Source organism: Pseudoalteromonas sp. SG41-1, assembly GCF_014164575.1.
Classification (GTDB): domain Bacteria; phylum Pseudomonadota; class Gammaproteobacteria; order Enterobacterales; family Alteromonadaceae; genus Pseudoalteromonas; species Pseudoalteromonas rhizosphaerae.
The window spans coordinates 1-57671 of sequence record NZ_JACJFL010000014.1 but is presented as its reverse complement, the minus strand read 5'-3'; the positions used below and the strand labels follow the sequence as shown (position 1 = coordinate 57671).

Genomic DNA, 57671 nt, shown 5'->3' with positions numbered 1-57671 from the left:
TATCTTGGGTAATTTGGCCATGAAGGTAGGCGAGTTTATCAACACCGCTAATGCGGATCAGCTGATGTGATAAAGGGCATGCGTGTACTGTTGACATAAAAACCTGCTTTACAATAAATGTAGGCGCGTATAATACCGTAGTTAGCGCTGCTGGTATAGATGCATAAATAGCTGTTTATTCAGGTGCAATTTGTTAAACTGCTAAGTAACTTAGTACGAGGTAAAAAATGACTGAAATTCACAATAAAGCGCGTATCCGCTGGGCTTGTCGCCGCGGCATGTTAGAACTAGATGTGTTATTTATGCCATTTGTAGATGAGGCATTTGATTCGTTATCTGTACAGCAGCAAGCTGTTCTTCAACGTTTGCTAGAAGCGGATGATCCCGATCTATTTGCGTGGTTTATGGGCCATCAAGAATGTAAAGATCCTGAGCTTAAACAGATGGTACAACTGATTTTAGACCGAGTTCGTGTATAGGTTTAGGGTTACTAATAATGTTCCAGACCACAGGCCTTTTGTGGTCTACTTTAGCTTGTTCGCAGTGTGTTATAGCTTATTTTTAACTAGCATATTAGCGCAATTTATTTGTGTCGCCAGTAGTACTGTTTTTGGCTATGTGAGTTGGAACTGGTATAAAAAATCCCATCCTCAGCAAGGCGTTTTTATATTAGATTCTACGCAATGTCGTTTTGAAAATAATACGCTAAAAATAAATGGCCATATCAGTAACAAAAGCCGTGTTTATCAAAGCAGTGTTTGGTTATATATTAATGGCTTTGCAAGCTCCCACTGGCTGATTATTAATGCCAGCGGGGTTGATGAACTGAGTTTTGTGCGCTTGAAACGTCTTACTTTGGCTGCTCGTCATGAGCAAGCGGAGTTAAAATAGTGGGCGTTGGATTATCATTTAACTGTGGGTAGTCAATCGTATAATGCAAGCCTCTGCTTTCTTTTCGCTCCATTGCACTGCGAATTATAAGCTCTGCTACTTGCACTAAATTACGCAGTTCAAGCAAGTTATTCGAAACGCGGAAGTTTGCATAATAATCACGAATTTCTTGCTGTAGTAATTCAACTCGGTGTAACGCACGTTCTAGGCGTTTAGTTGAACGCACAATGCCAACATAGTCCCACATAAATAGTCTTAGTTCATGCCAATTATGGGTGATCACCACTTCTTCATCTGAGTTAGTTACGCGGCTTTCATCCCACATCGGCAGCACTTTTAATGCTGGACTATGTTGTATTTTTGCTAAAATATCTTTTGCTGCGGCGTGCGCGAACACAATGCACTCTAGTAATGAATTACTGGCCATGCGATTAGCGCCATGTAGCCCCGTATAAGCGACTTCGCCTACCGCATATAAGTTATCTAGATCGGTCTTGCCGTTAAAGTCAGTCATTACTCCACCACAGGTATAATGTGCCGCAGGAACCACTGGAATTGGATCTTTAGTGATATCGAGCCCGACACTTAAGCATTTTGCATAAATGGTCGGGAAATGCTCAATAATAAAGTCTTTATCTTTATGACTGATATCTAAATACACACAGTTAGCACCTAGGCGCTTCATCTCAAAATCGATAGCGCGGGCAACAATATCGCGTGGTGCGAGCTCTTCACGCTCGTCAAAGTCTTTCATGAATCGTGTGCCGTCAGGGCGCTTTAAATAAGCACCTTCACCGCGCATCGCTTCGGTGATCAGAAAGTTTTGTAGCTCTGGGTGATATAAACTGGTCGGGTGGAATTGGTTAAATTCCATATTAGCTACTCTACAACCTGCCCGCCAAGCCATGGCGATACCATCACCACTGGATACATCAGGGTTGGATGTGTAAAGGTATACTTTACTGGCACCACCGGTTGCTAAGGCTACAAACTTAGCTGAAATTGTTTCGACTTTCTTTGCCGCTCGGTTCCACATATATACGCCATGGATATGTTTACCGTTTTGGCCTAATTTTTTATCACCAATTAAATCTATTGCGTTGTATTGTTCTAATAAGGTGATTTCTGGGTGCGCTTGTACTTGGCTTATTAGCGTTGTTTGCACTGCTCGGCCGGTAGCATCTGCAGCGTGCAAAATTCGACGATGGCTATGGCCGCCTTCACGGGTTAAATGAAAGCGCTCTTTGCCTTTGCTATCAAACTCCATATCAAAAGGCACGCCTTGCTCGATTAGCCATTGCAAGCAATCATGGGCATTACTAGCGGTGTATTGCACGGCGGCTTTGTCACATAAACCACCACCGGCATCTAAGGTGTCTTGTACGTGAGATTCAATGCTGTCATTCTTTTTATCAAACACGGCAGCAATGCCGCCTTGTGCATAAAGTGTGGAACCTTCCGTCAATTCACCTTTACTGATCACGGTAACTTTACAGTGATTAGCTAAAGATAATGCTAATGAGAGGCCAGCTGCGCCGCTGCCAATAATAGCGACATCCGTGATATGGTGTTTATTTTGGTTCATGTCCGTGGTCTTTGCGGTTACAATGCCCAGATACTAATGTATAAACAGTAATGAGCAAATAATAATATTATGATAGGCGTATATGTATCATATTTGGCGCGACACTATTAGTGATTTTCAACTTTCGCCAACATATTTATATGCTATTTTATAAAAAAATAATATTAAACAGAACTTTTCATTCATGCAGCAGTCAGAGTATTTGTAAACAATGGCAGGATATGAATGACAAGCAATAATCAGACAGAGGAGTACCGGCTCGAATGAGCGAGCAGGATTTGGATTTAGCGCTAGTAAAAAGGGTCCAGCAGGGCGATAAAAATGCCTTCAATCTTTTAGTAAAGAAGTATCAGAACAAAATAGCCGGTTTGATTTCACGTTATGTATCAAATCAAGGCGATATTGCTGATGTTGCTCAAGAAGCTTTTATTAAAGCATACCGCGCACTTCCAAACTTTAGAGGGGACAGTGCCTTTTATACTTGGTTATACCGTATCGCCGTTAATTGTGCTAAAAATTACTTAGTGGCTCAGGGCCGCAAACCGCCAGCAAATGATATAGATGCTGACGATGCAGAGTTTTATGAAGGGTCTGATGCAATGCGTTCAAATGCATCCCCTGAAAACTTGCTACTAAGCGAAGAAGTTCGCGCAGTGATTTTTAACACCATTGATAGTTTGCCTGAAGATCTTAAAACCGCGATCACTCTACGAGAAATCGAAGGGATGAGCTATGAAGAAATAGCCGTGGTGATGGATTGCCCAGTCGGGACGGTGCGTTCGCGTATTTTCCGTGCCCGTGAAGCAATAGATAACAAATTAAACCCATTAATAGGCGAGTCTTAATATGACAAAAGCACACGTTAACAAGTTGGATAATCAGCATCTATCCGCATTACTTGACGGCGAACAATCATTAACTGATGAGGTTATTGCCCAGCAAGATGCGGCAACCTTAGGACGTTATGCGCTAATAGGTGACGTAATGCGTGCTGAGTCAGAAGATGCTTTCGTCTTTGATATAAGCGATAGTGTTGCGCAAGCGCTGGAAAGTGAACCAGTTTATGCTGATTTCACACAATCTGCGTCACAACCTGCACCATTGGCTGCCACGGGCACCGATAACGTAGTGGCGTTTAACTGGCGCAAACCAGTTGCACAACTTGCAATTGCAGCAAGTGTTGCCATGTTTGCAATTGTTGGTGTACAAACATTGCCACAAGGTGAAAACTCACCTAGCAATGAAATTCCGATGTTACAAACAACACCAGTAACAGGAATGGCATCACCAGTTAGCTATTCGTCAGAACCCGCTTTACAAAATGCAGAGCAAGGTTTGCGTGAGTTACAGCAACAGCGTATTGGCGCGTTAGTATTAGAACATCAACGCCAAGCACGAGTTGCATATTCATTAGAAAAAGCTCACACTGAGGCGCAAGCCGAAGAGGAAAAAAACTAATTAAATGAAAGTAATTACTTTTATTTTGTCGTTGGTATTAATGGCTCCAGCCTTTGCTGACGACGAAAACCCCGCAAAAGAGCTTCTGCTCAAAATGGCTGACGCCGTTCATAATCGTAACTTTGACGCATCATTTGTGGTCGTCAAAGGGAAGACAATGGAACCATATCGTTGGTTGCATGCAAAACAAGGTAATACAGAACTCGAGCATTTGAGCTTACTCAATGGCGCAGGCCTTGAAATGGTTCGTATTGATGATCAAGTTACTTATTTTGAGCCACAGTCTGAACCTTATTCAATAGATACTGATTCTATAGCAGGCCCAATCCCAGAAGTGTTATTCAAAGATGTTGAGCGTTTAAGCCAACATTACGATTTTGTGCTCGGTGGTAAAGGCCGTATTGCAGGACGTGCTGCCCAGCTTGTGCGTATCGAATCAAAAGACGAATATAAGTTTAATTATTGGCTGTGGCTTGATGCAGAGTCATCGCTATTACTAAAATCTGCTTATGTTAATCATGCCGGTGAGATGTTAGAACAACTACAGTTAACTCATATTAGTGTAACCGAAGAGCCCGCTGCGTTATTACTTGAAATGCTAAATCGTAAGTTTCCAACGCCATTACCAGCAGCGGCAATTACTCAACAAGAAGCAAGTACAGAAAGTAATAATTGGCAAATAGGCTGGTTACCGGAGGGGTTTAGTTTGTTAAAATCAGACCGTCATAAGCTTGATTTGAACAATGAACTGACGGATTATTATTTATACTCAGATGGTTTTGTCGAAATTTCAGTGTTTGTACAAAGACCATTACCTGGTCGCAGGCCAAGCGGTGCATTGTCATCCGGTGCCACGACAGTATATGTGCATAATAGCGGTAGTTTTGATGTGTCAGTGGTGGGGAATATTCCAGCAATGACTGCAAAAGCAATTGCTGAATCGGTTGCAAGACCCTTGTAATATAAGCTGATAATGATAGAACAAACCCTTACAGTGGTGTCGATTCAAGGCGCCACTGCGCATTTAGAAGCCCAACAAAAGCAAGCCTGTGAAGGGTGCAACGGCCGTTGTGGTTCTCAAATATTTAGTAAGTTATTTGGCACTGCTAAAAAAACCTTCCCCTATCGCTTTGAAATCCCTGTTGTGGTTGGGCAAAAAGTAACCCTAGCACTGGATGATAGCCACATGGTAAAGCATGCTTTTGTAGTGTATATGTTGCCTTTGGTATTAAGTCTGGTATTTGCGTTAGTGGCTGCTGAGGTTTTTTCTGTGCCTGAATGGTTGCAAATCATTGCCGCTATAGGTGGTGGTTTTACTGGCTTTGGCATTGCTAAAAGCCGAGTGAAAAGCCTAAAGCATGATGTTAAAGTAATAAAAATTCACCCAATTAGCCTCCCTTTAACTCAAATAGATGGTGATTGAAGCCAATTAAATGTAAAATTGCGGCTTTATACACTCAGTCCATTAAAATAGAAGTTTAGAATCCAGTTTATGAAGCATATCCGTAATTTTTCGATCATCGCCCATATTGACCACGGTAAATCGACCCTTTCAGATCGTTTGATCCAAGTTTGTGGTGGTTTAACAGACCGCGAAATGCAAAAGCAAGTATTGGATTCAATGGATATTGAGCGCGAGCGTGGTATCACCATTAAAGCGCAAAGTGTAACTCTAAATTATAAAGCCAACGACGGTGAAACTTACCAACTTAACTTTATCGACACCCCGGGACACGTTGACTTTACTTATGAAGTATCGCGCTCGCTGGCAGCGTGTGAAGGTGCATTATTAGTTGTTGATGCCGGTCAAGGTGTTGAAGCGCAAACTCTAGCGAATTGTTACACTGCCATCGAAATGAATTTAGAAGTAATTCCGGTATTAAACAAAATCGATTTACCACAAGCTGATCCACTTCGTGTAGCCGAAGAAATTGAAGATATTATTGGTATCGATGCCCTAGATGCCGTGCAATGTAGCGCTAAAACAGGTGTGGGTATTGCCGAAGTTCTTGAAATGATTGTTAAGGACGTACCGCCACCAGTGGGTGATAAAGACAAACCGCTACAGGCGCTTATCATTGACTCATGGTTTGACCCGTATCAAGGTGTTGTATCGCTGGTGCGTATTAAGCACGGTGAATTAAGAACGGGCGACAAGATAAAAATTATGTCGAACGAGCATATACACACTGCAGATCAGGTTGGTGTTTTTACACCAAAGCAAACCAACACCGGTATTTTAAGAACTGGTGAGGTAGGTTTTGTTATTGCGGGTATTAAAGAAATACATGGTGCGCCAGTAGGTGACACTATTACCCATCAAAAAAATGCAGCACCTGAGCGCTTACCGGGCTTTCAAAAAATTAAACCACAAGTTTATGCCGGTATGTTTCCAATTGCCTCGGATGAGTATGAATCTTTCCGTGATGCGCTTAATAAACTTAGCTTAAATGATGCGTCGTTATTCTTCGAACCAGAAAATTCAACAGCACTTGGCTTTGGCTTTCGCTGTGGTTTCTTGGGCATGTTGCACATGGAAATCATTCAAGAGCGTTTAGAGCGTGAATATGATATTGACTTAATTACCACCGCACCAACGGTAATTTATGAAGTTGTAACTAAAGAGGGTACGATTCAGATTGATAACCCATCTGATTTACCTGCTGTAAACGATATTTTAGAAATTCGTGAGCCCGTTGTTGAAGCTAATATTCTTGTACCACAAGAGTACTTAGGTAGCGTTATTACGCTTTGTATTGAAAAGCGTGGTATGCAAACTAAGATGAACTATCACGGTAAGCAAGTCGCTGTTACTTATGAACTGCCAATGGCAGAAGTGGTGATGGACTTTTTCGATAAGTTAAAGTCAACCAGTCGTGGTTTTGCCTCGCTGGATTATAACTTTAAGCACTTTCAAACATCAGACATGGTGCGCGTTGATATATTAATCAATGGTGAGCGCGTTGATGCGCTTGCGATTATTGTTCACAGAGACAGCGCGCAATCGCGTGGTCGTCAATTAGCTGATGCGTTGAAAGAACTTATCCCTCGTCAAATGTTTGATATAGCAATTCAAGCGGCAATTGGCGCGCATGTTATTGCTCGTACCACTGTTAAGCAATTACGTAAAAACGTAATTGCGAAGTGTTATGGTGGCGACGTGAGTCGTAAGAAAAAGCTACTTCAAAAGCAAAAAGATGGTAAAAAACGTATGAAGCAACTAGGCAATGTTGAAGTGCCTCAAGAAGCATTTTTAGCGATTCTTAAAGTTGGTAAGTAAGTTTCTTAACCAAATTACGTAAGATAAAGGATTTAATGCATGGCAGGTTATTTTTCAATATTTTTAGTTTTGTTAACTCTAGGCTCAGGCTTAATTTGGTTAATTGACCATTTTATGTTTGCACCAAAAAGGCAGCAACGCTTAGATCTTGCGCAAAGCTCTGCTGGCGGCGAGCTTGATGAAGAAACTGCAGCATTAATTGCGCCAGAACCGACGATTACTGAAACGGCAAAATCAATTTTTCCGATGATTGCGGCTATTACGATTTTTAGATCGTTTATATTCGAGCCGTTTCAAATACCATCAGGTTCAATGATGCCGACACTATTAGTTGGCGATTTTATCTTAGTACAGAAATATTCGTATGGCGTGAAAGACCCTGTTTGGCGCACTCAATTAGTTGATGTTGCAGAGCCTGAACGTGGTGATATTGTGGTATTTAAATACCCATTAGACGAACGTATTGATTATATTAAACGTGCGATTGGTTTACCGGGTGATAAAATCGTTTACCGCGATAAGCGTTTATACATTCAGCCAAATTGCGAGCAAGGACAAACACAGCAAGGTGACTTATTGTGTAATGAATTTAATAAAATTGATATGGAGATCATTAATCGCGATGAATTTAAGCAAGGCTCTATGGATTTAGTCCGGTTAGATGAAAATTTGACTACGCTAAAACATAATATTTTAATTAACCCTGAAGCGCTGGAAATGAAAGGGCGTTACTATCAACAACCGGGTACACGTTCTGATGAATGGGTAGTGCCGGCTGATCATTATTTTATGATGGGTGATAACCGCGATAACAGCCAAGATAGTCGCGTATGGGGCTTTGTGCCAAAAGAAAACTTGGTGGGTAAAGCTGTCTTTATATGGATGAGTTTTGAATTTGAGAATGGCCCAGATGACATTTTACCAGGCTGGGTTCCAACTGGTGTTCGTTTTGAACGCCTAGGTAATATTCAGTAACAATGAAAAAAAATGTAACAGAGTTATATAGCAAAATAGGGTATACCTTTATTGATCAAGTATTGCTTGAGCAGGCGATGACCCATCGCAGCCATAAAGGACAACACAATGAACGCTTAGAGTTTTTGGGCGATTCCATTTTAAGCTTTGTCATTGCCAATGCTTTATATAGTAAGTTCCCCAAAGCGCGTGAAGGCGATCTTAGCCGCATGCGTTCAACGCTTGTGCGTGGACAAACCTTAGCTGAATTTGGTTTAGAGTTTGGCCTAGGTGATTACTTACGCTTAGGGCCGGGTGAACTTAAAAGTGGTGGTTTTAGACGTGAATCAACTTTAGCTGATGCGGTTGAAGCAATTATTGGTGCGGTATTTTTAGATGCTGGCATTGATGTTTGTGGAGACTTGATTTTGGCGTGGTACGAATCTCGCCTTGATGCCATTTCGCCAGGTTTAAACCAAAAAGATCCTAAAACATTACTACAAGAATACTTACAAGCCCGCAAATTACCTTTGCCAGGCTATACTGTAGTAGATACTAAAGGTCAGGCACACAATCAAACGTTCACGGTTGAATGTATTGTTGAAGGTATGGATAGCATCATCTCAGTTGGCAGTTCTCGTCGTAAAGCTGAACAAAAAGCCGCTGAAAAAGCGTTGAAGATACTTAAAAATGAATCTTGATACATTGATCCAACCGCACACGCGTGATTTAGATACTTTTTGTGGCATGGTCGCTATTGTTGGCCGCCCAAACGTTGGTAAATCTACCTTGCTTAATGAAATTATTGAGCAGAAAGTAAGTATTACCTCGCGTAAACCGCAAACCACACGCCACCGTATTATGGGTATTCATACTGTAGGTAAGCACCAAGCCGTGTATGTTGATACACCAGGCCTGCATGTTGAAGAAAAGCGTGCCATTAACCGTTTAATGAACCGTGCTGCTTCAAGTTCATTAGGTGATGTTGAGCTAGTTATTTTTGTTGTTGAAGGTACTCATTGGAATGCTGACGATGAAATGGTGCTTAACAAAGTAAAGCAAAATGGCAAACCAGTATTACTTGTGATGAACAAAATTGATCAAGTAAAAGACCGTGACCTTGTGCTACCGCATATGAAGTGGTTAGGCGAAAAGTTTGATTTTGTTGGCATTATGCCAGTATCTGCGACTCAAGGTAAAAATATCAACCTGATCAAAGATGAAGTAACTAAGCGTTTACCACCGTGTGAATTTTACTTCCCTGAAGATTACGTAACAGATCGTTCAATGCGCTTTATGGCAGCCGAAGTGATCCGTGAAAAGTTGATGCGCTTTATGGGTGAGGAGCTTCCTTACTCAGTTACCGTTGAAATTGAGCAGTTTAAATGGCAAGAAAATGGCATTTGGCATATCAATGGCTTGATTTTAGTTGAGCGTGAAACGCAAAAACGTATGGTTATTGGTAATAAAGGCGAAAAGCTTAAAGTGATTGGCCGCGAAGCCCGTAAAGATCTCGAAGAAATGCTTGATAATAAAGTGTTTTTAGAACTTTGGGTGAAGGTTAAATCAGGTTGGGCTGACGACGAGAGAGCACTTCGCAGTTTAGGCTATGGTGAAGATTAATAGCCTAAGCGATATTTATGGATAGCGACTTCTACACGGCATATTTATTACACCGACGTCCTTTTAGTGACTCACAAGTAATGCTTGATATGTTAGTAGAAGGCGTTGGCCAGTTGCGCATGCTGGCGCGAATTAGCGGTCGCCAAGCAACAAAATACAAAGCTCAGTTACAACCCTTCCAAGCTTTACTGGTAAATTATACCGGTAAACACGACCTGAAATATATCCAACGATTTGAACTACATGGCACGCAATCCACACTAGTTGGGGATCAGCTTTATTGTGGGTTTTATCTAAATGAACTAACCAACCGCATTGTACCAATTAATGAACCAATTGATCATGCCTATCAATTGTATAAAACTCACCTACAACAGCTTAACCAGCACCCTAACTTACAAGCTGTATTACGTTCTTATGAATTTCAATTATTAGAATTATTAGGCTATGGCGTTGACTTTAGTTTTGATGCCGCAGGCGATCCAATTTCGGCAGAGCAAACGTATAGTTACTTTGCTGAATACGGCTTTGTTGCCCAAGAAAATCAAGGCAGTGGCTTTTCTGGCGCGCAGTTAAATGCAATTGCAGCTCATGACTTTAGTGCGCCGGATGTGTTATATATGGCAAAACAATTAAGTCGTCATTTAATGAAGCCTTTATTAGGCAAAAAACCATTAAAAAGTCGCGAGCTGTTTATATCCAAATAGTTTGGGTATTCACCAACAATCTTAATACGGTATTTTTAACCGTTATTTTTACAGGTAAAAAAATGAAAGATATTCTTTTGGGTATAAACGTTGATCATATTGCTACCTTACGCCAAGCTCGGGGTACAAGTTACCCAGATCCAGCACATGCTGCGAGTGTTGCTGAGCATGCTGGCGCTGATGGGATCACTATTCATTTACGTGAAGACCGTCGTCACATTCAAGATCGTGACGTGTATGTGATGGCTAAAACAATCCAAACACGAATGAACCTTGAAATAGCGGTTACAGATGAAATGATTGATATTGCTTTAGATGTTAAGCCAGCTTATGTTTGCTTAGTACCAGAAAAACGCGAAGAGTTGACCACCGAAGGCGGTTTAGACGTTGTTGGTAATCTAGATAAGATTAAAGCCGCGACAGCAAAATTAACTGACGCCGGTATTAAAGTATCGTTATTTATCGATGCAGACAAAGCACAACTAGATGCAGCTAAAGCCTGTAATGCCCCTTATGTTGAAATTCATACTGGCGCTTATGCGGATGCGCAAACTGATACCGAGATACAAAAACAACTTGAGCATATTCATCAAGGTGTAAAGTATGCAGCAAGTTTGGGTTTGATAGTAAACGCCGGCCACGGTCTTCATTATCATAACGTGAAACCGATTGCTGCTATGAAAGAGATTTACGAACTAAACATTGGTCACGCAATTATAGCGCGTGCAGCCATAGATGGATTAGATAAAGCAGTACGTGACATGAAGCGACTAATGCTAGAAGCGAGAGCTTAATTTTAACTTCTCTTAAAATGCAAAAAACGACTCAAAAGAGTCGTTTTTTATTATTTGTATCTAACTGGATTAACAGTTAGTTTCTTTAGCGTTAACGCCTTCTTTTACTTCTTCACAGGCGTCTTCTACTTTGTTTTGTACGTCGGTTACAGCTTCATCGATGCGTTCACCGGCCTCTTCTGCATGATTGTCTTCACAACCCATGATAAAAAAACTAGCGAATAAAGCGATCACAGCAGTTTTAATAGTTGTCGATTTCATAATGTAATTCCTTGTAAAATTAATAAATGTGTTGTTATTTAAAATAAATTGTTATCACTTAGGGACATTGCCGCGCAACGCACCTGAAACGAGTGAAATAACTAACAATACAATAAAGATAAAAAAGATAATCTTAGCAATTCCTGCTGCGGCACCTGCGATACCACCAAAACCTAACACTGCAGCAATAAGCGCAATAACTAAAAATGTAATTGTCCAGCGTAACATTGTCGTCTCCTTGGTTTGTTAATTTGTTCAGAGTAAATAATGCCAGTTACATGCCATGTATTTAAATCCTTTATTATCAATAGGATAGTGTTTATTTTATTTATTTTCATGAATTAGGTGGGAATTATTTACAGCTTTATCTGTAACTTATACTCGGCGTCCTGAAAAATAAATATTTCAGTATGATTTTTTGGTAAGACCAATTTCATGTTGAGTGCTTTTTCATTAATTTAACAGTTGTTGAGTAGTTCGGTTGGTAAGTTATTAAGGTGCAGATTAGATTTCACTTATAAGTTATAGCTATATTCAGTATTTTTATCATCTATATCCTATTAAATTATAGTAAAAAGCAGTGTGTTAACTTTGCTGAAGATATGTTAGCTTTATATTAATTGGTTTTACCAATTTACAAAGTGTTGGACTTGGTCTGTTTCTTTGATATGATTATTGCATAAATATTTAAATAAAGTGATTTTTTACCTATCTTTCGGGTGGGTAAGAATACTCAGGGGGGGGGCAGAATGGATATAGGTCAATTACTTGCTACTGCAGCAAACTTAATGCTCACTGGGATGGTGGGAGTTTTCGTTTTTCTTTCGTTGTTGATTGCAGCAATTACCGCTATGTCTAAATTAGCGAGCCGCTTTGAACAGCCGGTTGTAATGCCAACGCGCACACCATCGATCAAAGCACCCGGTGTACCAAGTGAACACATCGCTGCGATAAGTGCTGCCATAGCTCAGTACAAAAATAAACAAAAACTATAAGGGATGACTTGTGGCTAAATTAAAATTAACAGAATTAGTACTTAGAGACGCGCATCAATCATTATTAGCAACGCGTATGCGTTTGGATGACATGCTACCGATTGCACAAAAATTAGATGATGCAGGTTACTGGTCGATCGAATCATGGGGTGGGGCTACTTTTGATTCATGCATTCGTTATTTGGGTGAAGATCCTTGGGAGCGTATTCGTGCTCTTAAAAAAGCTATGCCAAATACTAAACAGCAAATGTTATTACGTGGTCAAAACCTTTTAGGCTATCGTCATTATGCAGATGATGTTGTTGAAAAATTTGTAGAGCGAGCGCACAAAAATGGTGTTGATGTGTTTCGTATTTTTGATGCGATGAACGATGTTCGTAATCTTGAAACGGCTATTAAAGCTGCGATTAAAGTTGGCGCACATGCACAAGGTACAATTTCGTACACAGTAAGCCCGGTTCATACACTTGATATGTGGTTAACGCTTGCCAAGCAGCTTGAAGAGTTAGGCTGTCATTCAATTTGTATTAAAGATATGGCTGGTTTGCTTAAACCATACGATGCAGAAGAGTTAATCAAAGCGTTAAAAGAAACAGTCTCTATCCCAATTGCAATGCAGTGTCATGCCACAACAGGTTTAAGTACTGCTACTTACCAAAAAGCGATTGATGCAGGTATTGATATGCTTGATACCGCAATTTCATCAATGAGTATGACTTACGGACACAGCGCAACTGAAACGATTGTATCGATTGTTGAAGGTACTGAACGTGATACTGAGCTGGATTTAAATCAACTCGAAGAGATTGCTGCTTATTTCCGCGATGTTCGTAAAAAATATGCCGCGTTTGAAGGCAGCTTAAAAGGTGTTGATGGCCGTATTTTATTAGCGCAAGTGCCTGGTGGCATGTTAACTAATATGGAAAACCAGCTTAAAGAGCAAGGTGCTGCGGATAAATTGAATGAAGTATTACTTGAGATCCCACGTGTACGTGAAGACTTAGGTTATTTACCGTTAGTTACACCAACATCACAAATTGTTGGTACACAAGCAGTATTAAATGTATTGACGGGCGAGCGTTATAAAACTATCACCAAAGAAACTGCCGGAGTGCTAAAAGGTGAGTATGGCGTAACTCCTGCGCCGATGAATAAAGAATTACAAGAGCGCGTACTTAATGGCGCAGAAGTCATTACTTGCCGCCCAGCTGATTTATTGCAACCAGAACTAGAAATACTCCAAGCTGAGTTATTAAAAGAAGCAAAAGAGCAAGGCTTAAGCTTAGCGGATGAGCAGATTGATGACGTTTTAACGTATGCATTATTCCCACAAATTGGGTTGAAATTCATTAAAAATCGTAATAACCCAGATGCTTTCGAAGCTGTACCAAGTGCTGAATCTGCTAATAAAGAACAACCAGTTAGCAATAAAAAAAGTAACAGCAACACAGTAAAAGCAGAGCAGTACAGCGTAAAAGTAGATGGTAAAGTTTATGATGTAGTGGTTGCACAAGGCGGTGAGCTTAAAGAAGTAACACTTAAAGATAGTGAGCATATTCCACAATCGGCGTCAGTTGCTTCCGGCGAAACACTTAACGCTCCACTTGCTGGTAACATCTTTAAAATCAAGGTGAAAGCGGGTCAAACGGTAAATGAAGGCGATGTAGTGATCATCATGGAAGCGATGAAAATGGAAACTGAAATTCGTGCAACCCACACCGGTACTATTGCTGAAATTCTTGTTGCTGAAGGTGATTCAGTGGCAACGGGTGACGCTATGATAGCACTAGCTTAGGAGCTCAGAGGATGGAAGCATTATTAAACCTCTGGCAAGCAACAGGTATTGCTAATTTTACATTTCCTGCGCTTATTATGATCGCAGTAGGGTGTTTATTGTTGTATCTGGCAATTGCGCGCAACTTTGAGCCGTTATTATTATTACCAATTGGCTTTGGGGCAATATTAACAAATATCCCCGTAGCGGGCTTATCAGACCCCGGTGGTTTGCTGTATTACGTTTATCATATTGGGATTGATACCGGTGTATTCCCATTATTAATATTTATGGGTGTTGGTGCACTCACTGATTTTAGTGCCTTGATAGCTAATCCTCGTATGTTATTGCTAGGTGCTGCAGCTCAGTTTGGTATTTTTGCAACCTTGTTTGGCGCAATTTTACTAAACTATGTACCAGGTTTTGAGTTTTCTTTACAAGATGCGTCAGCAATTGCGATTATAGGTGGTGCAGATGGCCCGACGGCAATCTTCTTAGCCTCAAAACTTGCTCCTGATTTATTGGGTGCTATCGCCGTAGCTGCATACTCATATATGGCGTTGGTGCCAATTATTCAGCCGCCAATTATGCGGGCTTTAACCACACCAGAAGAACGTAAAATTCAAATGCCACAGTTACGCACCGTATCAAAAAAGGAAAAAATTATTTTTCCGTTAATGGTATTGAGTTTAACGATTTTGTTTTTACCTGCAGCAACGCCACTGGTAGGCATGTTCTGTTTAGGAAACTTGATGCGAGAGTCTGGTGTGGTTGACCGTTTAAGTAATAGTGCACAAAACGAGATCATAAATATCACCACTATTTTCCTTGGTTTAGCTGTAGGCTCTAAGCTTGCTGCAGATAAGTTTTTAACCGTAGAAACAATTGGTATTTTGGTACTCGGCGCCTTGGCTTTTGCAATTGGTACAGCTTCAGGTGTATTTATGGCAAAAGGTATGAACAAGTTCTCTAAATCACCAATCAATCCACTCATCGGCGCGGCTGGTGTATCAGCTGTGCCAATGGCTGCACGCGTAGTTAATAAAGTGGGTCTGGAGAATAATCCGCATAATTTCTTATTAATGCATGCAATGGGACCAAATGTTGCGGGAGTACTGGGTAGTGCTGTGGCTGCAGGTATCTTGTTAGCGCTGGTAGGTTAAATAAATCATTAAACTATACCCAGCGAGCTGAGTATGGTGAGGTAACTTTTACTTCCAACCGACTGCGCAGTATTTACTGCGCTTTTTTTTGCGCTTAGGGTCTGTTGACCTTTCAGGGTTAAAATTTGCTCAAACTAGGGGCGATTTAATCACGGCGCGAGATTTGTAACCTAGTGGGCTAAGTAAAAATCGAGCAACAAAGAGTTAATCGCCCCTAGGCAGAACCCTTCGGGCAGCGCGTGTTTGGCATTTATGCCGCGTTATCTCCTATTTATGGGGAATAACCACACTACATAGGCTCTGCCTTGCCTAAAAACCAAACGCGCAGCTGCAAATTTAACCTCGAAAGATAAACAGACCCTAGGTATACTCGATAGATATTTTATTAAATAGGAATGGTATGAATATCTTCGTGATTTTAATTTCACTGTTTGTTGCATTAATCATTCTTGTGCCACTACTTGAAAAGTATCAGTCTAAAATGGGCCTAGATGGTGCGACTAAATATGCCAAATACATCTGGCCATTAGTGATGATTTCATTGGTTGTGCAATTGATTTATGTGTTGGTGAGATAGAGCGTAGCCGTCAGTTTTAAGATTCAGGGCAGCTAGAAGCAGTAAGTTGCCCAGCGTTAAAATTGCCTGCGTAGGTTGTGGTTGAACACCCCGAAACCCAACGAAAAATATCCTGCCAGTCTGCATCAATGCACAGCATTATCGGATGTCTTAAATGCAATAACTGACGATTCATGAACCATTATGTGTGAAGTCAAACTTTTAGCTTGTACTATTTAGCCTCAACAGGTTTAAAATCATCGATAGATATTTGGATACATATTCAGCATGAGAAATAAATCGCTTCTCCGTCCTTGTTGTCCTACTTATTCAATAAATTTCATTGCTGTTGCAAGTGAGTTTGCAGATGAAGTACTTAACATGTTTTTTGACTAATAAGTCATGTAATTCTTGGTTGTCTAGTTTCATACAGAATCATTGATGGGGGCACAATGACAAAGCCAGTCAAAACTAAACGTAGCAAAAGGGTTCCGTATGACAAACTTGTTAGGCATCTGCAAGGTTATTGACACGAATAGCTCCCATGTGAAGCCCGTATACAATTGAGAGTTTACTTTTGGTGTTATGAAAAAATATCATATAGGCAGTGTTATTTGGCTCACCATACTCTTCCTTGCTGCCGTAATATTCCAAAAACCAATTAAGCTTCTCCGCCTTTTCATTCTCACTGCTATTAAACTGATCTGTGAGATAGTTTATGTATGAAACCCTATCATTCGCAAAGCCTACGTGAATACGAGTTACGTCATTTTCAACAACAAATTCAAAATCTATGTCTTTTTTACTTGAATCTTCAATCCTTTCTACTGATGAGAAAGTCGATAGCTTTCTGAATACTTTATCAGGAGTTAAATCCAACTCTATGATTGGGAATTCGGGCTCAAACTTTACCTTTTTGAAGATGTTAAACATAGGGTTGCCTAATAATTTTATCTACGACATTTGTCGTTTTATAAACCGACAAATCTCCATATTACGATGTATTTATCTTAGTCATCAAATAAACAGCTGTATATAATTAGTAACTTCGTTTCACTTTTCTAAATGCAGCAATACACCCAAATGGTAGAGAGCAGTAACATTGGACAAAATTCAAGCTGCTATTGATGTATACAGTTAGTTGCTGATTAGTTTTGTTTTATTGTAAATTAACGCGTGACTATTTTATCGGGGTCAGAACACACAATCTTATGGCTTATGACTTATGGCTTATGGCTTATGGCTTATGGCTACAGCTCCACAAAAAAACCGTTGCTATTGGCATAGCAACGGTTTTATATTTTCTGGCCGCTTTACTTAAGCGCTAACTGTAGCTCTCGGTTGCGCTCTAGCTGCGCTAAGAAGTTATCTGCTATTGGTTTAAACTTAGCAAGCTCGTCGCGAGGCAGAGGCTCTGACTTCGGTAACTTAACCGTTTTAGGGTTACGGTGAACGCCGTTAACTAAAAACTCGTAGTGTAAGTGCGCGCCTGTTACACGACCGGTGGAGCCGACAGTACCAATTTTTTGACCTTGCTTAACTTTTTGACCCGTTTTAACTAGTTTCTTGTTAAGGTGTAGGTATTTAGTGACGTACTGTGTGCCGTGACTAATAAATATATAGTTACCATTATACTTACTGTAACCAGCTTTAATTACTTTACCATTACCAGAGGCAACTACTGGCGTTCCAGTACGAGCTGCGTAGTCAATCCCACGGTGTGCTCTTACTTGTCCTGTTACAGGGTGTAAACGACGCGGATTAAAGCTTGAGCTAATATATTTAAAGTTAACTGGTGCACGTAAAAATGCTTTTTTCATACTACGCCCTTCAGGCGTGTAAAAAGTACCATCGCTGTGACGGATAGCCGCGTAACGTTGACCTTGGTTAATAAACTCAGCGGCAATAATTTTACCTGTGCCAATAAACTCGCCATCAACATAATGCGATTCATAGATTAAACCAAATTGATCGCCTTTACGGATATCATTGGCAAAATCCACATCCCAACCGAATATATCAGCAAAGTTCATTATTTGCCGTTCACTTAAACCAGCAGCAATACCTGAGGTCCAAAAGCTGTTAGTAATTTCTCCGCCTGTTGATTTAGTTAATGTTTCAATTTCTTTACTATCAATAGACGTATCGTAGTTACCTTCTTCATTTAATGTAACGAACAGGGTATCTGTTTTTGAAATCACATAACGTAACTGTGCCAAAGAACCATCTTCGGCGGTAGCAAAGCTTAATGTTTCACCAGGGTGAATTTTACTAAGTTTACGTGTTTCTGCATTGGTATTAAGCAGTTTATGAACGGTTTGCGCCGAGAATCCGGCGCGTTTGAAAATAAGTGCTAAATTGTCACCGTTTTTAACTTCGAAATCGATGAGATCGTATTCTGGGAGTTTTGCTGCATCTTCTTGCGAATTTAATTCAGTTAATTGCTCAACGTCATCAACTTTAATTTGTAATTCGTAGCGCTTGCCAATTTCTAACGCATCAGCGCTATTGTCTTTAGAGGCGGTGGCTTTTTCTGAAGGAATGAGTGTTAAAGCAGCAATAGCAGAAACCAAGCCTAAAATAAGCAATTTGTGTTTTTTTGGGAGAGTGTGCACAACGCGAACCATAACGTGCCTTTTCCTGCTGTCAAGATAATTAATCACTAATATTGCAGGATATACTTAATAAAGCGTTAATACCAGTGTTTTGTAGATTTAAACTGGCGCGGATTTACGCTAGAATCACCAGACTGACTGAATTTTTTGGAGTAATACATAGTGGACTTACAAACCGCTCTAGCAGAGATAAAACGCGGTGCTGAAGAAATATTAATTGAAGACGAGTTAGTCGAAAAGCTAAAGTCTGGTAAAAAGCTAAAGATCAAAGCTGGTTTTGATCCAACTGCACCTGACTTACACTTAGGTCACACTGTGCTAATTAATAAAATGAAAACCTTCCAAGACTTAGGTCATGAAGTGATTTTCTTAATTGGTGATTTCACCGGTATGATTGGTGACCCAACGGGTAAAAATGTAACTCGTAAGCCACTAACCCGTGAAGATGTATTGGCAAATGCTGAAACATATAAAGAACAAGTATTTAAAATTCTTGATCCGGCTAAAACCACGGTTGCTTTTAATTCAACTTGGATGGAGAATTTAGGCGCTGCAGGTATGATCAAGCTAGCAGCACGTCAAACGGTTGCTCGTATGCTAGAACGTGATGATTTTAAAAAGCGTTACGCTGGCGGACAATCAATTGCGATTCATGAGTTTTTGTATCCATTAGTGCAAGGTTGGGATTCAGTTGCGCTTGAAGCTGATGTTGAGCTCGGTGGTACTGATCAACGCTTTAATCTATTAATGGGTCGAGAGCTACAAAAAGACGAAGGCCAAAAGCCACAAACCGTATTAATGATGCCTTTACTTGAGGGCACTGACGGTGTGCAAAAAATGTCTAAGTCATTAGGTAACTACATTGGTATTACTGATGCCCCTAACGATATGTTTGGTAAGATCATGTCTATTAGTGATGAGCTGATGTGGCGTTATTATGATTTGCTAAGTAGCTTATCAATTGACGAAATTGCTGCGCTTAAAGAAAAGGTTGCACAAGGTACTAATCCGCGTGATATTAAAATCGATTTAGCAAAAGAAATGATTGCTCGTTTTCACAGCGATGCGGCAGCTGTTGGTGCGCATGAAGATTTTATTAAACGTTTTCAAAAAAATGCCTTACCGGATGATATCCCAGATATGACTGTAACGATTGATGAAGATACCGTATTTATTACTAACTTGCTTAAAGAAGCAGGCTTAGTTGCGAGTACATCAGAAGCTATGCGAATGATCAAACAAGGCGCAGTTAAAATCAATGGCGAAGAAAAGGTCACTGATACTAAGCTTGAAATTGCAAAAGGCAGCACAGCTATTTATCAAGTTGGTAAGCGTAAGTTTGCAAATATTACCTGTGCTTAATAGGTAAAGAATGAAAATTCAGTTTTAAAAACCAGCTTCGGCTGGTTTTTTACTCTTTGTGATCTACAACATTGTTTTAATGATTTCGATGCCAAATATAACCAGTAACCAAAAGCCACGCGCTTGATTTAGCCGATTGATCAATACAGTAATATCATCAGCCTGCGGTAAACGTTCAGTACCAATACGCATTTTATCAAATCGAGTATCTTGGTATATGGCAGGGCCACCGAGTTGCACACCAACAGAGGCCGAACAACAACTTAATAACCAGCCACTATTTATTTGATAAAAATGTCGTCCATAATGCTTGATATAATGAATGCTCAATTTACTGGCTTTACTTGCTGCAATAGTCAGCGCCAATATCCGCGTAGGTAACCACTCAAGAATATATAATAGCCAACTAAGTGATTTTAAAAATGGGCTATTAGGCATAATATCTTTGCGCCAAGCTTGGTGGATCAAAGTCAGTAAGCGATAAGCCAGTGCAGCCATAGGGCCAAATAGTAGATAAAAGAAAATAACGCTAAAGTAATGACGAGCAACTCTTAAGATCAGCGTTTCCATGATAGCTTTGCAAAGACCTGGGCCTGATAATTTATCTACCTGACGAGCAAGTAGCGGTTTTAATAACTCTCGGGCTGTAGACTTTTGATTTTGTTTAACGAGTCGTGCAATGCGCAGCGCTTTACTTTCTACACTTCGCCACTCTAGGCTGAGGTATAAAATTAACCCAGCTAATAGTTCAGGGTAATAGGCGAATTCAAGCAGTAAGACTACCAAGGTCATGATCACTAAAATGACTAAGGTGAAACACAACGAGGATGACAAATATTGGTAACTTGCAGGTTCACTCTTTCGAAAAACGCGTTTCCCAAGAGCTCTAAATACCGCAGTTAAAAATGTATTTGGGTGATACCAGCTTACCAAAGGTAAAAAGCGCTCAGCAAGGAGCGCTAATATAAATACAATAAAGTCCAAATGTTGCTGAACTAAATTGAGTAACACGTTAGAGCGTTACCGTAGTCAGCTTTTCTAGTAATGCGACCACCATTTTTGATGAGTTTATTGAAGCGGTTTCTAGGTATTCTTCAAATGACTGTGGTGACTCTTTACCTGCAATATCAGACATTGAACGGATCACTACAAACGGTGTAGCTAAAGAAAAGCATACTTGTGCAATGGCAGCGCCTTCCATTTCTACAGCTAACATAGTAGGGAAGTCCGCGCGGGCTTTATCAATACGCACCGGATCACACATAAATGAATCGCCAGTACAAATTAAGCCGATCAGGGTCTTCACGTCACTGATGCTTTCAACACTTAGTTGTGCAGCCTCTATTAATTTAGGGTGAGCGGCAAAACCAGCAGGCATCTGTGGTACTTGGCCAATTTCATAACCAAAAGCGGTTACATCAACATCATGATGACGTACCTCAGATGAAATTACCACGTCGCCAACACTCAGAGATGGATCAAAACCACCGGCAGAGCCTGTGTTGATCACACAGTCTGGTTGAAAATTATCAATTAATAACGTTGTTGCAATACTAGAGGCGACTTTACCAATACCTGATTGCACTAAAGTCACAGTGTTACCAGCTAATTCACCTGTATAAAAAGTGAAACCTGCTTTAGTTAGAATTTGTGGATTTTGCATTGCTTCACGCAAAATTTTAACTTCTGGCTCCATCGCGCCAATAATACCGACATTCATAATTTTAAATTCCTCTAATTAGATGTTTAGATTATACGTGAAGTTAGCGATAAAAAACAAAAATGCGAGCTTAAAAGCTCGCATTTTATCGTTTAAGAAAACTTATATTTCAGCTAAATCTGTGGAATGGGCTTTAGCTTGCGAAGGAGATAGTACCGCCGGCTTAGTAACACGGTTGCGTGTCGGGCGACTACTTTGTGCTGTCGGCTTGCCAAGCTTAAACATAATTGCTTCGCGTACTTCTGATGGCCGATAGCCAGATTTAACTTTCATACGGATATGTGGAATGCCAGCAGCTTCAAGTGCACCATTAACAAACCAGTCTCGTTGTGCTTTATGACCATCTTTATTGGCGTTGTTTACTAAGTCAACCGCTGCCACAATCGTCATCTTTTCTTTATCAATCAGCACATAATCCAGTTGTTTGTTTTTTGCTTTAGCGATTGCAGCACGTTTAGCTTTAGCAGATAAACCTTTTTTACAATCGATGATATCGATTAATTTTACACGGCTAACAATTTTATATTGATCGCCTACAGCACGTTCTAAAAGGTTTAAGAATGAGCTTTCAACTTGCGTAAATACACTGGTTTTACGCGTGAATGGGTAAGGGTTTCCGCCATCATCGGTAAACTTTGACGCAACAACAGATGCCCCTACGACTAATACTAAAATTGATAATAAAGCGAATTCCATACGGTAACTCCACAACAACAAATTGACACTATAAATTACTTAGCAATTTACGTGCCCAGTTGTAATGAAGTTACACTTTATAACAGCTAAGTTATGGCTGGTATCCGCCAGCAATTCCTTTTACTGCAATCGCTACAGCATCATGGGCATGCAGAGATTCATAATGGTTTATTTGTAACCAGTAATCGGCGTATTGTGCATCTTCTAACACGGCTTTGATTTTACGCGCAGCATCTTCACAAAACATCAGATTTTGACCATTTAAACGGGCGAATTCTTGCTCATCTTCACGCTTAACTGCCGCTTGTACAGGGGTTTTAAGCTCATCTTCAAGAGTATTGATCAAGCTTAAAATATCAAACTCACGGATGCTACTATCTAGTTTGACTTTTACATTGGCAATAGAGCGTTGAGAATGCGGTGTGGCGATTATGCCATCGGTACTGCCAAGCCAGTTGACCACTTCTTCATGGCTAAGAGTATGCTGCTGAAACTTTTCAACAAAGGCTTGTTGAATAAGTTGGCGAGCTAATGCCGCTGAGCATGGGCAAGTTGATGAGTAAGTTACATCAAGGCTTAATTCAAAACTAAGTACACCGCGGTCAATTTTTGCCACTATGGTCAACGGGTAGCTTTTCCAACCCGCTTTGCCGCTAAGGAGTGATTTTCTGCGCAGCGGTAGTTCAAACTTAAATTCAATTTTAGCTTGGTCGCTTAATCCAGTGTGACTAGAGATAAAGCTATCGAGCGCTTGTGCAATAGTTTGCGGGTTAACGTGTTGCTCAGTTGACAGGGTATCGAGCGCTAAAAATAACCGCGACATATGAATACCTTTTGCGTCTTCTTTGTGAAGATTAACAAAAGCACGAGCTTTAGCGTTGACATTAATAGGCGCAAGATCACGAGATTCAAATAAAAAAGGCAGTTCAATATCAGCCATACCAACCCAGTCTAATTTACCTGTTTGTAAGGCGGGAGCCGTATCTGCTATATCGGGCATGTTGCTTTGCATGGAAAATCTCGTTATTGGCAATTGTAAAGCGCAATATTTTACACGAAATAAATAAAAAATACGTGGTAGATGAAAATTTTCTGTTTTCGTCGCGGAACATGAAAATAGTTAATGCAAAAGTGCTAAAATCCTAACACTAGTCGTTTTTTTATAGCTGTGTAGTCAGCTGATTTTTTATATACTTATATGTATAGCTAAGAGACAGATTTATATATGATCGATTCCTCTTTGAGTCCATGGGCTCGAATACTTTCTAGTTTAATTACTCGATTTGGTGAATTCAAAACCGCAACTATTTGTTATGTCTTACTATTAGTACTGGCATTAATATTATCGTGTATGTTTTATTATGTTGCAGTAGGCGAGGTGATGCTTGTCGATGTGCTTGCCGTGATATTTTTTACTGCAGTAGTGTCGCCCATTATTATCAGTGTGTTGATCAATTCAATCCGCCAGTTAGATGCTTCCTATGCGTATTTAGATAGTGCCACTAAGCAAGAAAAATTATTAAATCAAACTTTAAAAGATAATATCAATCGCTTAAATGTAGAGATAGATGAACGTAAAATGGCATTTCATGCCAAGCACCGTGCAATCGAAGAACTCAGGCGAGAAATAGTTGAACGTAAAAAAACCCAGCAAGAGCTTGCTCAACAAGGCATGTTACTGCGCTCTATTGTTGATTCATCCCCTGATTTATTTTATTACCGTGATAACAATGGTGTTTTTGCCGGCTGTAATAAAATGTTTGAAGAGGTTATGGGGAAATCAAGTGACGAGTTAATAGGTAAAACTGCAGAGGAGATTTACCCAACGCAATTCTTACCGGAAGTATTACTAACTGATAACAAAGTCGAAAAAACTCACGCCGCTTTAACGCTTGATGTTGAATACCCTGTAGGCAATGAAAACCGTTGGTTTGAAATGCGCAAGCTCCCATTTATTAATGATGACGGTGATTACATTGGCTTATTAGCATTTGGGCGTGATATCACCAGCCGCAAAGAAGCAGCTCAAGCACTTGAAACCGCTTATAAAGACAAAGGGAAATTTATTGCCACCCTAAGTCATGAATTACGAACTCCACTCAATGGTATTGTGGGTTTAACCCGTATGTTACTAGACACCGACTTGGATAAGCAGCAACGTAGTTGGTGTAACACCGTATTTTCTAGTGCTGAAACATTAGGAAATATTTTTAATGATATTATAGATTTAGATAAGATAGATCGCGAACAACTCGATATTGTTACCGACTCAATAAACGTCTCTGATTTTATTAATGATGTGGTTAACTTTGCAGGATTGATCGCTGAGCAAAAAGACTTAGAGTTTGAAATTAAGCGCAAAGGTATGCTGGATATTTATGCGCAGCTAGATCCGACCCGATTACGCCAAGTGGTATGGAACTTAATAAATAATGCGGTTAAATTTACCCAAAAAGGTAAAGTTCAATTAGCGTGTGCTCGGGAAAATCGTGCGGATGGCGCGTGGTTAGTCATGAAAGTAACAGATACCGGGCAAGGTATTCCACAAGAGCAATTACATCGTATTTTTGATATGTATTATAAAGCGCCGGATTTAAATGGTACTAATGCGATAGGATCAGGTATTGGTTTAGCGGTCACCAAGGCTTTGGTTACAGCAATGAAAGGACAATTACATGTAAGCAGTACCGAAGGAGAGGGCAGCTGTTTTGTGGTTGAAATACCGCTGGCGCTTTGTATCGCTCCGGCTGAACAAAGTTATGTTGGCCGTAGTTTGAATATCTTGCTAGTTGAAGATGTGCCGCTTAATGCTGAAATCGCCACTAACTTACTTGAGCAACGTGGTCATGAAGTTATCTGGGCTGAAACCGGTGAAGATGCATTGTCGTTTGTTGAAACTGAGGATGATCTGGATTTAGTACTGCTAGATATGCAACTGCCAGATATTAATGGCGATGAAGTAGCAAGACAGATCCGTGCCGATAGCCATTTTGATAAGTTACCTATTGTCGCGCTTACGGCTAATGTGCGTAGCGCCGAAGAAGAGTTGCAAGGGATCTCAATTCAAGGCGCATTAGCTAAACCTATCAATACCACGAAGCTTGATAAAATGCTGGCTGAACTATTTGATATTAAACATCTACAACAGTCTGATGAAACACGCCTGACGGTTAGCAAAGAAGCCAGTGAAAATATCAATGTAGAGTTACTTGATGTTGAAACCATTGAAGATTTTGTTAATTCGATGGGCATAGTAACATTTAAGCGCAGCAGCAGTTTATTTGAAAAGCTAAATCCACAGTATCAGCAAGAGTTAGCAACGTCATTAGCAGCCGGTGACCGTGAAGAGTATAAGTCTGTAGCACATAAGCTTAAAGGTGCTGCAGGTTCAGTTGGTTTAAATGATGTACAGTTACACGCTAAGACCATGGAACATGGTTCTATTGAAGAAAGTGATGAAGTATTAAAGACTTGGTTAGTAATATTGGCAGATAAAATAAATGAAGGGCAACATGCCCTTCATTTATTCTTACAGCAATTAGAACGTTAATGCTGTCATTACTTGGTAAAACAGATATTAACTATCAATTTTACCAATGAAACGATAACCTTCACCATGGATGGTGCTGATAAGCTCAGATGTGCTGTTATCACTTTCAAAATGCTTTCTGATACGACGGATCGTTACATCAACGGTACGGTCATTCGCACGTAACTCACGACCAGTCATATGCTTGATTAGTTGCTCACGACTGAAAATACGGCCCGGAGAGTCAAGCATTAGACGCAGTGCTCTGTATTCACCTTTAGGTAAACGTTTGGCATCACCATTTGGCGATGTTAAACAGCGACTATTTTCGTCAAGTTCCCAGCCATTGAATGTGATCACACCATTTGTTTCAAGGCTTGATTCTTCACCACCAAGGGCAGTACGAGAAAGCAAGTTACGAGCACGAATAGTTAATTCACGAGGATTGAACGGCTTAGTAATATAGTCGTCCGCGCCAATTTCTAGGCCTAAAATACGGTCTACATCATTATCACGACCGGTTAGGAAAATAAGTCCAACGTTACGCTTTTGACGTAATTCACGCGCTAGTATTAGCCCGTTTTTGCCTGGCAGGTTGATGTCCATAACTACAAGGTTCACATCATCATTATTTGTAAGCTTGTCATGCATGTCATCGCCATCAATGGCTTCAATAACTTTGTAACCTTCAGCTTCAAATAAACTAACGAGGTTTAGTCGAGTTACGTCTTCATCCTCTACAATCAGAATGACTGGCGTTTGCATTATTAATTAACCTTTTTCGGAATATTTTATTTACAATTAATTCGGTATTGTATTATAAAACCGAATACTAGTGATTATAGGAGTATATCCAATTGTTAACAAGTAAAATCAATTCGGATGAAATTTAGAAACAGCTAATAACCGAGATTGCACTTTAAAACTGCTGCGCAACAACTGCTGCTTATTGATATACAGTCGGATTTTATTCCCTTCTTGGACCAAAGAGACAACGCCTCCTTTTTCTAAAAAACTGATACTCTCACCAACTGTTAAGGTACTTAATGAAATGGTATCGATCCAAAGTGGAATTATATCATCTTCCATTGTTTCATCAATGTATGTGATATCACAAAAGCGAGAAAGTTCAGAAATTTGCTGTTTTTTATTAATTAATAAGGTTTCAATCGGTATATCGTTAATTTTAAGATTCGAATTATCCTTTAATAGCTCACCAATCCCATGTTCAACGTCATAAAAACAAAAAGTCACAGCCTGTTTATTGTTAACTTTAGGGAACTCGACGAATTTTGCAATCTGAAATAGGAACGCCGATTTGACTTGTTCAGGGGATTTGGCCTGTAAAAAGGTAGGAAACAGCAGCATCAGAGCCAGTAATAAACCTGTTAATCTCATACTTTACTTGCCTCTGTTAATGGCAAGGTAATTATAAAGCGCGTACCTTCTATATTTTGATCATCAAAGTAAACACTGCCTCCTAAGGCTTGTGTGACTAAATTGTAAACTAAATGCATACCTAAACCACTGCCACCTTCGCCGCGCTTAGTGGTAACAAAGGGATCAAAAATGCGTTTTTTAACGCTTTTATCAACTCCGATACCATTATCGTAATAGTTGATGATCAAGCTACTTTCGTTACGTTCCACTGTGACTTCTATTTCGTTATTTTTATTATCTTTAAAGCCGTGGATTATCGAGTTACTTAATAATTGCTGTAATACCTGTTGTAGGGGACCCGCTTTACTTTCGATCATCAATTGTTCAGAACAATGAATAACGATTTTAGGAGCCTTGATCTCTAGTTCAGTACGCATAGAAAGCATTACGTTAGTTATAAGATCATGCATATTGATCAGCGAATTAAGCTCACCATCTTGGTTTACTGCTACTTTTTTAAAGCTGGATACCAGTTCCGCAGCACGATTTAAATTTCGATAGATAAGGTCTAAGTTTTCTATGCCATTGTCGATAAAGCGCTTCAATTGGTTTGAGGTTAAGGTTTTTTGCTCAAACCCTAGACTTATTTCTGCCAGTTTATCGCGAAGCAGGGTAGAACCAGTGATCCCTAAACCAATCGGTGTATTTACTTCATGTGCAACACCTGCAACCATCTGCCCTAAAGAGGCCATTTTTTCACTTTCAACAATTTGGTTTTGGTATTGATGCATTCGCTCAAGGGTTGTTAGCAACTCTTGATTTGCCTCTCGGAGTGCGATTGTACGTTGATTTACTTTTTCTTCTAGGCTTTGGTTTAACTGTTTAATTTCTTGCTTATCATTCTTATGACGCTCTATTTGATTTTGTGTGCGAGTTAGCATGATATTTAAACTATTCGAAAGCATATTGACTTCGGTAATATTAGTTTTCGGAGCTCGGGCGCTATAATTATGATTTTTCGAAACATCTTGCAGCAACGTACTTAATTGGTCAATGGGGTCGGCAATACGCTTTTGAATTCGTTTTGCGACAAAATAAACCAGTATTAAAACGAATAGCGTTAAAAGGATATCAATAAGAATTTTTTGGTTAATATAGGCGTTAAGGCGCTCTAAGCCACCACGAATATACACATAACCCTTAATATCACCTTCGTAAGTAATTGGTTTGATTAGCTCTATGTAGTCTTCAGTGATTCTAGGTTCTTGAAGTTGCTCAATACTATCAACTCGAAGTGGCACTGGTGGGGTTTTTCGTGCATTGAAACTGGTAAAAAATACTGCTTTATTTGATATTTCGTCGATTGCATAAATATGTATGTTTTTAATGAGTGGAATTTTTTCGAAAGATTTAAGGCGTTGCTCTTCGGTTTTCCTATCATCAAACAGTACACTTACTTGTGCATTAAAAGCGATTATTTCAGCGAGAATATTGAGCTTGTTGACGATTAATTGCTTTTGCTCTTTGACATCTAGGTAGGTTGAAATAGAAATAGATAACGATAAACACAAGGCAGTAACAAGCATGACTGCGCTTATCAGTGCTTTGCGAATACTTGTTGGCGATGTTGATTTAGACATTATTGTAATGAAGGCCAAGTTATTTAATTTTTATCTAGTTGCTGTAAGTCTAGCAAAGACCTATCAAAGTGACTAAAAAATATAATAACTTTGTTGAAAAGCTGCCATTTATATTATTTGGCAGCGTTTGTGAGGTTATAGCAGCAATTAACTGCTATACACTGAAAACTTATTGGTTTTGTGTACTACTTGATAACTACCGAACTGAGCTTCTAGAATTGGCGGGTATTTCAAGAAGCAGTTTGCAACAATGGTTAACTTGCCTTGCTTAGTCAAGTGCTGTTTAGCACCACTTAAAAACTGTTCAGCAACAGTATAATCAGTGGCAATACCGGTATGAAATGGTGGATTTGAAATAATAAGCTCAAATTTTCCAGTTACATTTGCTAACCCATCACTCAGTAAAGCGCTACCGTTAACACCGTTAAGTGCCAATGTTTGCGTGGTTGCATAAGCTGCAAGAGCACTAACATCCGTACAGGTAAAATTCAAAGCTGGATTTTTTAAACCTAAGAAGGTCGCAATAAGACCCGCGCCACAGCCAAAATCCAGTACATTGCCAGATTTAATTACAGGTGCATTCTCTAACAGTATTTTAGTACCGCCATCAAGTTCACCGTGATTAAATACACCAGGTACGCTGATGGCATTAAAACTAACGCCAGCAACATCAACATTAAATTGCTTATGGTAACGAGTAATAACAAACTCAGCTAAGGTTTTTATCTCGGTGAATAAATACAAAGCACAATGGCGGGCACTATCGATTTTATTGCTGTATTCACAGTGGCTACTAAATTGCTTTTCAATCGATTTCACACCACTTTTATTTTCACCAACCACCAGTAACTCAGCGTCTGGGTTGATAACCGCGCGAATATTGTCCAACGTCATCAATGCTTCAGGTTTTGCTTTTGGGTAATAATAAATAACGAGGTCAAAGTGTTGACCGGCTATCTCATGGCTAACACAAACATCAATACTGTTGATATTTTTAGCAAACTCACCATTAGCATGGTTGTAACTAAAAGCGCTGATCTTGCTGTTTGGATTTAACTGGCGCAGTTGTGACAAAAAGCCATCTTGCACAAAATTAACTACTAAAATAGAGTCCGCCATTAGGTTTGCACTATTGCGTAGTAAAAGTGAACTTGGATTAGTTAATGCGCTCATAAATGGCTTTGCCTTAAAGTTGTTTTGATTAATTTAGCTAATACGCTCGAACATTAAATCCCAAACGCCATGACCTAAACGATGGCCGCGTTGCTCAAATTTCGTCAAGGGACGTAAATCAGGACGTGGTACATAATCGTTAGTCTCAGATTGGTTTTTAAAATGCTCCGCTGCTTGCATTACTTCAAGCATATGTTCAGCGTAGTTTTCCCAATCTGTTGCCATATGGAATACACCGCCAATTTTTAATTTGCTACGCAAGCTCTCTACAAATGCAGGTTGCACAATACGACGCTTATGGTGGCGTTTTTTATGCCATGGGTCAGGGAAGAATAGTTGCACCGTAGTAATGCTGCCCTCTGCAATACAATCAGCAAATACTTCAACAGCGTCATGCTCAAAAATACGTAAGTTTGTAATGCCTGCTTCATCAGCATCCATTAAACATGCGCCAACACCTGGGCGGTGTACTTCAATACCAATAAAGTTAAGGTGTGGTGCGCTCTTGGCCATTTCGACCAATGATTTACCCATGCCAAAACCAATTTCTAAAACAACGTCGTTGTCATTACCAAATACTTGGGCTAGATCAAGCATGCCTTGTTGATGTTCAAGCCCCATGGTTGGCCAGCATTTTTCAATTGCCGCAGCTTGTCCTTTGGTTAAACGACCTTCGCGCTTAACAAAACTGCGAATGGTACGAATATATTTACCTTCTTGCATCGCTTGCTCAAGGTTATCGTTACTTGAATCACTCATATATTTTGGCCTGATGAAAACAACATGTCTTAAAATGGTGGCGTATTATCCCTGACCACGGCGTTGATCACAAGGCCTTATCTTTTGTGTATGTTTATAACTTGATATTTTAACTCACTGCAATAGACTGAGCGCCATTAAGAGTCGGGTTTAAAAAGTAATTATTTTGAAGTTAAACAACAGTGAAGCAAGCTGGTTTTCTCAGCAAGTAGTCGATTGGTATGAATTACATGGGCGTAAAACCTTACCTTGGCAATTAAATAAAACACCTTACAAGGTGTGGGTGTCTGAGGTGATGTTGCAACAAACTCAGGTAGTCACAGTTATTCCTTACTTTGAAAAGTTTATGCAAAGTTTTCCAGATATTATCGCTTTAGCAAATGCAGATGAAGATCACGTGCTGCATCACTGGACCGGATTGGGCTATTATGCTCGAGCTCGCAATTTACATAAAACCGCAAAGATAATTCGAGATCAATACAAAGGTGAGTTTCCAACAACGTTAGACGAGGTTGTCGCTTTGCCAGGTATTGGGCGCTCGACTGCAGGAGCTGTTTTATCGCTTTCTCTTGGCCAACATCATCCTATATTAGATGGTAATGTAAAACGTGTGCTTGCCAGATTTTTTATGATTGAAGGTTGGTACGGAGTCAAAAAAGTTGAAAACCAATTATGGCAACTATCAGAGCAGTTAACTCCAGCAAAACAAGTGACTGAGTTTAACCAAGCAATGATGGATTTAGGAGCAAGCCTTTGCTCACGTAGCAAGTTTGACTGCCAACCTTGCCCGTTGCGTTCGCGTTGTGGAGCGTATAAGACTGAGCAGGTAAAACAGTTCCCTCATTCAAAACCTAAAAAAGCAGTGCCAAAGAAAGTGTGCCATCAATTAATTATTCAATGTAATGATCAAGTATTGATGGAAAAAAGGCCTAACTCAGGAATATGGGGCGGTTTATTTAGTTTTTTTGAATTTGAGCAAAAATCTCAGTTAGATACTTTTTTAGCGCAGCAAGGGCTTGCTGTTACAACTGTGCCAATTGAGCCTTTTACGCATATATTTTCGCACTTTGAATTAACTATTAATCCGCATGTACTCACTTTGCATAAAGTGCCTGATGTGGTGAATGAGCGACAACTAGTTTGGTACCCGTTGGACCAGTCAATAGAGGTTGGTTTAGCCGCCCCAACTAAAAAGCTAGTTAAACAAATTGCTACAATAGTTTACACTAACTGATATCGTTTCTAAGAGCACAAGAGAGCAATCATGGCACGCACTGTATTTTGTCAAAAGTTACAAAAAGAAGCCGAAGGGCTTGGTTTCCAACTTTACCCTGGTGAGTTGGGTGAAAGGATTTTTAATAATATTTCTAAAGAAGCATTTGCACAGTGGCAGCACAAGCAAACAATGCTGATCAATGAAAAACATTTAAATATGATGGACCCAGAGCATCGTACTTTTCTAGAAGAGCAAATGGTTGGCTTTTTGTTCGAAGATAAAGATGTAGAAATCGAAGGCTACCGTCCGCCAGAAAAATAATTTTCACATGCGAATAAAAAGGGCAATAAGCCCTTTTTTACTGCTTGAATTAAATCAGATCATCTTGCTCTTGGGCATTACTAACTTGTTCTTTTAAAAACTGCGCAACACGGGAGTACTCAATCTCTAAATTGTCACGCAGTTCAATTAGTTGATCACTGGTTAAGTCTTGTTCTTTACAGTTATCTTCAAAGTCAGCAGCTAGCTCAGCTACTTTTTCTGCGCCAATTGTTTTTGATATAGATTTAAGTTGGTGGCAAGCTGCAATTATTATTTCTTTATCACTGGTCATTACCCCTGTGTTAATGTCTTTAGCTAACGTATGGCTTTGCTCTAAGTACATTTTAAAGAATCGTAACTGCTTTGCTTCATCATTGTTTATGTATTTAGCGAGCATTTCAAAGTTAATTGGTGCTGACGGCTTATTAGGAGAAGCCGTAATCGGTCCTTGCTTGCTTTCACTCCAACTATTAAGAGTTGCCTCTAGCGTATTTAATTCAACTGGTTTAGTAATGAAATCGTTAATGCCAGCATTTAAACAGCGTTCTTTTTCACCCTTTAAGGCATTTGCTGTTATTGCAATAACATAAGGCTGAGCGTTGATGTCTTCAAGTTGTGCAGCTTCGTCGCGAATTTTTTCAACCATGTCGTAACCTGACATTTTAGGCATATGTAAATCAGTTAAAATTAACGGGTAACGGCCGCTTTGCCACATTTTTAAACCTTGCTCGCCGTTATCAGCAACTTCAACGCCAAACCCAAGTAAATGTAGTTGATCGGTAAGTACTTGTTGATTCAAAACATTGTCTTCAACAAGTAGCACGAGTTTGTTTTCTTCACGTGCTTGTTCAATATTTAAATAATTATTAAGGGTTTTAACAGGTTTAACTTGTTTTGGTGTATGCAGCCCCGCAGCAACCAATAACGACATCATAAAGTTTGACTTACACAATGGTGACGCATTGAGATAGAAGATGTTTTTATGATTTATTGCGGCTTCATCTAATTTACTAAGTACGATCACCTGTTGGTTATTATCTTCAAGGGTGTACAGTAAACGGCGTAATAAGTAATTAATGCTATCCATTGAATCGATCCCATCAAGCAACCAGATAACGCCAGGGTTATCTTGAGATTGTTCAATTTCTTGCACCGTTTGCGCCGTAATTGTGTTTGCCCCCATAAATGATAAATAACGAGAAAGCGTTTGTTTTCTGCTTTGATGCTCAGTGATGAGTATTACAGAATGATCTTTCAACGCACCTTTATGGGCATACTTTATGGTGTTTTCAGTACTAAATGGCAATTCCACCACAAAGTCACTACCAATACCTATATCGCTGGTAACACTAATGGACCCTAACATTAACTCGGTTAAACTTTTACAAATAGATAAACCTAGGCCTGTGCCACCGTACTCACGGGTAATTGATCCTTCAGCTTGAATAAATGGATTGAATATTTCACGCAGTTGAGCTTGGCTCATACCTTTACCATTGTCGCTGACGCTAAAACGCAGAGTAAAATGGTCAGCAGTATTTTGTGCCACTTCTACAGCAATGCGTACCTGACCTAGACGATTTTCATCGGTGCTAGTAAATTTAATTGCATTACTACATAAGTTATAAAGTACTTGGCGAACGCGAACAGTATCACCAATTAAATTAACTGGTATATCAGGTGCTATAGCTAGCTCTAAATCAAGCTGACGTTTTTTTGCAACCGATGATAATACTCTGGCAACTTCCTCAATAGTATCCGAGACCGAAAAAGGAGTTGGGTCGATATTTAGTTTACCCGCTTCAATTTTCGAAAAATCTAAAATATCATCCAGAATCCCCAATAGTGAAAAGGCTGATTCACGAATAATTGTACTTAGGCGATGCTGAGCGCCATTGAGATCTGTTTGTCTTAGTAAATCAATGGTGCCAATAACGCCATTCATTGGGGTGCGTATTTCATGGCTCATAGTTGCTAAAAACGTGGTTTTGGCTTCGCTAGCTTGCTCAGCTCTATGGCTCGCTTTTTCAAGCGCTAAAGTGCGGTTTTGCACTTCAGTTTCCAGACTGCTTTGCAGTTTTTGCAAATCTTTTTGGGCTACGTCATTACTATTGATAGCATCTTGTACTTGCTGTAATAGTTGATTGATATTTTTAGCTACAACGCCAAGGCCGATATCTAATTGTTCGTCGATATGTGTATTGTAACTGCCAGATTTAGTGATGCTCTCTAATTCATGTGCAAGAGTGTCACTACTTTTGCGGATCCGCGTATTAAGATAAACGTTAAAAAACAGCGCTAGTAAAAATAAACTTACTCCAGCAACTCCTGCAATAGCCAATGCAAGCACGATGGAATAATTTGGCAGTAGAGGGGGGGCAGTGATTTTTTGTTTAATGATTAATTCACCAACGGGTTGATCATTTAAATTTAATTGATGATGGATAATACCTTGCTCAGCTAAATGTTGATCAAGTTTTAGCGGTGCAATTGCTGGTTTATTACTGGCAAAAACCAATTGTGTTTGAGCAGTAGGTGTATATCTATATAAGTAGTAATCAAATTGATTATTTAGCGAAGCGCTTAAATTTAGTAGTTGAGTGGCATTATCTTGTCCTGTTCGAGTCAATGCATTAACCAAAGGTGTGTCTAATTGCTCAGCTAACGTTATTAAGCTTAGTGAAATTGGTGGTGCTTTTGAGTCTTCAGTGTTACTAGGGTAAAAAGAATAAGCAACCACAGCGAGTGCTGTTACGGCTAAGTTTATTAGTATAAAAAGAGGTAACAGCCCTTTTACAGGAGAAGAAAATTTACTCTGCATTTATTATCCAACTTAATCTATTATCAACCGCAATCTAAACAGTCGCTTGTGTACTGGAAATCAATCCTACCATTTACCAGAAATAATTCACTACGTTTTTAGTGCTGTTGTTTACAAGGAGCCTAAATTAATAGACAGTTACGTTAAACTACAAACAGCTGTTGTAATAAACAGCGTTTTTTACGTTTATTAAACAGTTTGTTGAAAAACCGTGCAAACAGTTATAAAGAATAAAAAAAAAGTTGACTTGAAAGGGCAAAACCAGTTTAATACGCCGCACACGCAGATAGCTCAGTCAGTAGAGCTAAGCGGAAAGTGTATAAAAACACTTTATAATTTTTTATTAAAACTGAAATTGCCCAGATAGCTCAGTCAGTAGAGCTAAGTGGGGATTGTATTGAAAATCCTTTGTGATTTTTTATTAAAACTGAAATCGCCCAGATAGCTAAGTCAGTAGAGCTAAGTGGGAATTGCATTGAAAATCCCTTGTGATTTTTTATTAATACTGAAATTGCCCAGATAGCTCAGTCGGTAGAGCAGAGGATTGAAAATCCTCGTGTCGGTGGTTCGATTCCGCCTCTGGGCACCATTATTTAAGTAGTGGTGTTTAAATCAAATGATTAAAACATTATTACGCGTGCCTTAGCACACAGTTTAGTGTGCCGACTTAGCTCAGCTGGTAGAGCAACTGACTTGTAATCAGTAGGTCAACCGTTCGACTCGGTTAGTCGGCACCATTTATTTAGATTAAGTGTTTAATTTAACAACTAATCTGCACAGTTAATGTGCCTCGATAGCTCAGTTGGTAGAGCAGAGGATTGAAAATCCTCGTGTCCCTGGTTCGATTCCGGGTCGAGGCACCATTTATTAAAAGTTATCAATCTTTAAAATTGAAACGTGCCTTAGCACACAGTTTAGTGTGCCGACTTAGCTCAGCTGGTAGAGCAACTGACTTGTAATCAGTAGGTCAACCGTTCGACTCGGTTAGTCGGCACCATTTATTTAGATAATTTGAAAGAGCAACTGACTTGTAATCAGTAATTCGTTCAGGTTATCAGTTCGACTCGGTTAGTCGGACCATTTATTTAGATTAAGTGTTTAATTTAACAATTAATTTGCACAGTTTATGTGCCTCGATAGCTCAGTTGGTAGAGCAGAGGATTGAAAATCCTCGTGTCCCTGGTTCGATTCCGGGTCGAGGCACCATTTATATCAAAGCCCTGCATTTGCAGGGCTTTTTTGTATCTGAAATAAACTAAGCTAGCAGTTTACGAAGAAAAACAGCGTCAATTCTGACTCTTGTACAATACCATTCTTTAATTTGTAATCTCAAAAACTCGCGCCTTTTATAAATAACGTGCAAACTAGCGCTCTTATAATTTATACCAATCGACTTAAATATTTAACTATTCTAGCGAGCTAAACAAAGCGCTAACTGTGTTATAAATTTTTCATGCAGAACAACTAGATGTCAAAATTTATGCCTTGTTATCAAATGGTCAGTAACTTAAAACGATTGGTATTAAGGCAAGCTTGACTTTCTAAACGTAAACACCGGCTTGCATTTCCCACTAGTAAATATAAATTGGCAAACTCAATCCTCAAAAACGACTCTTTATTGTGATATTTGTAATGTTATGTAAAGTCAGTTGAGCTATCTGTGAACTGGTGCTTGAATTACACTCATAAATATAAGTAATTCAGGTTTTTATATGATTTGGCAACTTAAGCCGAGTTTAGTGTTAGTCAGTGCCTTGCTGCTCAGTGCATGCAGCAATCAGCTAAATCCAACTGAACGAGTGCAACATACAGCAAATGCTCCTGAGCAATGGCAACAAGCAAAGGCGTCAGCATTTAAGGTTGAAGATAATTGGCTTCAACAATTAGAAAACCCACAGGTATTTGCATTGGTTGAACAAGCATTAGCAAGTAACCAAGAGATTTTACAATCTGGGTATGATGTTGCAATTAAACAGCAGCAATTAATTGCGTCGGGCGCGGCTCTTTGGCCGAGTTTAGATTTATCTGCGCGAACTAATCGCAGTAAAAACAATCGTCCAGTTAGTTATAGCAATGTCAGTTCAGCAAATTTAACACTTAATTATGAAGTTGATTTATGGGGCAAGCTTTCTGATGCGCAGCGCCAGGCAAACCTTGATTTTCTAGCGCAGCAGGCAAATTTTCAACAAGCAAAACAACGCTTAGTAGGTGATGTGGTCAGTGGTTGGTTTAATGTAATAACGGCGCAAAAATTATTGGCGCTGTACCAGCAACGAGAAAAAAACGCAGAGCAGAACCTAGCAATTATTGAGTCGGGTTATCGTCAAGGTATAAATGATGCCTTAGATGTTTATTTAACGCGTAATGAGTTAAACAATGAGCGTTCACGTATTGCTGGTCAAAAAGCCACTCTCAGTCAAGCAATTCGCGCTTTAGAGCGTTTAACTGGCGACTACCCGCGCGGTGCTTTAAGTGTTGAGGCTGACTTACCTCTATTAAATAAATCTATCCCTTTAGGTTTACCGTCAGAGCTTATCACACGTAAACCAAGTTTAATGGCGAGCTGGTATCAATTATTAAGTACTGATGCTAATTTAGCTTATGCTCACAAGCAGCGTTTTCCAAGTTTAAATCTGAGCGCTACGTTAGGTGACAGTGCTGATCGTGTCAGTGATTTATTTTCACCATCAAACTTAGCATGGTCATTAGTGGGTAGTATTTCTTCGCCACTTTTTGATGCTGGTAGGCTAAGTGCTGATGAAGAAGCTGCCCGTTTAGCTGTGTTACGTCAGGAGCAAGTATATTTAGCCAGTCTATATGATGCATTTAATGAGGTGGAAACAGCTATTTCGCAAGAGCAATCTTTGCAAATTCGCTACTTAGCTACACTTAAGGCACAAGAAAATGCCATTGCAGCAGAGCAACTTTCTTTTGAGCAATATCAAAGTGGCTTAGTAACTTACACTACGGTACTCGATGCGCAAGATAGGTCCTTTGACGCACAAAGCTCTGTCATTGAAATTAAGAACCAATTAATTATTAACCGAATTAATCTCCATATTGCCCTTGGTGGCGATTTTTCACAGCCAACCAACGAGTCAACTGAGCAATAATTATGAATATTAAACAAACCAAAATTATTATCCCTGCGGCTATAATCGCAGCTACTGCCTTGTTAGTAATGTTTATTAGCTCAAACCCACCAGAAGCAAAGCGTTTTGGCTCACCACCTAAAGCGCAAATAAGTGTGGCGGTGCAAACTTTACAGTTACAGCCGTATCAAGTGATGGTTGACAGTTTTGGTACTGTAAAGCCGCGCACTCAAAGTATCTTGGTCGCTCAAGCTTCAGGACAGATCATCGCCAGCAGTGAGCAATTTAGAGAGGGGGGCTTTTTTGAAAAAGGCGATGTACTCTTACAGCTTGATGACAGAGATCACCGCGCTGAAGTGAAAGAAGCGCAAGCTAATTTACTCACTGCGCAGCAAGGCTTTCAAGAAGAACAAGCACGTAGTCGTCAGGCTATTATCGATTGGCAGCGTTTAGGTAATGGTGAGCAGGCAAGTAATTTAGTACTGCGAGAACCGCAACTAGCCGCAGCTCAAGCGCAAGTACTTTCAGCACAAGCAATACTTGAAAAAGCGAATTTAAACTTAGAGCGCACAAAGATAACAGCCCCTTATGCAGGGCGAGTATTAAGTCGCAGTGTGGATCTTGGTCAAGTGGTGAGTAACAATACACAATTGGCAACTATTTACGCCATAGATAGTGTTGAAATACGGTTGCCAATTAAAAACAAAGACTTACCTTTTATTGATTTGCCAGAGCAATTTCGAGATGGTATGAAAAATGCCAATGGCTCAACTGTCGAATTTAGCTCTGACCTAGTTGGTATGCAAAAGTGGCAAGGACAAGTTGCCAGAACTGAAGGGGCCATCGATGAAAATGCTCAGCAGCTTTATGTTGTTGCCCAAATCAATGATCCTTACAAAGCAACTGCTCAAAACCAATACCCAATTAAGATTGGTCAATATATTAAAGCGCAGATCAGTGGCAAATTAGTCGCTGATGTCTTGGTTATTCCAAACAGTGCTATTTACCAAGGTACTTATGTATATATTGTTGATCAAGGTGTATTACAGCGTAAAAATATCCGCTTAGCGTGGCAAAATGCCACGCAAGCAATTATTGCCGATGGTTTGAACATGGGTGATAAGTTAGTGCTTACACCACTTGGTCAAGTTAGTTCAGGTACTGCTGTTAAAGTTATTGGTGAAGCTGATAAAGAGGGCAGTCAGCCTACTGGCAAAAGACCGTCACGTGAACAGTTAGCAGCGATGGCTAAAAAACAAGGGATCACTGTTGAAGAGCTGATGCAAAAGCGTAAAGCTGCTCGCTCGCAAGGAGATAAGCCATGATAGCTTGGTTTACTAAAAACCATGTTGCAGCTAATTTATTGCTGATCAGCATTGTTTTTGCGGGTTTATTTAGCCTTACCACGCAAATTCCTTTAGAAGTTTTCCCGTCTTTTGAAACCGATCGTATTAGCGTCAGTGTTTCCTTGCGAGGCTCAACTCCTGAAGATGTAGAGCAAGGGGTGACCATTCGCATTGAAGAGGCAGTACAAGATTTAGAAGGCATCAAACAAATATCGAGTCGCTCATCTGAGGGGTCAGCGTCAGTGAGTATTGAGGTCGACAGCGGTTACGATCCTCGAGAGTTATTGGCCGATATAAAAAGCCGAGTCGATGCAATTAATACCTTCCCAGCAGATGCTGAAAAGCCAGTTGTTGCCTTAGCTGAGCGTAAACGTGAGGTTATTGCGGTTACCGTTGCCAGTGACTACGGTGAAAAAGAAACCCGTGAATATGCAGAGCAAGTGCGCGACCAATTACTGCGCTTACCCAGTGTTACTCAAGTTGAACTCAGTGGTGTGCGTGATTACGAATTAGCAATTGAAGTAAGCCAAGATACATTGCGTCAATACAGTTTGAGCTTAAGTGATATTTCACGGGCGATATCAAACTCAAGTACTGATATTTCAGCGGGGAATTTAAAAACCCAAGGGGGAGATGTACTTATTCGCTCTAAAGGGCAAGCATATCGCAAAGACGAGTTTGCTCGCATTGCAGTTAAAAATCAAAGAGATGGTACTATTATTCGTCTAGGTGATATTGCTACTATCCGCGATGACTTTGAAGAAACCCCAGTGCGGACTCGGTTTAATGGTAAGCAAGCGGCCTTTATCGATGTATATCGTATTGGTCCACAAAGTGCCATAACAGTAGCCGATGAAGTAAAAGAATATATTGAAGGCCAGCAAAGTAAATTACCACAAGGGTTTGATTTAAGTTACTGGGATGATGATTCAGAGCTGGTTAAAAGTCGTATTGCCACACTCACCACCAATGCTTTACAAGGTGGTATTTTGGTACTGGCGTTATTGACGCTATTTTTACGTCCCGCCATCGCTTTTTGGGTATTTATTGGTATTCCAGTATCATTTATGGGCGCATTTTTAGCCATGCCATTGTTTGGGGTAACGCTAAATATTATGAGCTTGTTTGGCTTCATCTTAGTGCTAGGGATTGTGGTTGATGATGCAATCGTTACCGGTGAGAACGTTTATACCCATTTAAAAACCGCTGAATCTGGCGAGCAGGCAGCTATTCGTGGCACCCAAGAAGTTGCTACCCCTGTGACTTTTGGTGTTTTAACCACGGTTGCGGCATTTTTGCCGTTAGCATTTATAGAAGGTAGTCGTGGCGCTCTGTTTGCACAGATCCCTGTAGTTGTGATCCCGGTATTATTATTCTCACTGATTGAATCTAAATTTGTATTACCTGCGCACCTAAAATATATAAAGTTACGCCATCAAAAAGGCGAACCATCTAAGTTTGATAAATTTCAACAGCGTTTTGCTGATGGTTTTGAGCATGCAATTTTAAAGTATTATCAACCGTTATTAAACTTGGCCTTACGCCATAAGCTAGCCACGGTAAGCTTGTTTGTGGGGATCTTTTTAATTATTTTAACTATGGTTACCAGTGGGTGGACTAAGTTTATTTTCTTCCCTCGTATTCCGAGCGAAACGGTGCGTGTTAGCTTAACATTACCGACAGGTACTCCATTTGAAGTGACTAATAAATACGTGATTGATATGTCGGATAAAGCACGTCAATTACAAGATAAGTACCGTGATGAAAATACAGGCGAAAGTGTTATTTTAAACATTTTAGCCACCACGGGTGGTCGTGGTGGTGCATCAAACTCAGGGAGTGTACGCTTTGAAATCACCCCTGCTGAAAAACGTGACTCTAATATAGGCTCGCGGGAGCTTGCCAGTGAATGGCGCGATTTAATAGGTGTGATCCCTGGCGCTGAAAGCTTAACTTTTAGGGCTGAAATCGGTCGCAGTTCAGATCCAATTGATGTCCAGCTTACAGCAACCTCGCTATCAACCTTGCAAGAAGTGGCTGAGCAGGTCAAAGCGCGTTTGGCGACTTACCCAACAGTATTTGATATTGCTGATAGCATGTCTGATGGTAAAGAAGAGCTGCAAATTGAGCTAACAGAGCAAGGCTTAGCACTGGGTTTAAATCGGGTTGATGTATCACAGCAAGTACGTAACTCGTTTTTTGGTGCTCAAGCACAGCGTATTCAACGTGGTCGTGATGACGTCAGAGTTATGGTGCGTTTACCTCTTGATGAACGTCGCTCGGTGGCTGACTTAAAAGATATCCTTATTAACACCCCAACCGGTGGCACAGTACCGTTATCACATGTAGCTAAACTAGTGTCTGGGCAAAGTCCTTCAACGATTAATCGTATCGACCGCTATCGGACTCTGAATGTTACGGCAGATATCGAAAAAGAAAACACCAATATGACAGTGCTGCAAGCCGATTTAAAAATTTACCTTGATGAGTTGGTGCAGCAATATCCTGGCGTTAGTCACTCTCTTGAAGGTGAGGCGAAAGAACAACGTGAATCGTTCGGCTCGCTTGCTTGGGCGTTGGTATTTGTATTTTTCATTATCTATGCGTTATTAGCTATTCCGTTTAAATCTTACTTACAGCCGCTGATCGTCATGAGTGTGATCCCGTTTGGTATGATAGGCGCCGTGGTAGGACACTGGATTATGGGAATGGAATTAACCATTATGAGCCTACTTGGGATGTTGGCCCTGATCGGTGTAGTGGTTAATGACTCGCTAGTATTAGTTGATTTTATAAATAAAAAACGCAGTGAAGGCGGCGAATTACTGGAAGCGGTAAAACTGGCTGGCGCGTCACGTTTTCGCCCTGTAATGTTAACCAGTTTAACCACCTTTATAGGCTTAATGCCGTTGTTGTTTGAAAAAGCCACTCAAGCGCAATTTTTAATCCCAATGGCTGTAAGTTTAGGCTTTGGGATTATTTTTGCGACCTTTATTACCTTGTTGCTAGTACCAGTTAATTACTTGCTGATGGAGCGAGCACAAAGCTGGTTTAAGTAAATAATAAATACCCGCAGCTTTTTGAGCTGTGGGTATTGTTACGAAAATTTCTCAAACTATTTTTTCAAGCTGAGGTAAACTAAACACAAAGTAGTTAAATTCAAAGGCTTCAACATGATTGAATACCCGATTGATCAACTCCCACAGCTTATTGATGAGCTTTTACAATGTGATACCACAGAGCGTAAAAATAAGCTGTTAGCTGACGCCAAAGAAATACTTTCGACAGAACATTTATCGTTATTATTTGAAGCCTTACCAAAAGATCAGCGTATAGATATTTGGCAGTTATTAGATGAAGACACCCAGCATGAAATATTCATTAATTTAGGCGCCGATAGCTGTCGTTGGTTATTACAAACACTCGATGAAGATGACGGTTTTAAATTACTTGATGAAGTAAGCGTTGCTGAGTTACTTGAACTTGAAGAAGTGATCCCTGAGCGCTTTGTTGAATACGCTCGCCGTCAACTTGATGAAGTACAAACCAAGCAATATGAATTAGCGCAGCAGTATCTGCCAGAGCAACTTGGTCACTGGCTTGATTTTGATTCACTTAAGGTTTCAGACAAACTAACGGTCGGTGGCGCACGAAAAATCCTGCAAAAAGGCTTACCGCAATATACCGAGGTTATTTATTTAGTGAGCCGCAAAGGCACGCTAATTGGTGAGGTATCGGTTAACACGTTATTTAAAGCTAAGGACTCAGACACCTTATTAAGTTTTGCTGATCACGATATAACTTCACTGCATGCCGACGATGATTTATACGAAGCAGCTGAAGTGGTGATCCACAGTGAAAAAATGGCAATGCCCGTTGTCAATGTCGATAATAAGTTACTGGGGCGATTAAAAGTTACCTCAGCTTACGAATTACGCCAAGAGGTCACCGATGAAGCAGCGGCAAAAGCGGGTGGTTTACGTGAAGACGAAGATCTATTTGCCAGCGTACGAAAAAGTGCGAAGAACCGTGGTATTTGGTTAGGCATTAATTTAGCAACCGCATTTTTAGCATCCTGGTTTATTGGCTTATTTGGCGCAACCATTGAGCAAGTGGTTGCATTGGCAGTATTAATGCCGGTAGTTGCGTCAATGGGCGGTATAGCAGGGAGCCAAACGTTAACCGTAATCGTGCGCGGTTTAGCGCTTGGTCAGGTGACTGACTCAAACCGTAAGGCGCTACTTAAAAAAGAGCTTAGGGTAGGTGCCGTAAATGGCTGTGTGTGGGCTATGGTAATTGGTGTGCTTACCTATTTTTGGTTTAGTGATGTAATGCTCAGTATTACCATTACAGTGGCTATTTTGTTTAATTTAATTGCAGCCTCTTTGTCTGGCGTGGTGATCCCTTCTATTTTAGATAAAATGAAAATCGATCCCGCACTGTCAGGTTCAGTAATCTTGACAACAGTGACCGATATCGTTGGCTTTGTCACTTTCTTAGGGTTAGGTAGTTTATTACTACTTTAGTATTTTAGTGTAGGAAGTATGATAGCTTTTACAGGCATTTGATTAATTTCAGTTTTATTTCTGTTGTATGAATTTTTAGTGAAGAACTGGTTGGCGCGTATCATCTGGTTCTTTTTTATCATAAAGTACAGCTCTCGCAATAGCGAGTTACATAATTAAAAAGGAAATACTCAATGTCAAAGAAACCAGCTAAAGCAATCAGTAAAGAAGTAAAATCGATTAAAAAAGAAATCAGCGCTCGTAAAGATAAAGTCGCAAAACAAAAATCCAAAATAGGTAAGCTTAAAAAAGCGCTGAAAAAAGCAGCTTAATTTAGCATACGAAAATATTGCTGTGTGATCAGTTATTCTGCACTATCAGTAAAGGTTATAATTATACTTTTCAAATGCTTAGGCAATTATAAAATACTTTTGTAATTGCCAAGCCAGTTTTTTACCTCCACTCCTAGCACGCCATGATCTGCTAGCGCACAATATTTGTTAATAATTTTATGCAAATATGTTTTAATCTATGTATATACTTTACAGCATTAAGCGTTTGCTTAAACTTTATGATAAAAAATCACTTAACAATCGCTATTTTTATCTGTATTTTTTCTACGCTAACTAATGCGTCTGAACACTTTAGTGATCACGAACAATTCTGCTTACAACAGCCAGAGAAAGACTGCTTAGTTTATATTAATGAACGTATAGAGCAATCAGAGCTACATTCAACTCGGTGGTATAAAACCAAGTCTTACTTATTTGATTATTACTACGATAAAAATGATTATGAAACCTTAAAAATCATTGTTGAACCATTCGCAGAACGAGATGATTTACCTGAAGTATTTAAAGTCCAAGCTTATTTTTACTATGCCAAAGCTTTGCATTTTTATCACGATGATGAGCGTGCAAAAATCTATGCAAATAAGGCATTTACAGATATAAAGTTGATGTACGATGCGTTTGCAGATCCAATGCGAATGCTCGAGTTAGCTAATTTGCAGTATGTTTTTGGTAATAAGGAATCCGCTTTTCAGATGCTGCTCAAAACCGAACGAAAGTTTGGCAAGAGTAAAGATCCAATTTTTAATTTTGAGTTACAGTCTAATAAAGCAAATATTTATCACGCTTATGGCGATTTAGAAAATGCCAGAGAGAGCAGAAAAAAAGCGCTTGATTGGATACTACCAACCCAGCATCAAGGCAAAATTATTGTGGCACAGGGGAATTTAGCGCGCACATATCAATTGCTCGGACAGTATGACCTTGCTATTAAGTACTATGTAGATTCGTTGAGTTATATGGTAGAAGGTAGTGATGATATTGCAAAAGCTGCGCATACATTAAGGTTGGCAGAAATATGCTGGCAAGCAAAAGATAATCAGCAGGCTACTAAGTGGTTTAAAACAGTTAAAGAGAGTGATTTAAATCGTAACCATAAAATAGTCTATAAGCAATTAGCTACAGCCTTAACTTTGTAGCGATTGTAACTATACATCCCCGATAAGACGGCCCATATTTATATGGGCCGTAGTTACTTGTTTAATTAAAAGTTAAACGTTACATTCGCATAAACAAAGCGGCCATCTAAACTATATGGCGTGAACCCGCTGTAAGTGAAAATTTGGTTGAAATCACTATAACCAATATTACTTACCGTATCTTGCGGGTACTGATCAAATAGATTGTTAGCACCTAAAGCAAGTTTCCATTGCTCGGTTGGGCGATACGCCACTTCAATATCAGTGAGCCATTTCGCCTTAAGAAGCTCATCGCCCTCAGCACTACTTGAGGTATCAACTACTTCACCATAGCGAGTTGCACGAAGCGTGGCCTGTATATTTTCATAATCCCATGTTGCAGACAGGTTCCATTTATCTGCTGGTGTGCCTTTTTCGAATCGAGAAATTTCACGTCGTGCAAAGTATTGATATCCATCACCTAACGCTTCGAGTTCTGGTGGATTGTCTTTCACATGAGTAACTTCTGTATCGTTAAAGTTTACAGCGGCACTTAAGCGTAAGTCACCATAATCAGCTAAACCGAGTAAATAGGTGGCAACAATATCAACCCCTTGAGTACGCGAATCGATAGCGTTGGTAAAGTAGCGCACACTTTGGGTATTAAGCTCAGCGGCTTGTTGTAAAATAGCTTCAACAGCAGGGCCTTCTAAGTTTTCAGAAAGCACAATGCGATCATCAATATCGATACGATAAGCATCAAGCGTGAAGCTAAAATTACCTTCTGTGAAGATAAAACCAGCGGTCATATTGACAGACTCTTCAGCGTCTAAATCTTTTGCGCCAAGCGCTTTGGCAGCAGCCTCACTACTTGGAAATAATCCGACTTCTCTAGGTACGCCATTTTCAAATACAGTGCTGACTGATTTATAAGATGTTTGTGCAAGAGACGGTGCTCTAAAACCACTACTGATAGCACCACGTAACGATAATGAAGGAGTAATGCTATAGCGGCTGGCAAGTTTCGCTGTAAAAGTACTGCCAAAATCACTATAGTCTTCAAATCGACCTGCTAGCACAGCATTCCAATTTTCAGTGAGGTAGGTATCAAATTCAGCAAATAGGGCAATGTTATGGCGGCTTTTATCAGTTGCACTATCGGGTGAAAAACCTGATAAAACTTGTGCACCACCGGCGGCAACAGGTACGCCTTGTGCATCAAGTACCGTTAAATACGAAGCTTGTTCACCGGCTTTGATTTGGTAGTTTTCATGGCGATATTCAGTACCAATGGTAACAAACACGTCATCAGGCAAGCCTAAGTCAAAGCTATTGCTGGCATCCATGTTAACAAGGAATTGTTCATACACTAATGCGCCATTATCAAACTCTGTCGGACTGTTAGCACCCATAGAGGTATTGATACTATTGCTAACACCTAATGCAAAATCATTGCGACCATAATTAGTGCTGATATCCCATGTCCAATCATTACTAACCCCATTTAAACCGATAGCAAATGAATAGTCGTCAACATCAGTGTCAATGTTTGGTAAAAAACCATCTGGATAAACGCTTGGCACATTACGGTTGTCTTTGGCACGGCGATAGAAACCGCCTGAGTTACCTTTACGATTTGAATAGCTGGCAAAAGAGTAAAGTGATAAGTCATCACTAAAGTCGTAGCCAAGATTATAAAATAGCGCGATATCTTCAACATTGGCTTTACCAAAACGGTGATTATAACGGTCAAACGTTAGCTCTTTTGGATCAAGCGCGCCGTTTTCATTACGATTATATTGTTCTCGCTCATCAATACCTGAGCGGTTAGTTGGCTCGTTGTTACGGGTTTCAATTGAGATATTGATAAAGCCATTCTCGCTAAGCGAAAAGCCCGCATTGGCACTTGCAGTTCGGGTAATACCATCGTTAACGCGGCGGTCATCACCTTTAACAAAACCAAGCTTACCTTGCGAGTCGATGATTGTTTCTTTTAACTGTGCAGAGCCTGCCATTTGCGAATCATATTGACCATAAGTGTAGCTTACACTGCCGCCTTCATCGGCATCTTTGAGCACAATATTGATCACACCGGCGATGGCATCTGAGCCATATTGAGCAGCTGCACCATCACGCAGTACTTCAACGCGTTTAATCGCAGAGGTTGGAATATTATTTAAATCAACAGCCGTAGAGCCACGGCCAACTGTGCCACCTAAATTTAATAAAGCACCAGAGTGACGGCGTTTACCATTGACAAGTACTAAGGTGTGATCAGGAGCTAGGCCTCGTAATACTGCTGGTTTTGCATGGTCTGTACCATCAGCGAGGGTTGCACTTGGGTAGTTAAAGCTAGGTAATTGAGCCGCAAGCACTTGGCTTATTTCAAGCTGGCCTGTGGTTGCCAGATCACGACTGGTTAGCAAGTCTACAGGAACTGTACTTTCCGACAGGCTGCGTAAACTACGACGTGTGCCGGTAACCGAAATAACTTCAATATCTTGTGCTGTTGTGTCAGCTGTTTGCTCAACAGCGATTGCAGTCGCTGAGGTTGCCAATGTACTTGCAATAGCAAGTTGTAAAGGTAACTTGTTAAATAGTTTCATTGTTGATCCCGAGTTGTTGTCATACGCCATCTAGTTTATATAGCGTATTGGGAACAAACAAATAACATTAAAATATAGTATATGTGTAACTAATGCATTTCGTTAAAATAAATCAAATCTTGTTAATGTTGTGTTTATGAGCTGATGCTGATTTTATTTCTGCCGTCAGATTTTGCTCTATATAAAGCAGTATCAGCAGCACATATTAGTGCTTCGCAGGTACGGTATTGATTATCAAGTTCACAGGCTATACCTTGGCTCACACTTACTTTAACTTCTGGCGGCAGGCCTATATCAGTAAACGTCATCGCATTTATTTGTTGTTGAATATGTCTGGCAACAACAGCGGCGCTATCGCGGTTGCAGCGTGGCAGAATAACAGCAAATTCTTCACCGCCATAGCGAGCGGCTAAACAATCTCTTGATGGTATACATTGCAAAATAATCTTGGCTATTTTTTGTAAGCACTTATCGCCTTTAATATGGCCATAGGTATCGTTGAATCTCTTAAAATGATCGACATCAATTAATATACTAGTTAATGGCTGGTGGCTTTGAATACTTTCTTGCCAGTATTGTTTTAATGATTCATCGAGCGTGAAGCGATTAGCAAGCCCAGTTAAATGATCTATTGAAGCTTGTACTTTTAATTTGTTATATATTGCTTTGTGAATACTTAAATCATGTAATATGCACACATAAAGTTTTTGCGCTGACGCAATGCTCGAAGGCATATTAGAAATAGATAAGTCGGCCTCAATTATATTGCCATCCGTTTTGTTTATTTTTACTTCATTAGGACCAAAGTTAAGGCGAGTATCTTTTATATCTAACCAGTTTAGTAACGTATACATGTATTTATCGCGGTCAGTTTCATGTAAAAACTGTAGTAGGCTTTGACCAATCAATGATTGCTGGGAGTCGCCTAAAAACTGTGCCGCCATTGGGTTTGCAAACTCAAACGTACCTTGCTCATCGATGATAAAAATACCTTCACTGATGCCGTTGAATAATTCAATTAAAGAACCAAACTGTAAGTGAGAAAGACAGGCTGAAAGGGTTTTGCCAATAGTAGCTGATTGCTTATTTGCGTTAAGTGTTTGGTTATTATTTGTTTGGTTAGACACGTTTAATCCTTTACGTTTTGCTATACGTTTTTGGTGTCTATAAATTTACTTAAAAAAGTGCAAATAAACCTTCTGGTAACCTTCTGGTTTTAAGTTTTTGATTTTTAATAATAAAATGAAAATACGCAGGTGAGGTAACGCCTGCGAAGCAAGAGAAAGAAAGGGATAGGTTGCAGTAATTAAATTTCTTCTTTGTTTATAACCTGAGGGTCGCTACTGCTGTAAGAGGTGCCATTACATTCCACATTAAAAATGATTGATGCTGTACCGCTGGTTTCATCGGTATCTGTAATGGTAATAGACTTACCGTTATTATTAACTACGTAAAGGAAGTCATCAGCACAGTTGCCAGTGATTGTTGCGCTGCTAAATAAGAAGCCTTTATTAAATGTGTCTTGTTTTAAAGTGTAAATAGCAGCAGTTTTGGTTCTTACCTCACCTCCACCTGAGACTTGGTCATCTCCTATATAGTATGTAAAATTTGCTTTGTTATCTAAGCTCGATTTCTACTGAAAAGTTAACAACTTGTTGGTTGTTATTCATGTTATTTCCTCTATCATTTTTGTTATAGGCTAAAGTCATCAATACCTAACTGTATTAGGTTTTCTTTTAATTCTTTCGCTTCATTTTTTCTATTTGAGCAGCTATATGCTTGAACCAAAGGGTACGTTGTTTTTATACTTTTATTTTCTCGGAATGAAATTATTTTAATTGCTTTTTCACAAAATAAGCTTCGGTCATCATTATTTGTTGCAAGTTTAGCTTTAATTAAATATATCCTTGCTAAAACTAAGGAGTTTGCTGTTTGCCATAGTTTTCCTATTTGTACTTTGTAATCATTGTTGTTTTCAAGTTTAATTAGTAGTTCATTTGCTTTGGAATTTATACCTATGTTGATGTAGTAATGAATAATACTGATAAATATATTAATAGTTTCAGTATCATTTAAATCCTGCTCTGTTAAAAAGTTTAATATTTCTTTTATGTTATCGTTAAGATCTTGCTCGTTCGATAACATCAATTTATAAGATAAAGAACGGTAATATATTTTCTGGAATTTATTATTATTTGGATCTTGAAGAAGAGCATTACGTATACTGTCATTTGCTAGCTTAGCTTTTTCATAAGAGCGCTGCTTATCCGAGAAATAACTTAGTAGGAAACTTTGTTGCATATAAATATAAGTAAGATTGCTTAATACGCTGGCATCATTGGGATATTGTGCCAAAATATTATTCAACTCATTAGATGCATTTTCTAACATTGTTAATGCCGTATTAAAATCACCCAAATTTTCTTCTGTACTGGCAAGCCAGCTAATTGTATCTGTTTTATCACGTAATAAGTTTTTATTGTTGGGTTTAAGCTCGAGTGCTTTGTTTTTAAGATTTAGCGACTCTGTGAAGCTTTGTTTTGCAGCAGCATAGTTAAATTGTTTTAAATATAACGAGCCGAGAGAGTTATGTGAATAAGACAACTCCATAATGGAGTTAAAATCATTGGGTGCTAGGGAGTACATTGTTTCACTATAGGCTTGGTATTTTTTAAACATTGGCTCTGTGGCAGCGTAATCACTTTTATCATAATGAAGTTGCCCTAACCAAAAGGCATTGGCACCCGCAAGCGTAAGTAACTCTAAGTTGCTAGGTTGGGTTTTTAATAATCCCTCAAGTCGGGTGCGGGCGCTCTCAAACGCGGTAAATGCTTCGTCGGTTTTACCGCGGGAATAGGCCACTTCCCCCATTGCCTCAAGGGTTTGTGCATATTGAAAGCGGTTGTTAAATTCGGTTTTTTGGTCTGTAAAGCGAAAGAGAGAGTTGTCCTCATCAGCCTGATTAGTAAAATACTCCAGCGCTTTATTGCTAATACCATCGAGTAAGTCCATACGTTCTACACTGCGCAGTTTATCGGCAAATTCACCCACCATAAAGCCAAGTAGGCTTTCGGCTTCTAAGCGTCTTTGCTGCGCTACTTGCTCGGCGTGGTAGCTGCGTACGCTCATAAAGGTGGCTATAAAACTGAGTAAAATAAGTGCAACCGCGGTGGCTTGTAACACTCTTTTTTTACGTTTTGCCCTGCGGTTTGATGCTTTAATTAAACTCAGTTCAGCAGCACTGAGGCTAAACATCGGGTTATTTATAAGGCTTTGTGCTTCTTGTAACGGCTTGCCCTGGGCTAATAAAAAGTCGGCATGTTTTTGCTCATTTAACCAACGCTCGGTGGCGATTTGTAAGCGACTTTTAATGGCTAAGCTTTGTTGGTGGTGGTTTATCCAGTCTATGGCGCGTTGCCACTGACGTAGTAGTGCTTCGTGTGCCAAACTAAAACAGGCTTGCTCGTTTTTAAGGTGCGACACAAATAAGCGGCTATCGACCATCGCTTGTGCAAGTTGTGTTTGTGCAGGGGTGGTGAGTTCATCCCAACGGGCTGCGCGGCTGGTGAGGGTTTCGCCATCAGCGTGCAGGGTAATTAGTTTTGATAATACCAAGCTCAGCTGGGCTTGTTGTTGCTTGGGCAGTTGTGTAAAAACGTGCTCAGCTTTTTGGCCAATCGCGCCTTCAATACCGCCCAATGCTTGGTATTCAGAGACTAATAGCTCATCGTTTTCGCTGCGCTGTAAGTACAGTTGTTGCAAAGTGTATTGCAGCATTGGCAGGGCGTCGGGGTTATTGGCGGTGTCGTTACAGAGCATTTCATCCAGTGGTGTTTGGTGCTCAGGGTCAAGCTGCCAACTAAGCCCTGCGGCTAAAGCTGGCAGGCGGATCATCTGTTTTAATTCAGAACGCGTTGGCGGTAGCAAGTCAAAATGCGCGCCATTGGCTTTACCAGCCATTAAACTGGGTTGATTAACCACTTGGGGGTAAAAGTCATTTCGACAGGCGCTAAATATAATAATGCAGTTACTGGTGGCCAGTAACTCTATAATTGTTAAAAACTGGCTGCGCTCTTGCTCGCTAAATACTGGCGACGACAGCAATACTTCAAGGCGGTCGATAAATAAAAATAAATACGGTTTTATATGGGTTGTTTGCCCTTGCTTTAAAGCCATTTGGCAACGCTCAATAACTTGCTCAGGCGTTGAGAGTAATAACTCACTGAGGGAGTCGGCACTGATATTTGTTAAAACTGGCGCATCGTTGATTTCTAAATCAAGTAAAGTAGAGGCTAGATCGAGAAATAGCCGACCTTTACTTACGTCTGCAAAGTCGAGCAAGCAGTATGACTCAATTCGAAAGCCATCAAAGCCTGCTTCACTCATTAGTGCTGGTAATACACCTGCATTGACCAGTGATGACTTACCTGAGCCACTTGAGCCGAGCAATAAGCAAAATGCGCGGCCATAATTAATTTGCGCAGATACCCGCTGTAATAGTGTGTTTATTTGCTTGCTGCGGCCAAAAAACACCGCGGCTTCATTGGGGGTGAACGCGCTTAACCCAACAAATGGCGAATCACCTTGCCACTTACTATGGCTGGCTTTTTGCTCATCATCAAGAGGGAGCTCTATTTTGGCGATAACGCGATAGCCGCGCTTGCGGATTGTCTCTATGTATTGCGGATCACTGGCTTTATCGTCAAATGCTTTACGCAATTGCGTGATGACTTTATGCAGGGGATTATCGCCCACTGCAACTGTGCGCCAACAGTGGTTAAGGATCTCTTCACTGCTAACTAACTCTCCTTGTTTTTCGCATAATAACAATAAAACATCCATCGCTTTGGGCTCAAGTTGTTTGATTTGCGCGCCTCGTATTAAACTATTGGTGGTAGCTGTTACTTGCCATTCGCCGACAAAGAAAACGGATTTACTCATGCAGGGCTCATCATTGTTATTGTTAAAATTGAGGTTACTTCAACAGGTTTTTTTATCCTACTGCAAGCAATAAGTTAATACAATATTCTGAGTCAAACGTTAAGAATCTTAATTAAACAGTTATAGTATAGGTTGTGTCTAATCTACATTACTTTATGTAAAGCTTGCTTGACTTAAATGTATTCTTCAATAATACTTAGTCAAGTTTACTTGACTAAAAAGGTGAGAACATGAAACAACAAACAGGATTAACATTCAAACAACGTAACAAACTAAACACAGTTTATTTAGCAAAGTGGACTCTGGCGTGGGTTTTAACTTTGGCGCTTGCGTCATTCGGGCCATTGTTGCTGTGGGGCGAGCAGAACACGCTACTTAGTATAGTGGCAATTATGGTCAATGTTTTCGCAGGTATTATGATGATTATGGCAAATAAACGCCATTTAGCTGGTTTAGATGAATTGCAGCAACGGTTACATTTAAATGCGATGGCGATTACCTTAGGAGGGAGTTTAGTATTTGGTTTAGCATACTCGGTATTACAAACGAGCGGGGTAATTTCGTTTCGACAAGGGATTTCCCATTTAGTGATGTTTATGGGGATAACTTATTTAGTGTCTGTCGTAGTGATGAATAAACAACTTGGCGCTGAGGACGAAGAATGAAAAACCGCCTTAAAGTATTGCGCGCGGAGCATGACCTTACTCAGGCAAAATTAGCAGAGCTACTTGATGTATCAAGGCAAACGGTGAATGCTATCGAAAAAGGCAAGTTCGATCCTAGTTTACCATTAGCGTTTAAAGCAGCTCGTTTATTTAAATTAAAAATTGAAGATATCTTTCAAGATGAAGAGGTATAAATTCTACACTCTGCGTGCTTAAAGTACGCAGAGTGTAGTGCTGTTTATGGGGCAACTAGTTGCGGTTTTTGTTTACCCATTTGCAATGCACTCAGTAACCACATAATAAATCCACCAGCAAATAACACTGCGGCGACATAGCCGGTTTGATTAGGTTGCGCGCCTTGTGCAATTGCTAAGCCGCCAACCCAAGGACCAATTGCATTTGCAGTATTGAATGCGCATTGTACAAGTGCGCCAATCATTGCGTGCCCATGCGGAGATACATCCATCAACATAGTTTGAATAACTGTGCCAAGTCCGACACTAAAACCAATAAAAAATATAACCGCATAAAGTAACCAAATGTTATGGCTTGCCATTACATAAGTTGTAGCAAAAATGATTGCGCCAACAAGTGCTATACCGGTGGTTTTAAGGGGCGAATGATCCGCTGCCTTACCTAAAATATAGTTGCCCAGCGTACAACCAATACCGAACATAACCATCGCAATTGATATAGTGTAGGCTGGTGTGTGGGTGACCACTAAAATTGTATCGGCAATATAAGTATAAATGCAAAACACCCCGCCAAAGCCAACAATAATGATCCCTAAAATTGACCAAACCAGCTTATTTTTCAGTACGCTCAACTCGCTTAATAACGACGAAGGGGCTGAATTTTTTGTGTTTGGTATGAACTTTACAATTAGAATTAACGCAACAAGTGCCAGCACTGCGGTGCCCGCTAAACAATAACGCCAACTAAAATTTTGACCGACTAAAGTAACCATAGGCACGCCAACAATCGTTGCTATGGTAAGGCCCATAAATACTTTAGACATAAAGCTGGCGCGTTTATTGGCAGGTGCTATATCTGCGGCTAATAAAATGGCAACAGCAAAATAAGCTCCGTGGGGTAAACCACTTAAAAAGCGAAATAATATAAGCTGCTCTAACGAATTAGCAAATGCGCTTAAGCCGTTAAATATAAACATCATCGACACAAATAATAGCAAGGCATTACGCTTGCGCATATTTGCTGTGGTGATCATAAAAAACGGTGCACCGATCACTACGCCAATCGCATAGGCGCTAATGGTATAACCGCTTTGTGCTGGTGTTGAGGCAAATGTTTCGCTGAACAATGGCAGCATTGGCATCATCGAAAATTCCGATAATCCTAAAATAAAAGTACCCAGTGCAAGTACTAACAAAATAGCGGTAGTGCTTAGCGTATTGTTCACGACGCTAGGTTCAGGTGACATAGATAACCCTTGTAAAAAGACTGACGACAAAATATGAATGATTTATTTAATAAAAAGCAGGAAACTGCAATTTTGAAGAACCAATTAAACCGCGATTGTATGATAAAAATAAGTCAGCGTCTGCACTAAAAACAGTGTATTTAGAGCAGAAAATACGATTTTAGATTGCAGTGTTTTTGGCTGAATAGGAACGTTCTAATTTTCAATGACTTGATATATTCACCTTGGTTATTAAGCGGCATGCTGATGAAAAATAAATTTTCAGTGGTTGTGGCTATTTTATGTTTTTAGTGTTCTAACAGCCTTTTAAAAGTTATTAGCGTGTTTAAAATAAGAACAATAAACATCGAGTCAGAGCTTGGGGTGCGACAATTTGTCGCGTGTTCAGTGTTGTCGTCAAGTTATATACTTTGTTCATCTTAAACCTGCTGTAATTAAAGAATAAAATGAGCAACCACAATCCACTTATCAATTCACGTTATGCACTTTCTCCGTTAGCACTTTGCATAGCGAGTTTAGTTTCTCCTTACGTTCTTGCTGATGATTCAATTGAAGTGATTGAGGTACAAGGCCAAAACGTTAACAGCCATGCAAATTTAGGTTCTGCTGAACAGCTTTTAACTGAGTTGGGGGTGGATTTCTCTGCGGCAGGTGGCGTTTCTAGTTTACCTATATTAAATGGCATGATGGGCGATAGAGTTAAAGTACTGGTTGATGGCGCAGATATTACTGCGGCCTGTGGCAATCAGATGAACCCACCATTATCTTATATTTCGGCTAATCAGCTATCGTCTTATCAAGTGATTGCAGGTATTTCGCCAGTAAGCGCTGGTGGCGATAACATTGCCGGCGTTATTGTAGTAAACACCATTGCTGCGCAATATGGTGAGAGTGATACGTTAGCGTGGCATTCAGGTTATGTGTCGGCGCAGTATCGCAGTGTAAATAATGCGCAAGCGGTAGGTGTTGGCGCACGACTTGCCAGTGGCAGCTTGAGTTTAAATTATCAAGGTGCCTTTGAAGACGCTGATAGTTATGACGATGGTAATGGTGATTTAGTATTTGATACTCTATATCGCGTGCAAAATCATGCATTAACTGCAGCGCTGCGAGATGAAAAACAACAGCTAGTGGTTAAATTAACGCATCAAAAAATACCCTTTCAGGGCTTTGCTAATCAATATATGGATATGACGGATAACACCAGTTATGGCATAGCCACTCAGTATAAACGCCAGCTTGAAAGTGGTGAGTTTCGAGCGCAAATAAACTTTAATGATGTAAAGCACGAAATGGGTTTTTTCAGCGCTGAAAAAACCGGCATGATGCCGATGAATACCGACGCGCAAGATATCAGTTATCAACTTAATTGGCGTTTAGACTTTGATGCTGACACTGTATTACTGCTCGGCCAAGAATACTATGGTTACCGCATTGATGATTGGTGGCCTGCGATTGAAGGCTCAATGATGATGGGGCCTAACGACTATGTAAATATTAATGACGGTGAACGTGACCGCTACACCGGTTTTGCTGAGCTGCAAAAGCAGCTAAATAACAAGTGGTGGGTCTCTGCTGGTACGCGTATTGAATATGTGCAAACGGATACCGGTGAAGTGCAGCCATATTCAGACATGGGTGATGGCATGAATGGAATGTCAGGTATGGGAAGTATGCCAGCAATGAATATGGCAGATCCAAATAAAGATGCTGCAAAAGAGTTTAATGCCATGGATCGCGCGCGCAGTGACACGCTTGTGGATGCCAGCCTATTATTACGCTACCAAATTACTAATGAAGATGAACTACAATTTGGCTTAGCACGTAAAAATCGTGCGCCTAATTTATATGAACGTTATAGCTGGGGTGTCAGCACAATGTCGACCAGTATGATTGGTTGGTTTGGTGATGGTAATGGTTATATTGGTAACCCAGACTTAGTAGCCGAAACCGCGCATACCATCAGCACCAGTTACACTAAATCGGCAAAAGATGGACAGTGGCAAATAACAGCTAACGCTTGGTATACCCAAGTAAATGATTATATTGATGTTACTGTTGTTGGCAGTACTAACCGCACAGATAAGGTATTAACTGAGCGTAATACCCTGCAATTTACCAATTTAGACGCCACACTTTATGGCACTAAGCTTGAAGGTATTATCCGTGTTGTTGATAGTAAAAATGCAGGCACATGGGATTTAACCGCCGCGCTTACTAGCACCCATGGCGAGCGTGATGACAGTGATGAGCCGTTATATCAAATAATGCCACTGCATAGCAAAATAGCCCTTGAGCAACAACTCGGTAAATGGCAAAACTCATTAAGCTGGC

The 57671-nt window shown here is 40.0% G+C and carries 50 protein-coding genes and 5 tRNA genes (1 of these 55 running past the window's edge); 34 read left to right on the top strand and 21 right to left on the bottom strand.

Annotated elements, in window-relative coordinates; all coding sequences use genetic code 11:
• Positions 1 to 97, bottom strand: the 5' portion of a protein-coding gene (gene ygfZ, locus H5203_RS10380) for a tRNA-modifying protein YgfZ (protein WP_182819699.1). The gene continues 815 nt to the left of window position 1, outside the view; 97 of the gene's 912 nt are visible here — the first part of the coding sequence; it begins with the start codon at positions 95 to 97; its stop codon lies off the left edge, out of view.
• Between the two features lie 130 nt (positions 98 to 227).
• Here ygfZ and H5203_RS10375 point away from each other — a divergent pair, with 130 nt between their 5' ends.
• Positions 228 to 479, top strand: coding sequence for a succinate dehydrogenase assembly factor 2 (locus H5203_RS10375; protein WP_054205400.1), 252 nt, complete (start codon positions 228 to 230; stop codon positions 477 to 479).
• Between the two features lie 40 nt (positions 480 to 519).
• On the top strand, positions 520 to 891 hold the full coding sequence (locus tag H5203_RS10370; RefSeq protein ID WP_310736554.1) for a hypothetical protein: 372 nt from the start codon (positions 520 to 522) through the stop codon (positions 889 to 891).
• On the opposite strand, the gene nadB is transcribed toward H5203_RS10370, so the two are convergent.
• Complete coding sequence (gene nadB, locus H5203_RS10365; RefSeq protein ID WP_145237612.1) at positions 851 to 2476, bottom strand: L-aspartate oxidase; 1626 nt, start codon at positions 2474 to 2476, stop codon at positions 851 to 853. The two genes, H5203_RS10370 and nadB, sit on opposite strands and share 41 nt — an antisense overlap.
• 263 nt (positions 2477 to 2739) lie before the next feature.
• On the opposite strand from nadB, the gene rpoE reads away from it, so the two are divergent.
• The 10 genes from rpoE to pdxJ all read left to right on the top strand — a co-directional run bounded on the left by rpoE (position 2740) and on the right by pdxJ (position 11292).
• Positions 2740 to 3321 (top strand): RNA polymerase sigma factor RpoE, encoded by a 582-nt coding sequence (rpoE, locus tag H5203_RS10360; protein ID WP_145237609.1) that lies wholly within the window; start codon positions 2740 to 2742, stop codon positions 3319 to 3321.
• A 1-nt stretch (position 3322) separates the two neighbouring features.
• Entirely contained in the window at positions 3323 to 3934 is a 612-nt protein-coding gene (locus tag H5203_RS10355; protein ID WP_145237606.1) for a sigma-E factor negative regulatory protein, read from the top strand.
• Positions 3935 to 3938: 4 nt separating this feature from the next.
• On the top strand, positions 3939 to 4895 hold the full coding sequence (locus tag H5203_RS10350) for a MucB/RseB C-terminal domain-containing protein (protein ID WP_145237603.1): 957 nt from the start codon (positions 3939 to 3941) through the stop codon (positions 4893 to 4895).
• Positions 4896 to 4907: 12 nt separating this feature from the next.
• On the top strand, positions 4908 to 5357 hold the full coding sequence (locus H5203_RS10345) for a SoxR reducing system RseC family protein (RefSeq protein ID WP_182819698.1): 450 nt from the start codon (positions 4908 to 4910) through the stop codon (positions 5355 to 5357).
• Between the two features lie 69 nt (positions 5358 to 5426).
• A complete protein-coding gene (lepA, locus tag H5203_RS10340) occupies positions 5427 to 7214 on the top strand; it encodes a translation elongation factor 4 (protein ID WP_182731876.1) in 1788 nt (595 codons plus the stop codon).
• Positions 7215 to 7253: 39 nt separating this feature from the next.
• Positions 7254 to 8189: a signal peptidase I gene (gene lepB, locus H5203_RS10335; protein WP_182758783.1), complete on the top strand. Its 936-nt coding sequence runs from the start codon at positions 7254 to 7256 to the stop codon at positions 8187 to 8189.
• A 2-nt stretch (positions 8190 to 8191) separates the two neighbouring features.
• Positions 8192 to 8869 (top strand): ribonuclease III, encoded by a 678-nt coding sequence (gene rnc, locus H5203_RS10330; protein WP_145237595.1) that lies wholly within the window; start codon positions 8192 to 8194, stop codon positions 8867 to 8869.
• Entirely contained in the window at positions 8859 to 9791 is a 933-nt protein-coding gene (era, locus tag H5203_RS10325; RefSeq protein ID WP_145237593.1) for a GTPase Era, read from the top strand. Before rnc ends, era begins: the two co-directional genes overlap by 11 nt.
• 17 nt (positions 9792 to 9808) lie before the next feature.
• On the top strand, positions 9809 to 10498 hold the full coding sequence (gene recO / locus H5203_RS10320; protein WP_145237591.1) for a DNA repair protein RecO: 690 nt from the start codon (positions 9809 to 9811) through the stop codon (positions 10496 to 10498).
• Between the two features lie 62 nt (positions 10499 to 10560).
• Positions 10561 to 11292 carry a pyridoxine 5'-phosphate synthase gene (pdxJ, locus tag H5203_RS10315; RefSeq protein WP_182758784.1) on the top strand — a complete coding sequence of 244 codons (732 nt, stop codon included), beginning with the start codon at positions 10561 to 10563 and terminating at the stop codon, positions 11290 to 11292.
• A 69-nt stretch (positions 11293 to 11361) separates the two neighbouring features.
• Here the strand turns inward: pdxJ and H5203_RS10310 are convergent, their stop codons facing one another.
• Positions 11362 to 11553, bottom strand: coding sequence for a hypothetical protein (locus H5203_RS10310; RefSeq protein ID WP_149980895.1), 192 nt, complete (start codon positions 11551 to 11553; stop codon positions 11362 to 11364).
• Between the two features lie 54 nt (positions 11554 to 11607).
• Entirely contained in the window at positions 11608 to 11781 is a 174-nt protein-coding gene (locus tag H5203_RS10305) for a DUF1328 family protein (RefSeq protein ID WP_145237585.1), read from the bottom strand.
• A gap of 521 nt (positions 11782 to 12302) precedes the next feature.
• Between H5203_RS10305 and H5203_RS10300 the strand changes: the two genes are divergently transcribed.
• The 4 genes from H5203_RS10300 to H5203_RS10285 all read left to right on the top strand — a co-directional run bounded on the left by H5203_RS10300 (position 12303) and on the right by H5203_RS10285 (position 16062).
• A complete protein-coding gene (locus H5203_RS10300) occupies positions 12303 to 12548 on the top strand; it encodes an OadG family protein (RefSeq protein ID WP_182731879.1) in 246 nt (81 codons plus the stop codon).
• A gap of 10 nt (positions 12549 to 12558) precedes the next feature.
• The gene (oadA, locus tag H5203_RS10295) at positions 12559 to 14343 is read left to right on the top strand and encodes a sodium-extruding oxaloacetate decarboxylase subunit alpha (RefSeq protein WP_182731880.1); all 1785 of its coding nucleotides are present in this window, start codon (positions 12559 to 12561) and stop codon (positions 14341 to 14343) included.
• 11 nt (positions 14344 to 14354) lie between these two features.
• Positions 14355 to 15485, top strand: coding sequence for a sodium ion-translocating decarboxylase subunit beta (locus tag H5203_RS10290; protein ID WP_145237582.1), 1131 nt, complete (start codon positions 14355 to 14357; stop codon positions 15483 to 15485).
• A gap of 400 nt (positions 15486 to 15885) precedes the next feature.
• Positions 15886 to 16062, top strand: coding sequence for a hypothetical protein (locus tag H5203_RS10285; protein WP_167542971.1), 177 nt, complete (start codon positions 15886 to 15888; stop codon positions 16060 to 16062).
• A gap of 486 nt (positions 16063 to 16548) precedes the next feature.
• Here the strand turns inward: H5203_RS10285 and H5203_RS10280 are convergent, their stop codons facing one another.
• Together H5203_RS10280 and H5203_RS10275 are read right to left on the bottom strand one after the other, a co-directional pair.
• Positions 16549 to 16974, bottom strand: coding sequence for a hypothetical protein (locus tag H5203_RS10280; RefSeq protein WP_182734484.1), 426 nt, complete (start codon positions 16972 to 16974; stop codon positions 16549 to 16551).
• A 380-nt stretch (positions 16975 to 17354) separates the two neighbouring features.
• Positions 17355 to 18668, bottom strand: a complete 1314-nt coding sequence (locus tag H5203_RS10275) for a peptidoglycan DD-metalloendopeptidase family protein (protein ID WP_145237580.1) — start codon at positions 18666 to 18668, stop codon at positions 17355 to 17357.
• Positions 18669 to 18818: 150 nt separating this feature from the next.
• Between H5203_RS10275 and tyrS the strand changes: the two genes are divergently transcribed.
• Positions 18819 to 20018, top strand: coding sequence for a tyrosine--tRNA ligase (tyrS, locus tag H5203_RS10270; RefSeq protein ID WP_145237578.1), 1200 nt, complete (start codon positions 18819 to 18821; stop codon positions 20016 to 20018).
• A gap of 63 nt (positions 20019 to 20081) precedes the next feature.
• Here the strand turns inward: tyrS and H5203_RS10265 are convergent, their stop codons facing one another.
• The 4 genes from H5203_RS10265 to folE2 form a co-directional block, all read right to left on the bottom strand.
• Positions 20082 to 21029, bottom strand: a complete 948-nt coding sequence (locus H5203_RS10265) for a cobalamin biosynthesis protein (RefSeq protein WP_182758579.1) — start codon at positions 21027 to 21029, stop codon at positions 20082 to 20084.
• 1 nt (position 21030) lies between these two features.
• A complete protein-coding gene (mtnN, locus tag H5203_RS10260) occupies positions 21031 to 21738 on the bottom strand; it encodes a 5'-methylthioadenosine/S-adenosylhomocysteine nucleosidase (protein WP_145237572.1) in 708 nt (235 codons plus the stop codon).
• A 102-nt stretch (positions 21739 to 21840) separates the two neighbouring features.
• Positions 21841 to 22434, bottom strand: a complete 594-nt coding sequence (locus H5203_RS10255) for a DUF2726 domain-containing protein (protein WP_182819697.1) — start codon at positions 22432 to 22434, stop codon at positions 21841 to 21843.
• Between the two features lie 91 nt (positions 22435 to 22525).
• A complete protein-coding gene (gene folE2, locus H5203_RS10250) occupies positions 22526 to 23446 on the bottom strand; it encodes a GTP cyclohydrolase FolE2 (RefSeq protein WP_182732442.1) in 921 nt (306 codons plus the stop codon).
• 213 nt (positions 23447 to 23659) lie between these two features.
• Here folE2 and arcB point away from each other — a divergent pair, with 213 nt between their 5' ends.
• On the top strand, positions 23660 to 25984 hold the full coding sequence (arcB, locus tag H5203_RS10245) for an aerobic respiration two-component sensor histidine kinase ArcB (protein ID WP_145237561.1): 2325 nt from the start codon (positions 23660 to 23662) through the stop codon (positions 25982 to 25984).
• 27 nt (positions 25985 to 26011) lie between these two features.
• On the opposite strand, the gene arcA is transcribed toward arcB, so the two are convergent.
• The 5 genes from arcA to trmB form a co-directional block, all read right to left on the bottom strand.
• Positions 26012 to 26728, bottom strand: coding sequence for a two-component system response regulator ArcA (gene arcA, locus H5203_RS10240; protein ID WP_016709833.1), 717 nt, complete (start codon positions 26726 to 26728; stop codon positions 26012 to 26014).
• Between the two features lie 108 nt (positions 26729 to 26836).
• A complete protein-coding gene (locus tag H5203_RS10235) occupies positions 26837 to 27361 on the bottom strand; it encodes a YfiR family protein (protein ID WP_182758577.1) in 525 nt (174 codons plus the stop codon).
• Positions 27358 to 28983: a sensor histidine kinase gene (locus H5203_RS10230; protein WP_145237555.1), complete on the bottom strand. Its 1626-nt coding sequence runs from the start codon at positions 28981 to 28983 to the stop codon at positions 27358 to 27360. The genes H5203_RS10235 and H5203_RS10230 overlap by 4 nt, the downstream gene beginning before the upstream one ends.
• Positions 28984 to 29130: 147 nt before the next feature.
• The gene (gene rsmC / locus H5203_RS10225) at positions 29131 to 30156 is read right to left on the bottom strand and encodes a 16S rRNA (guanine(1207)-N(2))-methyltransferase RsmC (protein ID WP_145237552.1); all 1026 of its coding nucleotides are present in this window, start codon (positions 30154 to 30156) and stop codon (positions 29131 to 29133) included.
• Between the two features lie 33 nt (positions 30157 to 30189).
• Complete coding sequence (trmB, locus tag H5203_RS10220; protein WP_145237549.1) at positions 30190 to 30915, bottom strand: tRNA (guanosine(46)-N7)-methyltransferase TrmB; 726 nt, start codon at positions 30913 to 30915, stop codon at positions 30190 to 30192.
• Positions 30916 to 31081: 166 nt separating this feature from the next.
• Here trmB and mutY point away from each other — a divergent pair, with 166 nt between their 5' ends.
• The gene (gene mutY / locus H5203_RS10215) at positions 31082 to 32149 is read left to right on the top strand and encodes an A/G-specific adenine glycosylase (RefSeq protein ID WP_220493125.1); all 1068 of its coding nucleotides are present in this window, start codon (positions 31082 to 31084) and stop codon (positions 32147 to 32149) included.
• Between the two features lie 30 nt (positions 32150 to 32179).
• Entirely contained in the window at positions 32180 to 32452 is a 273-nt protein-coding gene (locus H5203_RS10210; protein WP_145237543.1) for an oxidative damage protection protein, read from the top strand.
• Between the two features lie 49 nt (positions 32453 to 32501).
• Here H5203_RS10210 and H5203_RS10205 read toward each other — a convergent pair whose 3' ends face one another.
• Entirely contained in the window at positions 32502 to 35273 is a 2772-nt protein-coding gene (locus H5203_RS10205; protein ID WP_182758575.1) for a hybrid sensor histidine kinase/response regulator, read from the bottom strand.
• Positions 35274 to 35786: 513 nt separating this feature from the next.
• On the opposite strand from H5203_RS10205, the gene H5203_RS10200 reads away from it, so the two are divergent.
• The 11 genes from H5203_RS10200 (at position 35787) to H5203_RS10150 (ending at position 45705) form a co-directional block, all read left to right on the top strand.
• Positions 35787 to 35862: transfer RNA gene (locus tag H5203_RS10200), tRNA-Phe, on the top strand.
• 72 nt (positions 35863 to 35934) lie between these two features.
• A tRNA-Thr gene (locus tag H5203_RS10195) sits at positions 35935 to 36010 on the top strand.
• A 50-nt stretch (positions 36011 to 36060) separates the two neighbouring features.
• A tRNA-Phe gene (locus H5203_RS10190) sits at positions 36061 to 36136 on the top strand.
• 58 nt (positions 36137 to 36194) lie between these two features.
• Positions 36195 to 36270: transfer RNA gene (locus tag H5203_RS10185), tRNA-Thr, on the top strand.
• 133 nt (positions 36271 to 36403) lie between these two features.
• Positions 36404 to 36479, top strand: a tRNA-Phe gene (locus H5203_RS10180).
• A 506-nt stretch (positions 36480 to 36985) separates the two neighbouring features.
• Positions 36986 to 38386 carry an efflux transporter outer membrane subunit gene (locus H5203_RS10175; protein ID WP_182758573.1) on the top strand — a complete coding sequence of 467 codons (1401 nt, stop codon included), beginning with the start codon at positions 36986 to 36988 and terminating at the stop codon, positions 38384 to 38386.
• Positions 38387 to 38388: 2 nt separating this feature from the next.
• Complete coding sequence (locus H5203_RS10170; protein ID WP_182758571.1) at positions 38389 to 39690, top strand: efflux RND transporter periplasmic adaptor subunit; 1302 nt, start codon at positions 38389 to 38391, stop codon at positions 39688 to 39690.
• Entirely contained in the window at positions 39687 to 42770 is a 3084-nt protein-coding gene (locus H5203_RS10165; RefSeq protein WP_182758569.1) for an efflux RND transporter permease subunit, read from the top strand. Before H5203_RS10170 ends, H5203_RS10165 begins: the two co-directional genes overlap by 4 nt.
• Positions 42771 to 42884: 114 nt before the next feature.
• Entirely contained in the window at positions 42885 to 44237 is a 1353-nt protein-coding gene (locus tag H5203_RS10160) for a magnesium transporter (RefSeq protein ID WP_145237527.1), read from the top strand.
• A 173-nt stretch (positions 44238 to 44410) separates the two neighbouring features.
• Positions 44411 to 44548, top strand: a complete 138-nt coding sequence (locus H5203_RS10155; RefSeq protein ID WP_182732438.1) for a hypothetical protein — start codon at positions 44411 to 44413, stop codon at positions 44546 to 44548.
• A 239-nt stretch (positions 44549 to 44787) separates the two neighbouring features.
• A complete protein-coding gene (locus tag H5203_RS10150; RefSeq protein ID WP_182758567.1) occupies positions 44788 to 45705 on the top strand; it encodes a tetratricopeptide repeat protein in 918 nt (305 codons plus the stop codon).
• 65 nt (positions 45706 to 45770) lie between these two features.
• Here the strand turns inward: H5203_RS10150 and H5203_RS10145 are convergent, their stop codons facing one another.
• The 4 genes from H5203_RS10145 to H5203_RS10130 all read right to left on the bottom strand — a co-directional run bounded on the left by H5203_RS10145 (position 45771) and on the right by H5203_RS10130 (position 53231).
• A complete protein-coding gene (locus H5203_RS10145) occupies positions 45771 to 48320 on the bottom strand; it encodes a TonB-dependent receptor plug domain-containing protein (RefSeq protein ID WP_404936450.1) in 2550 nt (849 codons plus the stop codon).
• Between the two features lie 104 nt (positions 48321 to 48424).
• Positions 48425 to 49417 (bottom strand): sensor domain-containing diguanylate cyclase, encoded by a 993-nt coding sequence (locus tag H5203_RS10140; RefSeq protein ID WP_182734459.1) that lies wholly within the window; start codon positions 49415 to 49417, stop codon positions 48425 to 48427.
• Positions 49418 to 49596: 179 nt separating this feature from the next.
• Positions 49597 to 49884, bottom strand: a complete 288-nt coding sequence (locus tag H5203_RS10135) for a DP-EP family protein (protein WP_310736556.1) — start codon at positions 49882 to 49884, stop codon at positions 49597 to 49599.
• A 98-nt stretch (positions 49885 to 49982) separates the two neighbouring features.
• Positions 49983 to 53231, bottom strand: a complete 3249-nt coding sequence (locus H5203_RS10130) for a winged helix-turn-helix domain-containing protein (protein ID WP_182819696.1) — start codon at positions 53229 to 53231, stop codon at positions 49983 to 49985.
• Positions 53232 to 53461: 230 nt separating this feature from the next.
• On the opposite strand from H5203_RS10130, the gene H5203_RS10125 reads away from it, so the two are divergent.
• Positions 53462 to 53896 (top strand): hypothetical protein, encoded by a 435-nt coding sequence (locus H5203_RS10125; RefSeq protein WP_145237512.1) that lies wholly within the window; start codon positions 53462 to 53464, stop codon positions 53894 to 53896.
• Positions 53893 to 54090 (top strand): helix-turn-helix transcriptional regulator, encoded by a 198-nt coding sequence (locus tag H5203_RS10120; RefSeq protein WP_145237509.1) that lies wholly within the window; start codon positions 53893 to 53895, stop codon positions 54088 to 54090. The genes H5203_RS10125 and H5203_RS10120 overlap by 4 nt, the downstream gene beginning before the upstream one ends.
• Before the next feature lie 44 nt (positions 54091 to 54134).
• Here H5203_RS10120 and H5203_RS10115 read toward each other — a convergent pair whose 3' ends face one another.
• Positions 54135 to 55337: an MFS transporter gene (locus tag H5203_RS10115; RefSeq protein ID WP_145237506.1), complete on the bottom strand. Its 1203-nt coding sequence runs from the start codon at positions 55335 to 55337 to the stop codon at positions 54135 to 54137.
• Positions 55338 to 55783: 446 nt separating this feature from the next.
• On the opposite strand from H5203_RS10115, the gene H5203_RS10110 reads away from it, so the two are divergent.
• On the top strand, positions 55784 to 57671 hold a 1888-nt coding region (locus H5203_RS10110; protein WP_182819695.1), incomplete at its 3' end, for a TonB-dependent siderophore receptor.

Bases quoted from the DNA above. Each gene is read 5' to 3' on its own strand.
- H5203_RS10375 (WP_054205400.1), top strand. From the start codon at position 228: ATGACTGAAATTCACAATAAAGCGCGTATCCGCTGGGCTTGTCGCCGC.
- nadB (WP_145237612.1), bottom strand. From the start codon at position 2,476: ATGAACCAAAATAAACACCATATCACGGATGTCGCTATTATTGGCAGC.
- rpoE (WP_145237609.1), top strand. From the start codon at position 2,740: ATGAGCGAGCAGGATTTGGATTTAGCGCTAGTAAAAAGGGTCCAGCAG.
- H5203_RS10355 (WP_145237606.1), top strand. From the start codon at position 3,323: ATGACAAAAGCACACGTTAACAAGTTGGATAATCAGCATCTATCCGCA.
- H5203_RS10350 (WP_145237603.1), top strand. From the start codon at position 3,939: ATGAAAGTAATTACTTTTATTTTGTCGTTGGTATTAATGGCTCCAGCC.
- H5203_RS10345 (WP_182819698.1), top strand. From the start codon at position 4,908: ATGATAGAACAAACCCTTACAGTGGTGTCGATTCAAGGCGCCACTGCG.
- lepA (WP_182731876.1), top strand. From the start codon at position 5,427: ATGAAGCATATCCGTAATTTTTCGATCATCGCCCATATTGACCACGGT.
- lepB (WP_182758783.1), top strand. From the start codon at position 7,254: ATGGCAGGTTATTTTTCAATATTTTTAGTTTTGTTAACTCTAGGCTCA.
- rnc (WP_145237595.1), top strand. From the start codon at position 8,192: ATGAAAAAAAATGTAACAGAGTTATATAGCAAAATAGGGTATACCTTT.
- era (WP_145237593.1), top strand. From the start codon at position 8,859: ATGAATCTTGATACATTGATCCAACCGCACACGCGTGATTTAGATACT.
- recO (WP_145237591.1), top strand. From the start codon at position 9,809: ATGGATAGCGACTTCTACACGGCATATTTATTACACCGACGTCCTTTT.
- pdxJ (WP_182758784.1), top strand. From the start codon at position 10,561: ATGAAAGATATTCTTTTGGGTATAAACGTTGATCATATTGCTACCTTA.
- H5203_RS10310 (WP_149980895.1), bottom strand. From the start codon at position 11,553: ATGAAATCGACAACTATTAAAACTGCTGTGATCGCTTTATTCGCTAGT.
- H5203_RS10305 (WP_145237585.1), bottom strand. From the start codon at position 11,781: ATGTTACGCTGGACAATTACATTTTTAGTTATTGCGCTTATTGCTGCA.
- H5203_RS10300 (WP_182731879.1), top strand. From the start codon at position 12,303: ATGGATATAGGTCAATTACTTGCTACTGCAGCAAACTTAATGCTCACT.
- H5203_RS10290 (WP_145237582.1), top strand. From the start codon at position 14,355: ATGGAAGCATTATTAAACCTCTGGCAAGCAACAGGTATTGCTAATTTT.
- H5203_RS10285 (WP_167542971.1), top strand. From the start codon at position 15,886: ATGAATATCTTCGTGATTTTAATTTCACTGTTTGTTGCATTAATCATT.
- H5203_RS10280 (WP_182734484.1), bottom strand. From the start codon at position 16,974: ATGTTTAACATCTTCAAAAAGGTAAAGTTTGAGCCCGAATTCCCAATC.
- H5203_RS10275 (WP_145237580.1), bottom strand. From the start codon at position 18,668: ATGGTTCGCGTTGTGCACACTCTCCCAAAAAAACACAAATTGCTTATT.
- mtnN (WP_145237572.1), bottom strand. From the start codon at position 21,738: ATGAATGTCGGTATTATTGGCGCGATGGAGCCAGAAGTTAAAATTTTG.
- H5203_RS10255 (WP_182819697.1), bottom strand. From the start codon at position 22,434: ATGGAATTCGCTTTATTATCAATTTTAGTATTAGTCGTAGGGGCATCT.
- folE2 (WP_182732442.1), bottom strand. From the start codon at position 23,446: ATGCAAAGCAACATGCCCGATATAGCAGATACGGCTCCCGCCTTACAA.
- arcB (WP_145237561.1), top strand. From the start codon at position 23,660: ATGATCGATTCCTCTTTGAGTCCATGGGCTCGAATACTTTCTAGTTTA.
- arcA (WP_016709833.1), bottom strand. From the start codon at position 26,728: ATGCAAACGCCAGTCATTCTGATTGTAGAGGATGAAGACGTAACTCGA.
- H5203_RS10235 (WP_182758577.1), bottom strand. From the start codon at position 27,361: ATGAGATTAACAGGTTTATTACTGGCTCTGATGCTGCTGTTTCCTACC.
- H5203_RS10230 (WP_145237555.1), bottom strand. From the start codon at position 28,983: ATGTCTAAATCAACATCGCCAACAAGTATTCGCAAAGCACTGATAAGC.
- rsmC (WP_145237552.1), bottom strand. From the start codon at position 30,156: ATGAGCGCATTAACTAATCCAAGTTCACTTTTACTACGCAATAGTGCA.
- trmB (WP_145237549.1), bottom strand. From the start codon at position 30,915: ATGAGTGATTCAAGTAACGATAACCTTGAGCAAGCGATGCAAGAAGGT.
- H5203_RS10210 (WP_145237543.1), top strand. From the start codon at position 32,180: ATGGCACGCACTGTATTTTGTCAAAAGTTACAAAAAGAAGCCGAAGGG.
- H5203_RS10205 (WP_182758575.1), bottom strand. From the start codon at position 35,273: ATGCAGAGTAAATTTTCTTCTCCTGTAAAAGGGCTGTTACCTCTTTTT.
- H5203_RS10175 (WP_182758573.1), top strand. From the start codon at position 36,986: ATGATTTGGCAACTTAAGCCGAGTTTAGTGTTAGTCAGTGCCTTGCTG.
- H5203_RS10170 (WP_182758571.1), top strand. From the start codon at position 38,389: ATGAATATTAAACAAACCAAAATTATTATCCCTGCGGCTATAATCGCA.
- H5203_RS10165 (WP_182758569.1), top strand. From the start codon at position 39,687: ATGATAGCTTGGTTTACTAAAAACCATGTTGCAGCTAATTTATTGCTG.
- H5203_RS10160 (WP_145237527.1), top strand. From the start codon at position 42,885: ATGATTGAATACCCGATTGATCAACTCCCACAGCTTATTGATGAGCTT.
- H5203_RS10155 (WP_182732438.1), top strand. From the start codon at position 44,411: ATGTCAAAGAAACCAGCTAAAGCAATCAGTAAAGAAGTAAAATCGATT.
- H5203_RS10150 (WP_182758567.1), top strand. From the start codon at position 44,788: ATGATAAAAAATCACTTAACAATCGCTATTTTTATCTGTATTTTTTCT.
- H5203_RS10145 (WP_404936450.1), bottom strand. From the start codon at position 48,320: ATGGCGTATGACAACAACTCGGGATCAACAATGAAACTATTTAACAAG.
- H5203_RS10130 (WP_182819696.1), bottom strand. From the start codon at position 53,231: ATGAGTAAATCCGTTTTCTTTGTCGGCGAATGGCAAGTAACAGCTACC.
- H5203_RS10125 (WP_145237512.1), top strand. From the start codon at position 53,462: ATGAAACAACAAACAGGATTAACATTCAAACAACGTAACAAACTAAAC.
- H5203_RS10120 (WP_145237509.1), top strand. From the start codon at position 53,893: ATGAAAAACCGCCTTAAAGTATTGCGCGCGGAGCATGACCTTACTCAG.
- H5203_RS10115 (WP_145237506.1), bottom strand. From the start codon at position 55,337: ATGTCACCTGAACCTAGCGTCGTGAACAATACGCTAAGCACTACCGCT.